General features: G+C 61.7%; 46 protein-coding genes and 1 other RNA gene (1 of these 47 running past the window's edge). 17 read left to right on the top strand and 30 right to left on the bottom strand.

The features are described from left to right. Positions 1–158: the 3' end of a quinone-dependent dihydroorotate dehydrogenase gene (locus Q7C33_RS25885; RefSeq protein WP_030140869.1), read on the top strand. The gene continues 862 nt to the left of window position 1, outside the view; the window shows 158 of its 1,020 coding nt (coding positions 863–1,020); its start codon lies off the left edge, out of view; it ends in the stop codon at positions 156–158. Between the two features lie 207 nt (positions 159–365). Here the strand turns inward: Q7C33_RS25885 and rmf are convergent, their stop codons facing one another. Next, a complete protein-coding gene (gene rmf, locus Q7C33_RS25880; protein WP_003223300.1) occupies positions 366–581 on the bottom strand; it encodes a ribosome modulation factor in 216 nt (71 codons plus the stop codon). A 531-nt stretch (positions 582–1,112) separates the two neighbouring features. Here rmf and rlmKL point away from each other — a divergent pair. Continuing rightward, a complete protein-coding gene (gene rlmKL, locus Q7C33_RS25875) occupies positions 1,113–3,383 on the top strand; it encodes a bifunctional 23S rRNA (guanine(2069)-N(7))-methyltransferase RlmK/23S rRNA (guanine(2445)-N(2))-methyltransferase RlmL (protein ID WP_323155686.1) in 2,271 nt (756 codons plus the stop codon). Positions 3,384–3,524: 141 nt separating this feature from the next. Continuing rightward, entirely contained in the window at positions 3,525–5,909 is a 2,385-nt protein-coding gene (locus Q7C33_RS25870) for a sensor domain-containing diguanylate cyclase (protein ID WP_323155687.1), read from the top strand. A gap of 129 nt (positions 5,910–6,038) precedes the next feature. On the opposite strand, the gene dacB is transcribed toward Q7C33_RS25870, so the two are convergent. Continuing rightward, complete coding sequence (gene dacB, locus Q7C33_RS25865) at positions 6,039–7,505, bottom strand: D-alanyl-D-alanine carboxypeptidase/D-alanyl-D-alanine endopeptidase (RefSeq protein WP_334597200.1); 1,467 nt, start codon at positions 7,503–7,505, stop codon at positions 6,039–6,041. A gap of 233 nt (positions 7,506–7,738) precedes the next feature. On the opposite strand from dacB, the gene Q7C33_RS25860 reads away from it, so the two are divergent. Continuing rightward, positions 7,739–8,083 (top strand): YggL family protein, encoded by a 345-nt coding sequence (locus Q7C33_RS25860; protein WP_039589030.1) that lies wholly within the window; start codon positions 7,739–7,741, stop codon positions 8,081–8,083. Between the two features lie 165 nt (positions 8,084–8,248). On the opposite strand, the gene Q7C33_RS25855 is transcribed toward Q7C33_RS25860, so the two are convergent. Further along, positions 8,249–9,439: a benzoate/H(+) symporter BenE family transporter gene (locus Q7C33_RS25855; RefSeq protein WP_198797590.1), complete on the bottom strand. Its 1,191-nt coding sequence runs from the start codon at positions 9,437–9,439 to the stop codon at positions 8,249–8,251. A gap of 243 nt (positions 9,440–9,682) precedes the next feature. Between Q7C33_RS25855 and Q7C33_RS25850 the strand changes: the two genes are divergently transcribed. Beyond that, positions 9,683–10,447: a GntR family transcriptional regulator gene (locus tag Q7C33_RS25850; RefSeq protein ID WP_030140875.1), complete on the top strand. Its 765-nt coding sequence runs from the start codon at positions 9,683–9,685 to the stop codon at positions 10,445–10,447. A gap of 122 nt (positions 10,448–10,569) precedes the next feature. Here the strand turns inward: Q7C33_RS25850 and guaD are convergent, their stop codons facing one another. From guaD to xdhA, 4 genes are all read right to left on the bottom strand, one after another. After that, entirely contained in the window at positions 10,570–11,874 is a 1,305-nt protein-coding gene (gene guaD, locus Q7C33_RS25845) for a guanine deaminase (protein ID WP_407684356.1), read from the bottom strand. A gap of 21 nt (positions 11,875–11,895) precedes the next feature. Beyond that, on the bottom strand, positions 11,896–12,732 hold the full coding sequence (xdhC, locus tag Q7C33_RS25840) for a xanthine dehydrogenase accessory protein XdhC (RefSeq protein ID WP_407684355.1): 837 nt from the start codon (positions 12,730–12,732) through the stop codon (positions 11,896–11,898). 114 nt (positions 12,733–12,846) lie between these two features. Further along, complete coding sequence (gene xdhB, locus Q7C33_RS25835) at positions 12,847–15,246, bottom strand: xanthine dehydrogenase molybdopterin binding subunit (protein WP_407684354.1); 2,400 nt, start codon at positions 15,244–15,246, stop codon at positions 12,847–12,849. Continuing rightward, a complete protein-coding gene (gene xdhA, locus Q7C33_RS25830) occupies positions 15,239–16,693 on the bottom strand; it encodes a xanthine dehydrogenase small subunit (RefSeq protein WP_407684353.1) in 1,455 nt (484 codons plus the stop codon). The genes xdhB and xdhA overlap by 8 nt, the downstream gene beginning before the upstream one ends. A gap of 369 nt (positions 16,694–17,062) precedes the next feature. Between xdhA and Q7C33_RS25825 the strand changes: the two genes are divergently transcribed. From Q7C33_RS25825 to ffs, 6 genes are all read left to right on the top strand, one after another. Beyond that, complete coding sequence (locus Q7C33_RS25825) at positions 17,063–17,722, top strand: GntR family transcriptional regulator (protein WP_030140880.1); 660 nt, start codon at positions 17,063–17,065, stop codon at positions 17,720–17,722. A 2-nt stretch (positions 17,723–17,724) separates the two neighbouring features. Then, complete coding sequence (gene smc, locus Q7C33_RS25820) at positions 17,725–21,213, top strand: chromosome segregation protein SMC (protein ID WP_198797584.1); 3,489 nt, start codon at positions 17,725–17,727, stop codon at positions 21,211–21,213. 255 nt (positions 21,214–21,468) lie between these two features. Next, the gene (gene zipA / locus Q7C33_RS25815; RefSeq protein WP_030140882.1) at positions 21,469–22,314 is read left to right on the top strand and encodes a cell division protein ZipA; all 846 of its coding nucleotides are present in this window, start codon (positions 21,469–21,471) and stop codon (positions 22,312–22,314) included. 114 nt (positions 22,315–22,428) lie between these two features. After that, a complete protein-coding gene (gene ligA, locus Q7C33_RS25810; RefSeq protein ID WP_198797583.1) occupies positions 22,429–24,786 on the top strand; it encodes an NAD-dependent DNA ligase LigA in 2,358 nt (785 codons plus the stop codon). Between the two features lie 128 nt (positions 24,787–24,914). Then, positions 24,915–26,075, top strand: coding sequence for a zinc-binding metallopeptidase family protein (locus Q7C33_RS25805; protein ID WP_030140884.1), 1,161 nt, complete (start codon positions 24,915–24,917; stop codon positions 26,073–26,075). 316 nt (positions 26,076–26,391) lie between these two features. Then, positions 26,392–26,488, top strand: an RNA gene (ffs, locus tag Q7C33_RS25800) — signal recognition particle sRNA small type. A 182-nt stretch (positions 26,489–26,670) separates the two neighbouring features. Here ffs and Q7C33_RS25795 read toward each other — a convergent pair. Continuing rightward, positions 26,671–26,985 (bottom strand): helix-turn-helix domain-containing protein, encoded by a 315-nt coding sequence (locus tag Q7C33_RS25795; protein ID WP_407684352.1) that lies wholly within the window; start codon positions 26,983–26,985, stop codon positions 26,671–26,673. Positions 26,986–27,324: 339 nt separating this feature from the next. On the opposite strand from Q7C33_RS25795, the gene Q7C33_RS25790 reads away from it, so the two are divergent. Further along, entirely contained in the window at positions 27,325–29,067 is a 1,743-nt protein-coding gene (locus Q7C33_RS25790) for a putative bifunctional diguanylate cyclase/phosphodiesterase (protein ID WP_198797581.1), read from the top strand. Here Q7C33_RS25790 and Q7C33_RS25785 read toward each other — a convergent pair. Further along, the gene (locus tag Q7C33_RS25785; protein ID WP_407684351.1) at positions 29,019–29,786 is read right to left on the bottom strand and encodes a substrate-binding periplasmic protein; all 768 of its coding nucleotides are present in this window, start codon (positions 29,784–29,786) and stop codon (positions 29,019–29,021) included. The genes Q7C33_RS25790 and Q7C33_RS25785 overlap by 49 nt on opposite strands. A 143-nt stretch (positions 29,787–29,929) precedes the next feature. Between Q7C33_RS25785 and dnaX the strand changes: the two genes are divergently transcribed. From dnaX to recR, 4 genes are all read left to right on the top strand, one after another. Continuing rightward, the gene (gene dnaX, locus Q7C33_RS25780) at positions 29,930–32,005 is read left to right on the top strand and encodes a DNA polymerase III subunit gamma/tau (RefSeq protein ID WP_407684350.1); all 2,076 of its coding nucleotides are present in this window, start codon (positions 29,930–29,932) and stop codon (positions 32,003–32,005) included. Between the two features lie 64 nt (positions 32,006–32,069). Next, positions 32,070–32,408, top strand: a complete 339-nt coding sequence (locus Q7C33_RS25775) for a YbaB/EbfC family nucleoid-associated protein (RefSeq protein WP_003183512.1) — start codon at positions 32,070–32,072, stop codon at positions 32,406–32,408. Between the two features lie 298 nt (positions 32,409–32,706). Further along, complete coding sequence (locus tag Q7C33_RS25770) at positions 32,707–33,735, top strand: NADP-dependent oxidoreductase (RefSeq protein ID WP_030140890.1); 1,029 nt, start codon at positions 32,707–32,709, stop codon at positions 33,733–33,735. A gap of 66 nt (positions 33,736–33,801) precedes the next feature. After that, positions 33,802–34,404 (top strand): recombination mediator RecR, encoded by a 603-nt coding sequence (gene recR / locus Q7C33_RS25765; protein ID WP_407684349.1) that lies wholly within the window; start codon positions 33,802–33,804, stop codon positions 34,402–34,404. A gap of 138 nt (positions 34,405–34,542) precedes the next feature. Here recR and Q7C33_RS25760 read toward each other — a convergent pair whose 3' ends face one another. From Q7C33_RS25760 to ccoN (Q7C33_RS25660), 21 genes are all read right to left on the bottom strand, one after another. Further along, positions 34,543–35,091 carry an adenine phosphoribosyltransferase gene (locus Q7C33_RS25760; RefSeq protein WP_003183509.1) on the bottom strand — a complete coding sequence of 183 codons (549 nt, stop codon included), beginning with the start codon at positions 35,089–35,091 and terminating at the stop codon, positions 34,543–34,545. A 75-nt stretch (positions 35,092–35,166) separates the two neighbouring features. Continuing rightward, positions 35,167–35,901 carry a fumarate/nitrate reduction transcriptional regulator Fnr gene (fnr, locus tag Q7C33_RS25755; RefSeq protein ID WP_030140892.1) on the bottom strand — a complete coding sequence of 245 codons (735 nt, stop codon included), beginning with the start codon at positions 35,899–35,901 and terminating at the stop codon, positions 35,167–35,169. Positions 35,902–35,996: 95 nt separating this feature from the next. Then, on the bottom strand, positions 35,997–37,379 hold the full coding sequence (hemN, locus tag Q7C33_RS25750) for an oxygen-independent coproporphyrinogen III oxidase (RefSeq protein WP_407684348.1): 1,383 nt from the start codon (positions 37,377–37,379) through the stop codon (positions 35,997–35,999). A 310-nt stretch (positions 37,380–37,689) separates the two neighbouring features. Next, positions 37,690–38,373 carry a sulfite exporter TauE/SafE family protein gene (locus Q7C33_RS25745; RefSeq protein ID WP_030140894.1) on the bottom strand — a complete coding sequence of 228 codons (684 nt, stop codon included), beginning with the start codon at positions 38,371–38,373 and terminating at the stop codon, positions 37,690–37,692. Further along, the gene (gene ccoS, locus Q7C33_RS25740; protein ID WP_030140895.1) at positions 38,366–38,584 is read right to left on the bottom strand and encodes a cbb3-type cytochrome oxidase assembly protein CcoS; all 219 of its coding nucleotides are present in this window, start codon (positions 38,582–38,584) and stop codon (positions 38,366–38,368) included. The genes Q7C33_RS25745 and ccoS overlap by 8 nt, the downstream gene beginning before the upstream one ends. Before the next feature lie 24 nt (positions 38,585–38,608). After that, entirely contained in the window at positions 38,609–41,053 is a 2,445-nt protein-coding gene (locus Q7C33_RS25735; protein ID WP_217861547.1) for a heavy metal translocating P-type ATPase, read from the bottom strand. Between the two features lie 157 nt (positions 41,054–41,210). Continuing rightward, complete coding sequence (locus Q7C33_RS25730; protein WP_030140897.1) at positions 41,211–41,750, bottom strand: FixH family protein; 540 nt, start codon at positions 41,748–41,750, stop codon at positions 41,211–41,213. 11 nt (positions 41,751–41,761) lie between these two features. Then, entirely contained in the window at positions 41,762–43,177 is a 1,416-nt protein-coding gene (gene ccoG / locus Q7C33_RS25725) for a cytochrome c oxidase accessory protein CcoG (protein WP_030140898.1), read from the bottom strand. A gap of 301 nt (positions 43,178–43,478) precedes the next feature. Beyond that, on the bottom strand, positions 43,479–43,955 hold the full coding sequence (locus Q7C33_RS25720) for an SMI1/KNR4 family protein (RefSeq protein ID WP_198797758.1): 477 nt from the start codon (positions 43,953–43,955) through the stop codon (positions 43,479–43,481). 31 nt (positions 43,956–43,986) lie between these two features. Beyond that, positions 43,987–45,135, bottom strand: a complete 1,149-nt coding sequence (locus Q7C33_RS25715) for an ankyrin repeat domain-containing protein (protein ID WP_198797757.1) — start codon at positions 45,133–45,135, stop codon at positions 43,987–43,989. Then, a complete protein-coding gene (locus tag Q7C33_RS25710; protein ID WP_407684347.1) occupies positions 45,136–49,494 on the bottom strand; it encodes an RHS repeat-associated core domain-containing protein in 4,359 nt (1,452 codons plus the stop codon). A 95-nt stretch (positions 49,495–49,589) separates the two neighbouring features. Next, a complete protein-coding gene (locus Q7C33_RS25705) occupies positions 49,590–50,000 on the bottom strand; it encodes a type II toxin-antitoxin system VapC family toxin (RefSeq protein WP_030140902.1) in 411 nt (136 codons plus the stop codon). After that, positions 50,001–50,255, bottom strand: coding sequence for a type II toxin-antitoxin system Phd/YefM family antitoxin (locus Q7C33_RS25700; protein WP_030140903.1), 255 nt, complete (start codon positions 50,253–50,255; stop codon positions 50,001–50,003). A gap of 151 nt (positions 50,256–50,406) precedes the next feature. Beyond that, complete coding sequence (gene ccoP / locus Q7C33_RS25695) at positions 50,407–51,390, bottom strand: cytochrome-c oxidase, cbb3-type subunit III (RefSeq protein ID WP_030140904.1); 984 nt, start codon at positions 51,388–51,390, stop codon at positions 50,407–50,409. Next, entirely contained in the window at positions 51,387–51,572 is a 186-nt protein-coding gene (locus Q7C33_RS25690) for a CcoQ/FixQ family Cbb3-type cytochrome c oxidase assembly chaperone (RefSeq protein WP_003183474.1), read from the bottom strand. The genes ccoP (Q7C33_RS25695) and Q7C33_RS25690 overlap by 4 nt, the downstream gene beginning before the upstream one ends. A 5-nt stretch (positions 51,573–51,577) precedes the next feature. After that, entirely contained in the window at positions 51,578–52,186 is a 609-nt protein-coding gene (ccoO, locus tag Q7C33_RS25685) for a cytochrome-c oxidase, cbb3-type subunit II (protein WP_003199605.1), read from the bottom strand. Then, positions 52,186–53,628, bottom strand: a complete 1,443-nt coding sequence (gene ccoN / locus Q7C33_RS25680) for a cytochrome-c oxidase, cbb3-type subunit I (protein ID WP_030140905.1) — start codon at positions 53,626–53,628, stop codon at positions 52,186–52,188. The genes ccoO (Q7C33_RS25685) and ccoN (Q7C33_RS25680) overlap by 1 nt, the downstream gene beginning before the upstream one ends. Positions 53,629–54,137: 509 nt before the next feature. Next, on the bottom strand, positions 54,138–55,094 hold the full coding sequence (gene ccoP, locus Q7C33_RS25675) for a cytochrome-c oxidase, cbb3-type subunit III (RefSeq protein ID WP_030140906.1): 957 nt from the start codon (positions 55,092–55,094) through the stop codon (positions 54,138–54,140). Continuing rightward, positions 55,091–55,291 (bottom strand): cbb3-type cytochrome oxidase subunit 3, encoded by a 201-nt coding sequence (locus tag Q7C33_RS25670; protein WP_030140907.1) that lies wholly within the window; start codon positions 55,289–55,291, stop codon positions 55,091–55,093. The genes ccoP (Q7C33_RS25675) and Q7C33_RS25670 overlap by 4 nt, the downstream gene beginning before the upstream one ends. A 3-nt stretch (positions 55,292–55,294) precedes the next feature. After that, entirely contained in the window at positions 55,295–55,903 is a 609-nt protein-coding gene (gene ccoO / locus Q7C33_RS25665) for a cytochrome-c oxidase, cbb3-type subunit II (RefSeq protein WP_003183469.1), read from the bottom strand. 10 nt (positions 55,904–55,913) lie between these two features. Further along, complete coding sequence (gene ccoN / locus Q7C33_RS25660) at positions 55,914–57,338, bottom strand: cytochrome-c oxidase, cbb3-type subunit I (RefSeq protein ID WP_030140908.1); 1,425 nt, start codon at positions 57,336–57,338, stop codon at positions 55,914–55,916. Positions 57,339–57,434: 96 nt separating this feature from the next. Here ccoN (Q7C33_RS25660) and Q7C33_RS25655 point away from each other — a divergent pair. Beyond that, positions 57,435–57,671: alpha/beta family hydrolase (locus Q7C33_RS25655; RefSeq protein WP_407684346.1), on the top strand; the 237-nt coding region annotated here is incomplete at its 3' end.

Below are 57,671 nucleotides of genomic sequence, written 5' to 3'. Positions count from 1 at the left end.
GCTTGCCGATCATCGCGGCGGGCGGGATTACCGAAGGCCGCCACGCCGCCGAGAAGATCACCGCCGGGGCGAGCCTGGTGCAGGTTTATTCGGGGTTCATCTACAAGGGGCCAGCGTTGATTCGCGAGTCGGTGGATGCGATTGCGGCGTTGGGGTGATTCCTAAGGTTGGTGAGGTCCATTTGTGGCGAGGGGATAAATCCCCTCGCCACAGCAGTGTTTGCAGCTCAAGTCCAAGAAACCCGGGCATTAAAAAGGGCTCCTTGAAGGAGCCCCCTGGGCCGCAGCCCGCCGTCCGGATGGGACGTGCGTGGTTAAATCGGTTTGGATGTCAGATTGTCGAGTTCTTGAGTAATAGGCCCTGTGTCAGCCGACGGCGTGAAGTTCGTTGAGTCTGTGGATACCCGCAGTGCCGGTCATACCGTCCCAGTTGTCGCCGCGTCCTTCCCGCCAGCCATTGATCCAGGCTTGACGTACCGACGGTAGAGTAAAGGGGCAAAGCTCACGGGATTTACCACCAACGCCATATTGGTAACCGCGTAAAAAAGCTCTTTCCAACGGATCACGCTTAAGTCTTCTCATAGGGTGTTGCCCTCACTTGTTGACTGTTGCTTAGCGTCGACCTCTATCGAGGCCGGGGCAGAATCATTCTGCCGTTGGTGGCTCGTTGCCGGCGTGACGAGCCAAGGTGTTGACGCCGTTGCGACGTCAACCTGTGGTGAGTTCTAACCAAAGCGTCACACGGATGGAATGATCGTTTTGTCATAAGCACGTAACAATAAAGATGTTAGTGCGATAAGTAACACGATGTTCGACGCCCGCTTTTGAGCAAGACCCCTGTATGATCAGCCCTGCGCTGAAAGGCGGTCGCCGGAAACGAATGAGAATGTCCCCCTGTTGCACTCGGGTACTAATCGACGAAAGGGACAACTTTTCACAATTTGTTGCACAGAATTTTTTATCTGTCCTCGCATCTAAGCTCTTTGAACCTGAGCGGCGAGGACGGAGCGGCACACTTTCGTGCCACGCGGGTGCTCTTGAGAAAAGCACCTGATTGAACCCGGCCCGGCAATGCGTTGCCCGTCCCACTTAGCCAAAGGCTCTGGAAATCCCATGTCTGACCGTTTTGAACTCTTCCTCACTTGCCCCAAGGGCCTCGAAGGCCTGCTTCTTGAGGAAGCCGTCGGGCTTGGCCTTGAAGAGGCGCGCGAGCACACCTCGGCCGTGCGCGGCAACGCTGACATGGAGACGGCCTATCGGCTCTGCCTCTGGTCCCGCCTGGCCAACCGCGTGTTGCTGGTGCTCAAGCGCTTCCCGATGAAGGATGCCGAAGACCTTTACCACGGTGTGCTGGATGTCGACTGGCAAGACCACATGCTCGCCGACGGCACCCTGGCGGTGGAGTTCAGCGGCCACGGCTCGGGCATCGACAACACCCATTTCGGCGCCTTGAAGGTCAAGGACGCCATTGTCGACAAACTGCGTACCCCGTCGGGCGAGCGCCCGTCCATCGACAAGCTCAACCCGGACCTGCGCATCCACCTGCGCCTGGACCGCGGCGAAGCGATCCTCTCCCTGGACCTTTCCGGCCACAGCCTGCACCAGCGCGGTTATCGCCTGCAGCAAGGCGCCGCGCCGCTGAAGGAAAACCTCGCCGCCGCGATCCTGATCCGCGCCGGTTGGCCGCGCATTGCCGCCGAAGGCGGGGCGCTGGCCGACCCGATGTGCGGCGTCGGCACGTTCCTGGTGGAAGCCGGCATGATCGCCGCCGACATGGCGCCGAACCTGCGTCGCCAGCAATGGGGCTTTACCGCCTGGCTCGGCCATGTGCCGGCGTTGTGGAAGAAGCTTCATGAAGAAGCCTCTGAACGCGCCGCTGCCGGGCTGGCCAAGCCGCCGTTGTGGATTCGCGGCTACGAGGCCGATCCACGGCTGATCCAGCCGGGTCGCAACAACGTCGAGCGCGCGGGCCTGAGCGAGTGGATCAAGATCTACCAGGGCGAAGTCGCCACCTTCGAGCCGCGCCCGGACCAGAACCAGAAAGGCCTGGTGATCTGCAACCCGCCGTATGGCGAGCGCCTGGGCGATGAAGCCAGCCTGCTTTATCTCTATCAGAACCTCGGCGAACGCCTGCGCCAGGCCTGCCTGAACTGGGAGGCCGCGGTGTTCACCGGCGCGCCGGACCTGGGCAAGCGCATGGGCATTCGCAGCCACAAGCAGTATTCGTTCTGGAACGGCGCCTTGCCCTGCAAGCTGCTGTTGATCAAGGTGCTGCCGGATCAGTTCGTCACCGGCGAGCGCCGCACCCCGGAACAGCGCCAGGCCGAGCGTGAGCAATCCGCCTACGACCAGACCCCGGATGTCCCGCAGGAGCGTCAGTACAACAAGAACGGCAACCCGATCAAGCCAGCGCCGGCACCGGCCCCCGTGGTCGAGCAGGCGCGCCTGAGCGAAGGCGGGCAGATGTTCGCCAATCGCCTGCAGAAAAACCTCAAGCTGCTGAGCAAGTGGGCCAAGCGTGAAGGCGTGGACTGCTATCGCGTCTACGATGCCGACATGCCGGAATACTCGATGGCCATCGACCTGTACCACGATTGGGTTCACGTGCAGGAGTACGTCGCGCCGAAGTCCATCGATCCGGAAAAGGCCTCGGCCCGCTTGTTCGATGCGCTGGCGGCGATCCCCCAGGCCTTGAACGTCGACAAGAGCCGCGTCATCATCAAGCGCCGCGAGCGCCAGAGCGGCACCAAGCAGTACGAGCGCCAGAGTGCCCAAGGCAAGTTCACCGAAGTCAACGAAGGCGGCGTGAAGCTGCTCGTCAACCTCACGGATTACCTCGACACCGGGCTGTTTCTCGATCACCGGCCCATGCGTCTGCGAATCCAGAAAGAAGCGGCCGGCAAGCGCTTCCTCAACCTGTTCTGCTACACCGCGACCGCCAGCGTCCACGCTGCCAAGGGCGGTGCCCGCAGCACTACCAGCGTCGATTTGTCGAAAACCTACCTGGATTGGGCGCGGCGCAACCTGTCGCTCAATGGCTTTTCCGACAAGAACCGCCTGGAGCAGGGTGACGTGATGGCGTGGCTGGAAGCCAGCCGTGACGAATACGAGCTGATCTTCATCGATCCGCCGACCTTCTCCAACTCCAAGCGCATGGAAGGCGTGTTCGACGTGCAGCGCGATCACGTCCAGTTGCTGGACCTGGCCATGGCGCGCCTGGCGCCGGGCGGCGTGTTGTATTTCTCCAACAACTTCCGCAAGTTCCAACTCGAAGAGAACTTGGCCGAGCGTTACGCGGTGGAGGAAATCACCGCGAAGACCATCGATCCGGATTTCGCCCGAAACAGCAAGATTCACCGCGCATGGAAAATCACGGCACGCTGATCTCGTTGATTGGATCCACCCAAGCCTTGAAATTCAAGGCTTCCGGGTGTTTTTGGGGCTGGCTAAAATAGTGGCAAATAGCTATAACTTAGCTGTGATCGGGGCGGTTCAAAATGCCTGGTCCTTTTCTGAGTTATGGGTATGGCATTACATCCGGTGCGTCCCAGGATCCTGGGTTTTATCAGCGAAGATGTTTCAGCGTGGCTGGTGGCTTCACTGGTCCTGGTGGCGGGGGGCTTGCTGACCGGCTTGTTGGCCTGGGGCACGTTGAATCTGTTCAATCAGCAACTGCGCCAACGTTTCGCGCTGCAAGTCGACGAGCGCTACAGCCGCATCGAAGAGCGCTTCCAGGACCAGGTCCAACGCCTCGACAGCCTGAGGCGTTTCTTCGCCAACTCCGATGGGGTTTCCAACACCGAATTCCATGGCTACACCGAAGCCATGCTGCGCCATACCCGGGCCTTCGCCTGGGCGCCCCGGGTGCTTCGGGACGAGCGGCAGGCATTCGAGCACCAGGCGCGCGCCGAAGTCTCCGGTACGTTTACCATTCGTGAGCCGGACGAGGCGGGCCTGCTGCGCGAGGCCCCCGAGCGGGACGAATACGTACCGGTGCTGTACGTCCAGGGCCAGCCCTCCTATGGCGCACCGCTGGGCCTGGATCTGCTTTACCAACCCACCCGCCGCGCCACGCTGGAACGGGCCCGCGAACGTAACGCCATGACAGTGTCCAAGCCCCTGGACCTGGTCGGCGTCGATCCGATCTTTTCCAGGGGAATCATGCTGGCCGCGCCAGTGGTGCGGCATTCCGGAAGTGAACTGTTGGGTTTCGTCGTGGCTGCGGTCAGCATGCGCCAACTGATGTCTGATGGCCTGCCGGATTCCGGTCATGACAACTTGTCGATGCGGGTGCTGGACCTGTCCAGCGACGATCATCAAGAAATGCTGTACGAAAGCCCTGACCGCCCGGGCAAAAGCGAGTTGTCGGCGACCCGGCTGTTGCGCCTGGCCGATCGTGACTTCCGGGTTGAGCTGCGACCCAGCCACTTGTTCCTGTCGAGCAATCATTCCAGCGTGATGAGCCTGACGGTGCTGGGCGGGTTACTCAGCCTGATGCTCAGTGTCTTGTTCTACACGCTGGTCAGCCAGCGGCAACGGGCCCTGGCGCTGGTGGAGCAACGGACCCAGGAACTGCGGGCCCGGGAAACGGAATTGCGCGGGACCCATGGCCAGTTGAGGGGCGTGCTCGACGCCGCGACACAGGTTGCGATCATTGCCACGGATTTGCGCGGTGTCATCACCACTTTCAATGCCGGTGCCGAGCAGATGCTCGGTTATCAGAGCTGCGATGTCTTGCAGAGCATGACCCTGGAAAGCCTCCATGTCCCGCGCGAGCTGCAGGAGCGGGCAGCCCAGCTCGCCGCTCGCTTTGGCAAACCGATCCCCACCTGCCACGCCATGTTGCTGGAAGGCGGCGAGCAGGGTGGCCAGCAGGCGCGGGAGTGGACGCTCGTACGCCGCGACGGCAGCTATCTGACGGTGAACATGCTGGCGACTCCGGTGCTGGACGACCAGGGGCTTTGGGTCGGGCACCTGGCGATCTGCATCGACGTCACCGAGCGCAAGCGCGTCCACGAAGCATTGGCCGCCAGGGATCTGTTGTTGAAGAAACTCAGCGCCCATGTTCCCGGCGGCATCTATCAGTTCAAGATGGATTTCAACGGCAGCTTCAGTGTGATCTACGCCAGCGATGGCATCCGCGATATCTACGAACTGGAGCCGGACGTGCTGGTGCGGCACGCCGAAGCGATTTTTTCCCGCATTCATCCCTTGGACAGTGCGCGGGTTCGCGCGTCGATCCGCACCTCGGCCGATACCCTGAGCCCATGGCGCGAAGAGTATCGGGTGCAGTTGCCACTGCGGGGCCTGCGTTGGGTCCGCGGCGAGGCAACGCCCGAGCAACTGCCGGGCGGCGGGGTGCTGTGGCACGGTTATATTTCGGATATTTCCGATCTCAAGCGTGTGGAAGAAGAGCTGCGGGCTCTGTCCGTGACCGACACCCTGACCGGGATTCGCAACCGGCGTTATTTCCAGGAGCGGCTGACCTCGGAGTTGGCCCGGGTCGAGCGCGGCTCCGGGGAAATGGCAGTCATCATGCTCGACATTGATCATTTCAAACGCATCAACGATCAATATGGGCACGCGATGGGCGACCGAGTCTTGCAAGCGGTCTGCGAGCGCATCACCCAGCGACTGCGACGCACCGATGTGTTCTGCCGGCTGGGCGGGGAAGAGTTCGTGGTGTTGTGCCCGGACACCGACGGTGAAAGCGCCTACGCGCTGGCCGTGGGATTGTGGGACGGCCTGCGCGGGGCGCCGATCGAGGAGGTGGGGGTCATCACTGCGAGTTTTGGCGTCGCCAGCCTCCGTCCCGGCGAAGGCGCCGATGCGCTGCTGCTACGAGCTGACTCGGGGGTCTATGCGGCCAAGCAGGCCGGGCGCGATCGGGTCGAGGCGCCGTTGGGATAGTGCCTTTTACGCTAACCACTGTGGGAGCGAGCTTGCTCGCGAAAGCGGTATTTCATTCAGCATCGATGTGTGCTGACCTACCGAATCGCGAGCAAGCTCGCTCCCACACTTGATCTCTGTCGTCCCGGCTCAGAGCACCGAAGCCGCCTGCGGGAGCTTCGGCTGGCGATACAGGTCAAGCAATACCTGGTCCAGCACCGAAGAGGCACCCCATGGCTTCGGATCGTTGAGGATCGCCACGACCGCCCAGGTGTTGCCATTGATGTCGCGGCTGAAGCCGGCGATGGCGCGGACGGTGTTCAGCGTGCCGGTCTTGATGTGGGCTTCGCCGGCCATGGCGGTGGTCTTGAGGCGCTTGCGCATGGTGCCGTCGGTGCCGGCGATGGGCATCGAGCTGACGAACTCCGCCGCATAGGGGCTGTGCCATGCCGCTTGCAGCATCGCCGCCATTTCCCGGGCACTGACCCGTTCAGCGCGGGACAGGCCCGAGCCGTTTTCCATCACCAGGTGCGGCGCGGTAATGCCTTTCTTGGCCAGCCACTGGCGTACGACCCGCTGTGCAGCCTTGGCGTCGTCGCCGTCGGCCTCGTTGCGAAACTGCGCACCGAGGCTGAGGAACAGTTGCTGGGCCATGGTGTTGTTACTGTATTTGTTGATGTCGCGGATGATCTCCGCCAGGTCTGGCGAGAAGGCCCGGGCGAGCAACTTGGCGTTGCCCGGGGTCGCGGCCAGGCGATCGTTGCCCTGGATGCTGCCGCCCAGTTCTTTCCAGATCGCCCGCACGGCACCAGCGGTATAGGTGGCGTGATCGAGCAATGACAGGTAGGTCTGGGAGCTGCATCCATCGCCGAGTTGGCCACTGACGGTGACGGTCATGCTGCCATCGGCGTTCGCCACCGGGTTGTAGCGAACGCCGCCGGCGCACTGCTTGCCATTGGCGGCCTTGACCACGTTTTCGATGCGGATGCTGGCAATCGGCGGCTCGACCGATACCAGCACCCGGCCGCCGTCGTTGCGGGCGACGAAGCGCAGGGCCTTGAGGTTGACCAGCAGCGAGTCGGGCTTGACCAGGAAGGGTTTGTTCTCGTCGTTGCCGTCGTCGTTGAACTCGGGCAATTGTGGCTGGATGAAAAAACTCCGATCCAGCACCAGGTCGCCGGTCACCTGCTGCACGCCGTTGGCCCGCAGGTCGCGCATCAACAGCCAGAGTTTTTCCATGTTCAGCTTGGGATCGCCGCCACCCTTGAGGTACAGGTTGCCGTTGAGGATCCCGCCGCTGAGGGTCCCGTCGGTGTAGAACTCGGTTTTCCACTGGTGGTTCGGCCCGAGCATCTCCAAAGCAGCGTAGGTCGTGACCAATTTCATGGTGGACGCCGGGTTCACGGAGACATCGGCGTTGTACAGCGTCGGGGTGCCAGGGCCATCGAGCGGCACCATGACCAGGGACAGGGCGTTGTCTTGCAGCTTGCTGTTCTTGAGGGCCTTTTGCACATTCGGCGACAGGGCGGTGTTGATGGTGGCGGCGTGGGTGGTGACAGGAAGGGCCAGGGGAAGAAGAAGGCTGGCCAGGAGCAATGGACGCAAAGATTTGATCATGTGAAGTAAAACCCTGCAGGCGAGGGGGAAAAAGACGAGGACATGAAAATGAACGCCCTCAACGGTCATGAAAGTTCGGCATTATGCCCCAAGGCGCAACGGCTTGTGCCGTGCCCAAGCCCGTCGAAGCGGTATTTTTTTACCGGCGGTAGCGCGACATGCCCGATGAGTCGGGCAATCGACGCACCAAACTGGTAAAGTGCCGGCCGTTATTACTTATGAGGATTGTTCCAATGGCGACTAACCGTTCCCAGCGTCTGCGCAAAAAGCTGTGCGTGGATGAATTTCAAGAGCTGGGTTTCGAACTGAACCTGGATTTCAAAGAAGATCTGGCCGATGAGGCTATTGACGCTTTCCTCGACGCTTTCCTGAAAGAAGCCATGGAAGCCAACGGCCTGGGTTATGTCGGCGGTGACGACTACGGCCTGGTTTGCCTGCAGAAGCGTGGCTCGGTGACCGAAGAGCAGCGCGCTGCCGTTGAAGCCTGGCTCAAGGCCCGTCCTGAGCTGACCAGCGTTGAAGTCAGCCCGTTGCTGGACGTGTGGTACCCGGAAAAGCCGATCAACCCGAAGGCTTGATGGTGTAAAAAAAACCGGCGACCTTTACAGGTGCCGGTTTTTTTGTGCCTGCCATTTGTGCGGCGCTTGCCAGGCCGCCTTCGCGAGCAAGCCCGCTCCCACAGAGGTGATATGAACGACACATATCCACTGTGGGAGCGGGCTTGCCCGCGAAGCTTTTAAGTTTCAGGCGTTGCGCCAGTTCAGGATCAGCAACGTCAACACCCCCGCCACAATCCCCCAGAACGCCGAACCGATGGAAAACAGCGTCAGCCCCGACGCCGTGACCATGAAAGTGACCAGCGCCGCCTCCCGTTCCTTCACTTCGCTCATGGCGATGCTCAGCCCATTGATGATCGACCCGAACAGCGCCAGGGCCGCGATGGACAGCACCAGTTCCTTGGGCAATGCCGCGAACAGTGCGGCCAGCGTTGCGCCGAACACTCCGGCAATCCCATAGAAAATCCCGCACCACACGGCGGCCGTGTAGCGCTTGTTGCGATCTTCATGGGCGTGCGGCCCGGTGCAGATCGCTGCGCTGATCGCCGCCAGGTTGATCCCGTGGGAGCCGAACGGCGCCAGCAGCAGCGAGGCGACGCCGGTGCTGGTGATCAACGGCGACGCCGGTACGTTGTAGCCATCGGCGCGTAGCACGGCAATGCCAGGCATGTTCTGCGAGGTCATTGCCACGACGAACAGCGGGATGCCGATGCTGATGGTGGCCGCCAGGGAAAAGTGCGGCGTGGTCCAGACCGGTGTCGCGACTTCCAGGGCGAAACCGCTGAAATCCAAAAGTCCCAACAGGCCCGACAGCGCGGTGCCGACCAGCAGCGCCGCCAGCACCGCGTAACGCGGCGAGAGGCGCTTGACGATCAGGTAGGTGAAGAACATGCCCAGCACCAGGCCGGTGCGGTGCTGGGTGGCGACAAAGATTTCGCTGCCGATCTTGAACAGGATGCCCGCCAGCAACGCCGCCGCCAGCGAGGCCGGAATGCGCTTGACCAGGCGCTCGAAACTGCCGGTCAGGCCGCAGATTGTCACCAACGCCGCGCACGTTATATAGGCACCGATGGCCTCGCCATAACTCACGCCGCCCAGGCTGGTGATCAGCAACGCCGCGCCGGGAGTCGACCAGGCAATGGTAATCGGGGTGCGATAGCGCAGCGAAAGGCCGATGGAGCACACGGCCATGCCGATGGAAATCGCCCAGATCCACGAGGAAATCTGCCCGCTGGTCAGGCCCGCCGCTTGCCCAGCCTGGAACATCAGCACCAGGGAACTGGTGTAGCCCGTCATCATGGCGATGAAGCCGGCGACGATGGCCGAGGGCGATGTATCGGCCAAGGGACGAAGTGGCGCGGTCGTGACTTCGGTCATGGTGGGCGGTGTTCCTTGTTGTAGATTGGCTGGCCTTGATGGGCCACGGGTTTCGTGGTTTAAGCCTAAACTCAACACCGTGGTCGATTGCAATACAGCCATGTCCGCAAAGAGCCGTACAGTCGTGTTGCCATCAGAGGTTGTGTACAATCGCCGTGTTTTTTACGCGATACTTGCCAGCGACCCGCTGTGCCGTATTACAGTCACGGTTAAATCGCCGCAGTTCTCCCGACTCGAGTGCCCATGAACGAACAGTTGCAGCCCCTCAAGAAACAACCGCGAGCAGGCAAAGCCGGCCGCAGCGGAACCCAGGACGATATTGTCTATGCGCACATTTTCGAGGCCATCCTCGAGCAGCGCCTGGCGCCCGGTACCAAATTGAGCGAAGAGGCACTTGGGGAGATTTTCGGGGTGAGCCGCACCATCATTCGCCGTGCGCTGTCACGCCTGGCCCATGAAGGCGTGGTGCTGTTGCGGCCCAATCGCGGCGCGGTCGTCGCCAGCCCGAGTGTCGAAGAGGCACGCCAGGTGTTCTTCGCCCGGCGCATGGTGGAGAAGGCGATCACGGAACTGGCGGTCCAGCACGCCACCGCCGAGCAGCTTGCCGAGCTGCGGCAGATGGTCAGCGACGAGCGCGACAGTTTCTCCCGCGGCGATCGTGGCGCCGGCATCCGCTTGTCGGGCGAGTTCCACTTGAAGCTGGCCGAGGCGGCGAAGAATGCCCCGCTGATCAGCTTCCAGCGCAGCCTGGTATCCCAGACTTCATTGATCATCGCCCAGTATGAAAGCGGCAATCGATCCCACTGTTCCTATGACGAACACACCCAACTGATCGACGCCATCGAGGCCCGCGACGCCAAGCTGGCGGTGGACCTGATGATGCACCACATGGACCACATCGACAGCAAACTCAACCTCGACGAGGAAAGCGCGTCGGATGACTTGCACGCGGTGTTCTCGCATCTGTTGCAGAGCAAGAAGCCGGGGCGTACGCCTGCCAAGCTCTGAGGGTTGAATCAGTCATACCGCCAATCGCGAGCAAGCTCGCTCCCACAGGGTTAGTGTGAACAACACATATCCCCTGTGGGAGCGAGCTTGCTTGCGATGGCGATCCAACATGCGCTGAAGTTTTATCGCTGGTGAACCAACCTCCCAGCCGCATAAGTCTGCGCGACCGTCCGGTCATCCCCCAGCGTCATCAACACGAACAACCGCTCGGCAATGTCCTTGGCCTGCTTGAGGCGATAGCTCAACAGCGGCGTCGCGTTGTAGTCCAGCACCAGGAAATCCGCATCGGTTCCTGGCTGCAACGTCCCGATCTTTTCCTCCAGGCGCAAGGCCCGGGCGCCGCCGAGGGTGGCCAGGTACAGCGACTTGAACGGACTCAGCCGCGCGCCTTGCAACTGCATGACCTTGTAGGCTTCGTTCAAGGTGTGCAGCAGCGAAAAACTGGTGCCACCGCCCACGTCCGTGCCCAACCCTACGTTCACCTTGTGCTTCTCCGCCATCGGCAGGTTGAACAGCCCGCTGCCCAGGAACAGGTTCGAGGTCGGGCAGAAGGCAATGGCCGAACCGGTCTGCGCCAGGCGCGCGCACTCGTCGTCGCACAGGTGCACGCCGTGGGCGAACACCGAGCGTTCGCCGAGCAGTTGGTAGTGGTCGTAGACGTCCAGATAACCCTTGCGCTCCGGGAACAGCTCCTTGACCCATTGCACTTCCTGCAGGTTTTCACTGATGTGGGTCTGCATGTACAGGTCCGGGTATTCGCTGAGCAATTGGCCGGCCAGGCTCAGTTGTTCCGGGGTGCTGGTCGGTGCGAAGCGCGGGGTCACGGCGTAGTGCAGGCGGCCCTTGCCGTGCCAGCGCTCGATCAGCGCCTTGCTCTCGGTGTAGCTGGATTCGGCGGTGTCGACCAGATAGTCGGGGGCGTTGCGATCCATCATCACTTTGCCGGCGATCATCCGCAGGTCGAGTTTCTCGGCCACTTCAAAAAACGCGTTCACCGATTGCGGGTGCACGCTGCCGAACACCAGGGCGCTGGTGGTGCCGTTGCGCAGCAGTTCCTTGATGAAAATATCCGCCACTGTCTCGGCATGGGCCTTGTCGGCGAATTGGCTTTCGCAGGGGAAGGTGTAGGTGTTGAGCCAATCCAGCAGTTGCTCTCCATACGCGCCGACCATGCCGGTTTGCGGCAGATGGATGTGGGTGTCGATGAAGCCCGGGGTGATCAGCGCGTCCTGGTAATGCGTGATCTCGATGTCCGCCGCCAGGGTCGGCAGCAGGTCGCTGGCGTGGCCGATGGCACTGATCTGGCCGTTTTCCACCACCAGCAGGCCGTCTTCGAAATACTCATGGGACGCCTCGATGCCCACCTCGGCCGGGTCGGCGAGACTGTGGAGCAGGGCGGCGCGGTAGGCTTTGCGTGTCAGGGGCATGGTTTGTCTCGTTAAAAAAGATTAACGCTGGCTGCGGCGCGAAACCGGCAGCAACTTGGCAATCGGTTCGGCGCGTGAGGTGTGCTGGCCGAAATCCGCGTTATAGGTGGCGATGATTTCGCCAGCGATGGAGATGGCGATTTCCACAGGCAACTTGCCTTTGACTTCGCCGATGCCCATCGGGCAACGCATGCGTTGCAGGGTGCCGCTGTCGAAGCCGCGATCCCGCAGGCGGTGTTCGAACTTGACCCGCTTGGTCTTCGAGCCGATCAGGCCGAAGTAGGCAAAGTCGTTGCGCTTGAGGATCGCGGCGCTCAGTTCCAGGTCGATCTGGTGATTGTGGGTCATGACGATGCAGTAGCTGCCGGGGGGCAACTCGTCGACTTCATCCAGCGGGTCTTCGGTGACGATTTTGCGCACGCCTTGGGGCAGGTGTTCGGGAAACTCGGCTTCCCGCGAGTCGATCCAGCGCACCCGGCACGGCAGGCTCGCCAGCAACGGCACCAGGGCGCGGCCGACGTGGCCGGCGCCGAACACGGCGATCTGCGCCTGGACCTGGCCCATGGGTTCGAACAACAGCACGGTCACGCCGCCGCAGCATTGGCCCAGGCTGGCGCCGAGGCTGAAGCGCTCCAGATGGGTGTTCTGCTGGCCGTTGACGAGCATCCGCCGAGCGATCTCCATGGCCTTGTATTCCAAGTGTCCGCCACCAATGGTGTCGAACGCCTGGCTGGCGCTGATGACCATCTTCGAACCGGCGTTGCGCGGGGTGGAGCCGAGCTCCTCGATGATTGTCACCAGCACGCAGGATTCACCGCGGGTCTGCAGGTCGGCGAGGGCGCTGATCCAGTTGTACATATTCACCTCGACATCTCTCTTATCTGTCCGGCCGCTTTCGCGAGCAAGCTCGCTCCCACATTGGATTGCGGTCCCCTGTGGGAGCGAGCTTGCTCGCGATAGCAGCGCCGCGGTCTAAAGCGAAGCCAACTCGGTTTCAGCTTCCCCTACCTGCACCACCCTCAACCCGCGCATCTGCTCACACCCCCACAACACCCGCTCCGGCGTCGCCGGCGCGTCGATCTTCGGTTGATGCTGGTAATCCCCGAGGCTCGCCACGGCGTCCTTGATGGCGCACCACGCGGCGATGCCGAGCATGAACGGCGGCTCGCCGACGGCCTTGGAGTGGAATACCGTGTCTTCGGGGTTCTTGCGGTTTTCCACCAACTTGACCCGCAAATCCAAAGGCATGTCAGCGACGGCGGGGATCTTGTAGCTGGCCGGGCCGTTGGTCATCAGCTTGCCCTTGTCGTTCCACACCAGCTCTTCCATGGTCAGCCAGCCCATGCCCTGGATGAAACCGCCCTCGACCTGGCCGATGTCGATGGCCGGGTTCAGCGAGGCGCCGACGTCGTGGAGGATGTCGGTGCGCAGCATCTTGTACTCGCCGGTGAGGGTGTCGACGATCACTTCGGCACACGCCGCGCCGTAGGCGTAGTAATAGAACGGCCGACCACGGGCCTGGCTGCGGTCGTAGTAGATTTTCGGGGTCTTGTAGAAGCCGGTGCTCGACAGCGAGACCTGGGCGAAATACGCCTGTTGCACCAGCGCCTCGAAGGTCAGGATGTGATCGCGCACCCGCACGTGGCCGTTGTGGAATTCCACGTCTTCTTCACTGACCTTGTACTGCCGCGCGGCGAATTCCACCATGCGCCGCTTGATGGTTTCGGCGGCATTCTGCGCAGCCTTGCCGTTCAGGTCGGCACCGCTCGAGGCCGCGGTCGGCGAGGTGTTCGGCACCTTGTCGGTGTTGGTCGCGGTGATCTGCACACGGTCCATTTCCACCTGGAACACCTCGGCCACTACCTGTGCGACCTTGGTGTTCAAGCCCTGGCCCATTTCCGTGCCGCCATGGTTGAGGTGGATGCTGCCGTCGGTGTACACGTGGATCAACGCGCCGGCCTGGTTGAGGAAGCTGGCGGTGAACGAAATGCCGAACTTCACCGGCGTCAGCGCCAGGCCTTTCTTCAGGATCGGGCTGTTGGCGTTGTAGCGGCGGATCGCTTCGCGGCGCTCGGCGTATTGGCTGCTTTGTTCAAGCTCGGCGGTCATCTCTTCGAGCATGTTGTGCTCGACGGTCTGGTAGTAATGCGTGACGTTGCGCTCGGTCTTGCCGTAATAGTTGGCCTTGCGCACCGCCAGCGGATCGAGCCCCAGGTGGCGGGCGATGGCGTCCATCACTTCTTCGATGGCGACCATGCCTTGGGGGCCGCCGAAACCCCGGTAGGCGGTGTTTGACGCGGTGTTGGTCTTGCAGCGATGGCCGTTGATGGTCGCGTCGCCCAGGTAGTAGGCGTTGTCGGCATGGAACATCGCCCGGTCGACGATCGAGGCCGACAGGTCCGGCGAGCAGCCACAGTTGCCGGCCAATTCAAGAGCGATGCCATGCAGGCGCCCGGTGCTGTCGAAGCCGACGTCATATTCGATGTAGAAGGGGTGGCGCTTGCCGGTCATCAGCATGTCTTCGACCCGGGGCAGGCGCATCTTGGTGGGCTGGCCGGTGAGGTGCGCGATGACCGCGCACAGGCACGCCGGGCTGGCGGCCTGGGTTTCCTTGCCGCCAAAGCCGCCGCCCATGCGGCGCATGTCGACCACGACCTTATTCATCGACACACCGAGCACTTCGGCCACCAGCTTCTGCACTTCGGTGGGGTTCTGGGTCGAGCAGTAGACGATCATGCCGCCGTCTTCAGTCGGCATCACCGAAGAAATCTGGGTTTCCAGGTAAAAGTGCTCCTGGCCGCCGATGTGCAGCGAGCCCTGGATGCGATGCTCGGCACTCGCCAATGCGGTGGTTGAATCACCGCGCTGGTGGGTGTGGCTGTCGAGCACGAAGTGCCGCTTGCGCAGCGCCTCGACCACGTCCAGCACCGGTTCGAGGTCTTCGTATTCGATGATCGCGGCCATGGCCGCCTTGCGTGCGGTCTCAAGGTCCTTGGCCGCGACGGCCAGCACCGGTTGGCCGACGAACTGCACGTCATCGATCGCCAGCAGCGGGTCGCCGGGCAGCAACGGGCCGATGTCCTTCAGGCCGGGAATGTCCTGGTGGGTAATGGCGATGCGCACGCCTTCGAAGGCGTAGCAGGGCGCGGTGTCGATGCGCAGGATTCGCGCGTGGGCGCGGTCCGACAGCCGCGCATAGACGTGCAACTGGTTCGGGAATTCCAGGCGGTCATCGATGTACTGCGCCTCGCCAGACACGTGCTTGGCAGCGCTGTCGTGCTTGACGCTGCGGCCCACGCCGGTCGTCAGGTCGCGGGCGAACAGCTCCGCGAGTTCAGCTTGGCTCTTCTCTACGGCGTGATGATTAGACATAAGCGGTCACCCGAGTCTCGATGTGCGGGGTTTGCAGTTCGATGAAGTATTTGCGCAGCAGGTTGCGGGCGCTGAGCAGGCGGTATTCCTTGCTGGCGCGGAAGTCCGAGAGCGGCGTGAAGTCCTCTGCCAGGGCGAGACAGGCGCGTTCGACGGTGCTGTTTTTCCATGGCGCACCGATCAAGACGGCTTCGCAATGCTTGGCGCGCTTGGGTGTGGCGGCCATGCCGCCGAAGGCGACGCGAGCGTCCTGGACTACACCGTTTTCGATGCGCAGATTGAATGCCCCACAGACGGCGGAAATGTCATCGTCCAGCCGTTTGGAAACCTTGTAGGCGCGGAACGCCTGCTCGGCGCTGGCCCGGGGCACGATGATTTTTTCGATGAATTCGCTTTCCTGCCGGGCGGTGACCCGGTAATCGAGAAAATAGTCTTCCAGGGCCAGGGAGCGACGGACCTGGCCTTTGCACAGGATAATCTGCGCGCCGAGGGCGATCAGCAGGGGCGGCGAGTCGCCAATCGGCGAGGCGTTGCCGATGTTACCGCCCAGGGTGCCCTGGTTGCGGATCTGCAACGAGGCGAAGCGCTGGAGCAATTCGCCGAAATCCGGGTATTCGGCTTGCAAGGCTTCGTAGCAATCGGAAAGCGGGGTGGCGGCGCCGATTTCCAGGCGATCGTCGAAACGCTCGATGCGCTTGAGTTCGGCGACGTTGCCGACGTAGATCATCACCGGCAGGGTGCGATGAAATTGCGTGACTTCCAGGGCCAGGTCGGTGCCGCCGGCCAGCAGCCGCGCTTGCGGATAGGCGTCGTAGAGATCGGCCAGGTCCGCCACGGTCAGCGGCACCAGGCAGCGCTTGTCGCCGCTGTTGAGTTCGCCGGTTTCGGTCGGCGCGATGGCTTTCAGGCGGGCAATGGTCTCGGCCTCACGGGCGTCGAACTGATCTGGCTGCTTGCCGCAACAGGCCTGCTCGGCGGCCGCCAGGATCGGCCGGTAGCCTGTGCAGCGGCACAGGTTGCCGGCCAGGGCTTCGTGGGCCTTGTGAGCGTCGGCTTGCTCGCTGTTCTTCTGCAGGGCGAACAGCGACATGACGAAGCCCGGCGTGCAGAAACCGCATTGCGAACCATGGCAATCGACCATCGCCTGCTGGACGCTGTGCAGTTGGCCGTTGTGCTTGAGGTCTTCGACGCTGATCAGTTGCTTGCCGTGCAGGGACGAGACGAATGTCAGGCATGAATTGAGGCTGCGATAGCGAACGCATTCGCGGCCATTCGCATCCGTGTCCAATTCGGCCACCACCACCGTGCACGCACCGCAGTCGCCGCTGGCGCAGCCTTCCTTGGTGCCGGGTTTACCAACGTGTTCGCGCAGATAGTCGAGCACGGTCAGGTTCGGGTCCAGGGCATGCTCGCTACGGAGTTCCTGGTTGAGTAAAAACTGGATCACGGAAGGCCTCGCAGATTCATTATTGTTGTATCGACGTGGGCTGAATTTAGCAGTTCTGACTTTTCGGTCAATGATTTTCTGACTTAAGGGTCAAGAAAATCCATTCGGTCGATGAACAACGATCTATGGACACTGTAGAACCCTGTGGGAGCCGAGCTTGCTCGCGATGGCGGCGATACATTCAGTATGGATGCAAGCTGACAGACCGCTATCGCGAGCAAGCTCGCTCCCACGGGTTTCGCTTCAGGGCAAACTCCTTAACTTTTTTGCTTATATCGTGCCAAAAACCCGGTGCAGGCCCTGCGCCATGACGTATCGAGTGCGCTACACTGCGCCGCTTGTGCAGATCTAAGAGTTTGAAGGACAACCATGACGTTCAAGGCCCCGGACAGCCTCGCCGAGCAAATCGCCCACCATCTCGCCGAGCGCATCATTCGCGGCGAAATGAAGCCGGGAGAGCGCATCCAGGAGCAGAAGGTCACGCTGGCGCTCAATGTCAGCCGTGGTTCGGTCCGTGAGGCCTTGCTGATCCTGGAGCGACGCCATTTGATCGCGATCCTGCCGCGCCGTGGGGCGCATGTCACCGAGTTGACCGAACACAACGTGCGTAGCCTCTGTGCGCTGATGAGCGAGCTGTACATCCTGCTGGGCAACGCCGTGGCCCATGGTTGGAAAGAACAGGCCGACATGGCACCGTTCGTCGCGATCCAGCAGCGCCTCAACGACGCCTACGCGCGTCAGGACATCCGCACCTTCGTCGATGAAAGCTTCAGCGTGATGCGCGCCGCGTATCCCTTTGCCAACAATCCATACTTGCAGGAAACCGTCGAGAACCTGCAGCCGGCCATGAGCCGCGCCTACTTCCTGGCCCTGGAGCAGCGCAAGGCTGAAATGAGCGAATTCCTCGACCTGTTCCAGCGCCTGCTCGTCGCCGTGCTGGCCCGTGATTTGCCGCAGATCCGCATCGTGCTGACGGCCTACGCCCAGCGCAGTTGCGATCTGGTGGTTTCAGCCCTGACGAAGGCCTGAACATGCGCCTCAAGTGCATCAAGCTGGCGGGGTTCAAATCCTTCGTCGATCCGACCACGGTGAACTTCCCCAGCAACATGGCGGCAGTGGTCGGGCCCAATGGCTGCGGCAAGTCGAACATCATCGATGCGGTGCGCTGGGTGATGGGCGAAAGCTCGGCCAAGAACTTGCGCGGCGAGTCGATGACTGACGTCATCTTCAATGGCTCCACCAGTCGCAAGCCGGTGAGCCAGGCGAGCATCGAGCTGGTGTTCGATAACTCTGACGGCACGCTGATTGGCGAGTACGCGGCCTACGCGGAAATTTCCATTCGGCGCAAAGTGACCCGCGACAGCCAGAACAGTTATTTCCTCAACGGCGCCAAGTGCCGACGTCGGGACATTACCGACATCTTCCTGGGTACCGGCCTGGGCCCGCGCAGCTATTCGATCATCGAACAGGGCATGATCTCCAAGCTGATCGAGGCCAAGCCCGAGGACCTGCGCAATTTCATCGAGGAAGCCGCCGGAATCTCCAAGTACAAGGAGCGGCGCCGCGAGACCGAAAACCGCATCCGTCGAACCCACGAAAACCTCGCCCGCCTGACCGACCTTCGCGAAGAACTCGAGCGCCAACTCGAACGCCTGCACCGCCAGGCCGAAGCCGCGAAGAAATACCAGGAATACAAAGGCGAGGAGCGCCAGCTCAAGGCCCAGCTATCGGCCCTGCGCTGGCAGGCGTTGGACGAGCAGGTTGGCCAGCGCGAGGCGATCATTGGCAACCAGGAAGTCAGTTTCGAAGCGCTGGTGGCCGAACAACGCAACGCCGATGCCGCCATCGAGCGCCTGCGCGATGGGCACCACGAACTGTCCGAACGCTTCAATCTGGTGCAAGGGCGTTTCTATTCGGTGGGCGGTGACATTGCCCGGGTCGAACAAAGCATCCAGCATGGTCAGCAACGCTTGCGCCAGTTGCAGGATGATTTGAAGGAAGCCGAGCGCGCGCGCCTGGAAACCGAATCGCACCTGGGCCACGACCGCACCTTGTTGCTGACCCTTGGCGAAGAACTGGAACGGCTCACCCCGGAGCAGGAACTCACCAGCGCCGCCGCCGAAGAGGCGGCCGCAGCGTTGGAGGAAGCCGAGCTGACCATGCACGGCTGGCAGGAGCAGTGGGACAGCTTCAACCTGACCTCCGCCGAGCCACGGCGCCAGGCTGAAGTCCAGCAGTCGCGCATCCAGCAATTGGAAACCAGCATGGAGCGCCTGGCCGAGCGTCAACGGCGTCAGTCCGAAGAGCGTGCATTGCTCGCGGCAGACCCGGAGGACGCCGCCATCCTGGAGCTGGGCGAGCAACTCGCCACCAGCGAAGCCACGCTCGAAGACTTGCAGGCCAGCGAAGACGCCCAGGTCGAACGCCTCGAACAACTGCGCCAAGCCTTGCAACTGGCCCTGCAGAACCAGCAACAGGCCCAGGGCGAATTGCAGCGCCTCAACGGCCGCCTGGCCTCGTTGGAAGCCTTGCAACAGGCAGCGTTGGACCCGGGCACCGGCACTGCCGAATGGCTGCGCGACCAGCATCTGGCCGAGCGTCCGCGCCTGGCCGAAGGGTTGAAGGTCGATGCCGGTTGGGAGTTGGCGGTGGAAACCGTACTGGGTGCCGACCTGCAAGCGGTGCTGGTCGATGATTTCGCCGGCTTCGACCTTTCCGGCTTCAGCCAAGGCGATCTGCGCCTGCTCAGCCCGGCCGGCGACGGCGTGCGGGTGCCGGGCAGCCTGTTGGACAAAGTCGAGGCCCAGGTCGATCTGTCGCCCTGGCTGGGGCAGGTCAAGCCAGTGGACAGCCTGGAACAGGCCTTGGCCTTGCGTGGGCAATTGGCGGCCGGCGAAAGCCTGATCAGTCGTGACGGGTATTGGGTCGGCCGGCATTTCCTGCGTGTGCGCCGGGCCAGCGAAGCGGAGAGTGGCATGCTCGCCCGCGGCCAGGAAATCCAGCGCCTGGGCGCCGAGCGCGAAGAGCGCGAGGCCAGCGTCGAAGCGCTGGAAACCGAATTGCAGAACCTGCGGGCGCAACAGCGTCAACAGGAAAACGGTCGCGAACATTTGCGTCGGCTGTTACAGGACGAAGCGCGCCAGCAGGGCGAACTCAAGGCGCAGCTGTCCGCCGGCAAGGCCAAGGTCGAACAATTGGCCCTGCGCCGCACCCGTCTGGACGAAGAAATCGCCGAGTTGGGCGAGCAGCGGGCGCTGGAACACGAGCAGATCGGCGAGGCGCGCCTGCAATTGCAGGAAGCCCTTGATGCGATGGCGCTGGATACCGAGCAGCGTGAATTACTGCTGGCCCAGCGCGACAGCCTGCGCGAACGCCTCGACCGCGTGCGCCAGGAAGCGCGCCAGCACAAGGATCATGCTCATCAACTGGCGGTACGCCTGGGCTCGCTCAAGGCGCAATACGATTCCACCCGCCAGGCCTTGGAGCGCCTGGAAATGCAGTCCGAGCGCCTGACTGAAAAGCGCGAACAGTTGAGCCTCAACCTGGAGGAGGGCGAGGCGCCGCTGGAAGAGCTGCGCCTCAAGCTTGAAGAATTGCTCGACAAACGCATGAGCGTCGACGAAGAGCTCAAGACCGCGCAGATCGCCCTGGAAGACGCCGACCGCGAATTGCGCGATGCCGAGAAGCGCCGCAGCCAGGCCGAGCAGCAATCGCAACTGATCCGTGGCCAGATGGAACAGCAACGCATGGAGTGGCAAGCCCTGACCGTGCGCCGCAAGGCCTTGCAGGACCAACTGCTGGAGGACGGCTACGACCTCAACGGCGTACTCGCGACCCTGGTGGCGGGGGCGAACGAGAAGGACGCCGAGGAAGAGCTTGAGCGCATTGCCCAGCGCATCCAGCGCCTGGGCGCGATCAACCTGGCCGCAATCGACGAATACCAGCAGCAGTCCGAGCGCAAGCGCTACCTGGATGCCCAGAACGACGATCTGGTGGAGGCGCTGGAGACCCTGGAAAACGTCATCCGCAAGATCGACAAGGAAACCCGCAACCGCTTCAAGGATACCTTTGATCAGATCAATGGCGGTTTGCAGGCACTTTTCCCAAAAGTTTTCGGTGGCGGCAGCGCCTATTTGGAACTGACGGGCGAAGATCTACTCGATACTGGGGTGACAATCATGGCGCGTCCTCCCGGCAAGAAGAACAGCACCATTCATTTGCTCTCCGGCGGTGAAAAAGCGCTGACGGCACTGGCCCTGGTCTTTGCCATTTTCAAACTGAACCCGGCGCCGTTCTGCATGCTCGACGAAGTCGACGCGCCGTTGGACGACGCCAACGTAGGCCGTTACGCACGGCTGGTGAAGGAGATGTCTGAAACAGTGCAGTTCATCTACATCACCCACAACAAGATCGCCATGGAGATGGCTGATCAACTGATGGGGGTGACCATGCATGAGCCAGGTTGTTCGCGACTGGTGGCGGTGGATGTGGAGGAGGCCATGGCCATGGTGGACGCCTGAACAAGGTTGTAGGGCTTCTACTTCGAACGCCGTAGGTGTTTTTACCCTTGGGGCTGATGTTCAATTCACAGATTGGGCACAAGCCTATGCGACAGACGGTGTAAAGTTGTCTTTGGTCGTGCTAGTTTAATGTCAATTTTTCGTGTGCGTGGGCAAAACGCCATTCAGAACATAGAGTTGGCGCCACGTTTTAAAGCGGTTTGCAAATAGCTAAGCCCCTTATTTTTCAGCATTTTTATAGAGGCACGGGATTACATGGAAATCGGTCTGCGCGAGTGGCTGATCGTCATCGGCATCATTGTCATTGCCGGTATTCTTTTCGACGGCTGGCGTCGCATGCGCGGCGGCAAGGGGAAACTCAAGTTTCGCCTGGATCGCAGCCTGTCGAACCTGCCGGATGAAGATGACAGCGCCGAACTGCTTGGCCCGCCCAGGGTGCTCGACACCCACAAGGAGCCGCAGCTGGACGAGCATGACCTGCCGTCGATGAGCGCGCCTGCACGTGAGCCACGAGAGTCGGGTTCCAAGCGCGGCAAGCGCAACAGCGAGCCTTCCCAGGGCGATTTGAACCTGAACCTGGACTTGGATGGCGGCCCGGGCTTCAGCAGCCGTGATGGCGATTTCCCGGACGAGAGCAAGCCTTCCAGCGCCGACAAGGAACAGGCCCAGGCCGAAGAAGTGCTGGTGATCAGCGTGATCTGCCGCGACCCGGCCGGCTTCAAGGGCCCGGCGCTGCTGCAGAACATCCTCGAGAGCGGCCTGCGCTTTGGCGAAATGGACATTTTCCATCGCCACGAAAGCATGGCCGGCAATGGCGAGGTGTTGTTCTCTATGGCCAACGCGGTCAAGCCTGGGGTGTTCGACCTCGACGACATCGACCACTTCAGCACCCCGGCGGTGAGCTTCTTCCTCGGCTTGCCAGGCCCTCGCCATCCCAAGCAGGCCTTTGACGTGATGGTCGCTGCGGCGCGCAAGCTGTCCCAGGAGCTCAACGGTGAATTGAAGGATGACCAGCGCAGCGTGCTGACCGCCCAGACGATCGAGCATTACCGCCAGCGCATCGTCGAATTCGAGCGCCGGGCGCTGACCCAGAAGCGCTGAGGCCAAAGATCGCTGGCTCCTACGGCAGCTCCTACGGCTCCTACGGGGCCCGCAGCGACCTAAGTATTGAGAATGAGCAGCCCAGGCTGCTCTTTTGCTTTATGAGAGAACACCATGAACGCCGTTGAAACCCGCATCCTAGAGCTGCGCGCCGAGCTGGATCAGCATAACTATCGTTACCATGTACTCGATGAACCGAGCATCCCGGACGCCGAATACGACCGCCTGTTCCACGAACTCAAGGCCCTGGAAGAGCAGCACCCGGAACTGGTGACCAGCGACTCCCCGACCCAGCGAGTCGGCAGCATGGCGCTGTCGGCGTTCAGCCAGGTGCGGCATGAGATCCCGATGCTCAGCCTGGGCAACGCGTTCGACGAAACCACCCTGCGTGAATTCGATCGGCGCGTGACAGAAGGCCTTGACCTGCCCCTGGGCGATTTGCTCGGCGGCGGTGCGGCGGTGGAATACAGTTGTGAACCGAAGCTCGATGGTTTGGCGGTCAGCCTGTTGTACCAGGACGGCATGTTGGTGCGCGGTGCCACGCGCGGTGACGGCACCACGGGCGAGGACATCAGCGTCAACGTGCGCACGGTGCGCAATATTCCCCTCAAGCTGCAGGGCAGCGGTTGGCCGCCGGTGCTGGAAGTGCGCGGCGAGGTGTACATGTCCAAGGCCGGTTTCGAGCGCCTCAATGCCACGCAACTGGAAGCGGGCGGCAAGACGTTCGCCAATCCGCGTAATGCGGCGGCGGGTAGCCTGCGCCAGCTCGACTCGAGAATCACGGCCAACCGTCCCCTTGAGTTCTGTTGCTATGGCATCGGCCAGGTGACATCGGACATCGCCGACACCCACATCGGTAACCTCAAGCAACTCAAGGCCTGGGGCATGCCCATCAGCCGTGAGCTGAAGCTGGCCCACGGCATCGACGAATGCCTGGATTACTACCGCGACATCGGCGAGCGACGCAATTCGCTGCCCTACGAAATCGACGGCGTGGTGTTCAAGGTCAACAGCATCGCCTCCCAGCGCGAGTTGGGTTTTCGTGCCCGCGAGCCGCGCTGGGCCATCGCCCATAAATTCCCCGCCAGCGAAGAACTCACCGAATTGCTCGACGTCGAGTTCCAGGTCGGCCGTACCGGTGCTGTCACACCCGTGGCGCGGCTCAAACCCGTCAAGGTGGCTGGCGTGACGGTGGCCAATGCCACGTTGCACAACATGGACGAAGTGGCGCGCCTGGGTCTGATGATCGGCGACACGGTGATCATTCGCCGCGCCGGCGACGTGATCCCGCAGGTGGTGCAAGTCGTCACCGAGCGCCGTCCGGACGATGCTCGCCCGGTGGAGGTGCCGCAGCTGTGTCCGGTTTGCGGTTCCCATGTCGAACGTACGCAACTGATCAAGCGCAGCAAGGGACGTGAGACCGTCAGCGAAGGCGCGGTGTACCGCTGCGTCGGTCGCCTGGCTTGTGGCGCGCAACTCAAGCAGGCGATCATCCATTTCGTCTCGCGGCGGGCGATGGATATCGAAGGCCTGGGCGAAAAAAGTGTCGAGCAGTTGGTGGATGAAGGGCTGGTGGGGTCGCCTGCCGACCTGTATGCGCTGACGTTCGAGCAAGTCGTCGACCTGGAAGGCTTCGCCGAGCTATCGAGCAAGAATTTGCTGGCGGCCATCGTCGACAGCAAGCAGCCGAGCCTGGCGCGCTTCATCTACGCCCTCGGCATCCCGGACGTGGGCGAGGAGACCGCCAAGGTCCTGGCCCGCTCCCTCGGTTCGCTGGAGCGCGTGCAGGCGGCGTTGCCCCAAGTGCTGACGTACCTGCCGGATGTGGGGCTGGAGGTCGCCCATGAGATCCACAGCTTCTTTGAGGACCCGCACAATCGCCAGGTCATCAAGGATCTGCTGCGCCATGGCTTGGAAATTCAGGATCAGGGCGAGTTGGGCGCGGAGTTCTCTGCCAGCACGACCCTGGGCGGCTTCCTCGACAAGCTGCACATTCCTTCAGTCGGCCCGGGCGGCGCGCAGAAACTGGCGGACAAGTTCGGTTCCCTCGAAGCAGTCATGAACGCCGACTGGCTGGACATGCGCCAGGCGCTTCCGGAAAAACAGGCCAACGCCGTGCGCGAGTTCTTCGCTGTCGCTGCCAATCGAGAGCAGGCCTTGGCCGCAGAGAAGCAACTGCAGGATTTCGGCATGCACTGGCTGAGCGAGAAAAAGGTTGTCGAAGGCTTGCCCGAAGCAGGGCACACCTGGGTATTGACCGGTTCGTTGGAGCTGATGAGTCGCGACATAGCCAAGGACAAGTTGGAGAGCCTGGGGGCCAAGGTGGCTGGTTCCGTGTCGGCAAAGACCCACTGCGTGGTGGCCGGGCCGGGGGCGGGGTCGAAGTTGACCAAGGCTAATGAGCTGGGGCTCAAGGTGCTCGACGAACAAGCGTTTGTCGACTTTCTGAAGGGCCATGGCATCCCGGTCTGAGGGCGCTCGGCTTTTGTGGTGAGGGAGCAAGCTCCCTCGCCACGGTTTATCGGCGCTATGACCCAGTGTTTTGGAACGATCATGAACCTAAGGTGATCTAGTCTTGCAGGCTCCAGGGAGAGATCGCCATGTACCGCTTCTTCGAACAATTGAGCTCGCGCATCGCCGCGCCGTTCCTCGGTGACCGGTCACGCAACAGCAAGGTCTGGCCGTGCCGTTGCGGCCAGTCATTGTTCTTTCGCAACAGCCAATGCCTGGCTTGCCTGGCGGCGCTGGGCTACCAGCCGGAGCAGAGTCGCCTATCGTCCCTCCAGCCCGGCGAGCAGCCTGATACCTGGACATTGGATGCCGACCCGCAGGCCGGGCTGTTCCGCCGCTGCGCCAATCTCGATACCCCTGCGGCCTGCAACTGGCTGCTTCCCGCCAACGGACAAGACACGCTGTGCATCGCCTGCAGCTTGAACCGCACGATTCCTGACCTGTCGCTCCCGGAAAACCCCGAGCGCTGGGGCAAGGTTGAAACGGCCAAGCGCCGTCTGGTGGCGCAGTTGATCACCCTCGGCTTGCCGGTCATTCCCAAGACTGTCGACGACAACATCGGCCTGGCCTTCGATTTCATCGGCGTCGATCCCGACGGAAAACCGCCGACGACCGGGCACGCCAGTGGGCTTATCACGCTCGATATCAAAGAAGCCGACGATGCTCATCGCGAGCACGTGCGCCAGCAGATGCACGAGCCGTATCGCACCTTGCTCGGGCACTTTCGCCACGAGGTCGGCCATTACTATTGGGATCGGTTGATTGCCAACAGTCATTGGCTGGAACCGTTTCGCGCGTTGTTCGGCGATGAACGCGCCAGTTATTCCGAAGCTTTGGAGCGGCACTACCAACAAGGTGCGCCGCTGGATTGGCAAACCCACTACGTCAGTGCCTACGCCACCATGCATCCTTGGGAGGATTGGGCCGAGACCTGGGCTCATTACCTGCACATGATGGACGCGGTGGACACGGCGCTGGGCTTCGGCATGAGTGCGCGGGAAATGGATTTCGACTATCAGCCGTTCCCGCCCGACACCCTGTTTGACCCGGGGCATGCGGGTGGCACGGCGTTCCTGTCATTCGTCAACGCCTGGATCGAACTGGCGGGCATGCTCAACGAGCTGTCGCGCAGCATGGGCCAGCCGGATTTCTACCCGTTCGTCGTGCCGGCTGCGGTGATCACCAAACTGCATTTCATCCATCTGGTGATCCAGGAGGAGGGCGGTCGGGCGGATGAGGTGTTGTTGTAAGTGTCTGTGGAGGCCGGCTGCATCCTCGTTGAATGTGCCGACGCTTTCGCGAGCAGGCTCGCTCCCACACTGGCTGGCGGTTGTCCGCAGCTCTGACGTCCGGGCACAGAACCCCTGTGGGAGCGAGCTTGCTCGCGATAGCGGCCGGTCAGCCAACGTCATGCTGAACGTGCCGACACCCTCGCAGGCAAACCGGGATCCCATAGCAAGTGCTTGAACATCTTCAGTTTTTAATCCGCCACGAACGGTTGTAACTTCTTGTCAGATAGGTACAATGGCGCGGCTCGCCGTCAGGCGGGCGTCGTTATGGTGACCCCATCGGTCCCCCCGCAACGATTACCCGTGAACCTGGTCAGATCCGGAAGGAAGCAGCCACAGCGGGAACATTGTGTGCCGGGGTGTGGCTGGTGGGGTTGCCTCCATAACGCTCCAGGCCTTCGTTCGCAAGGTTTGCCAAACTCAAAATTTCTTGTTGTTTTGCTGATCGACACTGATCGGTGCTTTCTGCTGCCCTGGTTTTCGCGGACAAGGCAGCCGAGCGCCAACAAGGAGACCGAGACGTGCCGTTGGCACCCCCTGCTTCTATTTCACTGCATCAAGGCTTGGACAGCGCCTGGTCAACCGCCACGATCAGCTTCCCAAGGTCCTTCGGGGTGGCTTTGTGAATGATGTTGAACAGGTACGCCCGCTGCTCGTCTTCGGCGCCCATGTCAGCGAAGAATGCCTTGAGCTGGACGTCCAGTGCGTCGGCAAACAGGAACAGGGCTTCGACGCTCGGAGTGTAGGCGCCGGTTTCGAAGCGGCTGATGGTTTTCGGGTCGAAACCGGTTTTTTCGCCAAGTTCAGCCTGAGTGAGCCCCGCTACTTTGCGGTAGCGTCTGATGGCCGGACCCAGACTTGAAATTCGCATCGCTTAATTCCCATTCAGAATCAAGAACTTAACGATAGATCTTCGCATTAGGCAACCGCTCGTTCCATCACCTTGCTTTGCAAAATGTGATGCGTTTCGTAGAATCGGCCTTTGGCATGGGTATTTTAGTGACCTGCTTCAGGAGCCGGTGTGCAGGAAAGACCGGGGCTCGCGCTTCTTTTGCAGCGACACAGGGCGGGGCCTGGAGCTTTTCAGGTCGCACCGCCAGCGTCCATGCTCCAGCTTTCTCAAGGTATTTGAGCCTAGTTGATTTTCGCCTCTGCGGGGGCGGTGCAACCGTGCGCGACAAACGAGCCTGACTCATGGATGACTGCTTCGATGGATAAGAAGTACCGCAGGGCTGTTGACGCCGCCGCGATCTTTTCCGAAACCGATTTGAGCGGGCGCATCACTTACGTCAATGATCAATTCTGCAGCCTGTTTGGCTACGGTCGGGATGAGTTGCTGGGGGCAGACCACCGCGTGCTCAACTCGGGCCAACATCCCAGTGAGTTCTTCAGCGCCATGTGGCGCACCATCGTCTTGGGCAAGATCTGGAAGGGCGAGATCTGTAATCGGGCCAAGGATGGGGCGTTGCATTGGGTCGATACCACCCTGGTGCCGGTGATCGACGAAGCGACAGGGAAGATCAAGCGTTATCTGGCGATTCGTTTTGACGTCAGCGAGAAGCGTCGGTTGCTGCATTCCTTGCAATGGCGTGTCGGTCACGACGTGCTCACCGGCTTGCCCAATCGCACCTATTTATCCGAACTGCTGGACCAGGCCCTGGCGTTTTCCCGGGTGGAAAACTTGCCCTTGGCCGTGTGCATGCTCGACCTCGATGGCTTCAAGGCCGTCAACGACGGGTATGGCCATGCCAGTGGCGATCGGCTGCTGGTGGAAGTCGCCAGGCGCCTGCGCAGCATCGTGCGTGGCGAAGACGTCGTGGCGCGGCTGGCCGGGGATGAGTTCGTCCTGGTGTTGCGCCATGTGCGAGGGATGGACGAATTGCATGCGGCCTTGAACCGGGTCCTGATCGCGGTTTCCATGCCTTATGTCATCGACGGCAAGGCCATCAACGTCTTTGCCAGCATCGGCGTCACGCTGTCTCCGTGGGACAACGAGGACGCCGACACGCTGCTGCGCCACGCCGACCAGGCGATGTACGTGGCCAAGCAGAGCGGTCGCAATCGCTTCCATCTGTTCGACGTTTCCAGGGACAAGGAAGTGCGGGCCACGTACCAGACCGTAGAGCGGGTGCGGCAGGCGCTGGCCGACAATGAGTTGCGGTTGCATTTTCAGCCAAAGGTCAATATGCGCGATGGTGTGGTGGTCGGGCTCGAGGCCTTGTTGCGCTGGAAGCATCCGCAGCGAGGCCTGGTGCCGCCACGGGAATTCCTGCCGTTGGTGGAGGAAACCGATCTGATCGTCGACATCGGCGAATGGGTCATGGAACAGGTATTGACCCAGCTTCAACAATGGCAACGGACGGGACCGGGCTGGCCGGTCAGCATCAATATTTCGGCGCGGCATTTTCAGCGGGCGGACTTTGTCGAGCGGCTGCGGCAGGTACTGGAACGGCATCCGGCGGTGTCGCCGCGCATGCTCGACCTGCAAATCGTCGAGTCGGTGGCCGTGGAAAACCTGGCGCATGTCAGCGCTTGCCTCCAGGCGTGCCAGGCCTTGGGCGTGGGCTTTTCCCTGGGCGGCTTCGGTACGGGGAATTGTTCGCTCAACGACCTCAAGCACCTGCGCACGCAAACCATCAAGATCGACAAGACGTTCGTGCGCGATATTCTCAATGACCGGGACGACCTGGCCTTGACCGAAGCGGTGATCGGCCTTGCCCGGGCATTTGGTCGGCAGGTGGTCGCGGAGGGATTGGACAGCCTGGAGCATGGGCAGCTCCTGTTGGACCTGGGTTGTGAAGTGGCCCAGGGTTATTTCATCGCCCGACCGATGCCCGCCAGGCAGATACCGGGCTGGGTCAAGACGTTTATTCCACCGTTCCAATGGCAGGCCCGGCCAGCCGATCAGAGCGAAGCGGCGCTGGCCTGCGACCCGTCACCGCGGCCGGTATAAAGCTGGATGATTGCGTCGATTTCCCCGGATGCCTTCATCTCCTGCAAGGTGTGCAGAATGCGTTGCACCGGGATGTTCGGGTCATTGCGCAGGTAACAGCTCAGTTGCTGTTCCTGGAGGACCGCGACTTCGTGCAATTGCCGGTCAGCGGTGTGGCGTTGGTTGAACCAGTCCAACGCCCATTGATTGCTGACCGCATAGTGATAACGTCCCGCCAGCAGCTTTGCCAGCACCTGGTCCTGGCTGCGTGCGTCGTCCCGCCGGAGATGGCCGTTGTCGAACAAAGGCTGAAGGGTAGGATACCTATAGCTGAGCACGGTGCCGATCGATTGCTGTGCCAGCGCCGCGGGGTTGATTTTCACCGGAGCGCTGGACGAGCCGACCAGTACATCGCGCTGAAAAAACAGCGGGACACTCCAAAGGTAGTCGGGCGCTTCGTGGTCCACCCAATCAGGCGAGACGTAACACCGCATGTCTATTTCACCGTGCTCCATGGCGCCATCGAGTCTCGCGCGGGAAAGCACGTGGAATTGCGCCGGCATGCCCACTCGGGTCGCCAGGCTGGTCATGATATCCGGCAGGATGCCCTGGGTTGGACGGCCCCTCTCTATCTGCACCATGGGCATGGCCCAGCCATCGGTAATGGCGAAGCGCAAGGGGACCTCTTCTGCGAAACATCCCGTTCCCAACAACAGCAAAGCCCCCATGGCCGAACGCATAAACTCTCCTGACTATACAAAAACGTGCCGACAATCGAGCTGCTCAACCTAGCTTAGCCAGATTAGACGAGCACACCGGATGCAATTTCGCCCCTGCTCCGCTAGCATTAGCCGCTTATGTTCCTTCGTTGCGACGGTTTTCGATGAGTTATCAGGTTCTTGCACGTAAATGGCGTCCGCGCTCGTTCCGCGAAATGGTCGGCCAGACCCATGTGCTCAAGGCTCTGATCAATGCCTTGGACAGCCAGCGGCTGCACCACGCCTATCTGTTCACGGGCACCCGTGGCGTGGGCAAGACCACCATCGCGCGGATCATCGCCAAGTGCCTGAACTGTGAAACCGGCATCACCTCGTCGCCCTGCGGCGAATGTTCGGTCTGCCGGGAAATCGACGAAGGCCGTTTTGTCGACCTGATCGAAATCGACGCCGCCAGCCGCACCAAGGTCGAGGACACCCGCGAACTGCTCGACAACGTGCAGTACGCGCCGAGCCGTGGGCGCTTCAAGGTCTACCTGATCGACGAAGTGCACATGCTCTCCAGCCATTCCTTCAATGCGCTGCTCAAGACCCTCGAAGAACCGCCGCCCTACGTCAAGTTCATCCTGGCGACCACCGATCCGCAGAAACTCCCTGCAACGATTCTGTCGCGGTGCTTGCAGTTCTCCCTCAAGAACATGACGCCGGAACGCGTCGTCGAGCATTTGACCCACGTGCTGGGCGTCGAGAACGTGCCGTTTGAAGACGACGCGCTGTGGCTGTTAGGCCGCGCCGCCGATGGTTCGATGCGCGACGCCATGAGCCTGACCGACCAGGCCATCGCGTTCGGCGAAGGCAAGGTCATGGCCGCCGATGTGCGGGCGATGCTTGGCACGCTTGATCACGGCCAGGTCTATGACGTCTTGCACGCATTGATCGAAGGCGATGCCAAGGCGCTGCTGGAAGCGGTGCGTCACCTGGCCGAGCAGGGCCCGGACTGGAATGGCGTGCTCTCGGAAATTCTCAACGTGCTGCACCGTGTCGCCATCGCCCAGGCCCTGCCTGATGGCGTCGACAACGGTCATGGCGACCGTGATCGCGTACTGGCCCTGGCCCAGGCGCTGCCGGCCGAGGACGTGCAGTTCTATTACCAGATGGGCCTGATCGGCCGTCGCGACCTGCCCCTGGCGCCGGACCCGCGAGGCGGTTTCGAAATGGTCTTGCTGCGGATGCTTGCGTTCCGGCCCGCCGATACGTCGGATGCGCCGAGACAAGCGCTAAAGCCAGTGGGGATCAGCCAGGCCACAGCTGATTCCGCCAAGCCAGTGGCTGCCGCGCCCGTGGTTGCGCCGGCAGCGGCTCCTGTTCCGGCAGAGGTGGCGCCTGTAGCCCAGCCGGTGCCGGCGCCTGTCGTCGCGACACCCGAGCCGGAACCTGAGCCGCGCGCCGAGGCGCTTCCCGAGCCGGTTGCCGAAGACGTTATCGACCTGCCTTGGAACGATCCGGTCGAGCCGGAAGTTGTCCAGCAACCGGCCGTCGAGCCCGTTTTGGAGATCGTTGCCGAGCAGCCTGAATTGCCGCCGATGCCCATGCCCACGCCGGACAGCGCAGTGCCTGACGCGCCGGAGTGGGTGGCTGCACCGATGCCGGAGCCAACGGTGGCCGACGTCGATGTCGCCACGCCGGGCATCGACCTGGACGACGAGCCGCCGCTGGACGAGGACTACATCGAACCGGACATGGATTCGGCCTACAGCTACCTGGATGACCTGGCCAGCGAGCATGCCGCCGAGCCGGCCCCGGAGCCCGAGCCGGAACCGGCGGCGATGCCGGCCACCGGATTGGCCCTGCAATGGCTGGAGCTGTTCCCGAAGCTGCAGATCAGCGGCATGACCGGCAGCATCGCCGCCAACTGCACGCTGATCTCGGTGGAAGGTGACCATTGGTTGCTGCACCTGGACCCGGCCCACAGCGCGCTGTTCAACGCCACCCAGCAGCGTCGCCTCAACGATGCGCTGAACCAGTACCATCAGCGCACCCTGGCGTTGACCATCGAGCTGATCAAGCCCGAGCAGGAAACGCCGGCCCAGGCCGCGTCCCGGCGCCGTGCCGACCGGCAGCGTGAAGCCGAGGAATCGATCCACAACGATCCGTTCATCCAGCAGATGATGCAACAGTTCGGCGCCGTGGTCCGTCACGATACTATCGAACCTGTCGAGGCCCCGGTCCCCCAGGGCTCATAACTGAAGGCGCCGGGCCGTGCCGGCCGGGCGCGTTGTTTATCCAAGTACTTTCGAGGTGATTCCCATGATGAAAGGTGGCATGGCCGGCCTGATGAAGCAGGCGCAGCAGATGCAGGAAAAAATGGCCAAGATGCAGGAAGAGTTGGCCAACGCCGAAGTCACCGGCAAGTCCGGTGGCGACATGGTGACCGTGGTCATGACCGGTCGCCATGACATCAAGCGCGTCAGCATCGACCCAAGCGTGGTCGAAGGCCTGAGCGAAGACGACAAGGAAATGCTCGAAGCCCTGTTCGCCGCTGCTGTCAACGACGCGGTGCGCAAGATCGAAGCCAACAGCCAGGACAAGATGTCCGGCATGACCGCGGGCATGCAATTGCCGCCGGGCATGAAACTGCCGTTCTGATTCGCCATCCCGGTCGGGATGGGCTACACACAATGCCAGGCATCGCGCCTGGCATTTTTGTTTCTGCTTCAGAGATAGCAGTGGATGCCAGATCGCTATCGCGAGCAAGCTCTCCCACAGTAGATTGTGATGAATACAAGATGTGTGTTCACCCATGAACCCTGTGGGAGCGAGCTTGCTCCGGGCGGCGTTCCGACGATGCGGCCACTGCGGTCCAACCGAACAAACATCGAACGCCGCCCCCTCGGCAATGGTCTGCTCCCTATACGTGTCCGCTCAACGAACAAGGAGACGCCCCATGTCATCGATTTCCAACCAGCGCATCGTCCTGGCCTCGCGCCCCACCGGCGCGCCAACCGCTGAAAATTTTCGCCTTGAACACATGACGCTGCCGGATCTGGCCGAAGGGCAGATCCTGCTCAAGACGCTGTTCCTGTCCCTGGACCCCTATATGCGCGGGCGCATGAGTGACGCACCGTCCTACGCGGCCCCGGTACAAATCGACGAAGTGATGACCGGTGGCGCTGTCAGTCGCGTGGAGCGCTCGATGCACCCGAAATTCCAGGAGGGTGATCTGGTGGTGGGCGCCACGGGTTGGCAAAGCCACTGCATCAGCGATGGGCGCAATGTCATTCCAATCCCTTCAGGATTGCCCAGCCCTTCGATGGCGCTGGGTGTTTTGGGCATGCCCGGCATGACCGCCTACATGGGGTTGATGGACATTGGCCAACCCAAGGCGGGAGAAACCCTGGTCGTGGCGGCGGCCTCCGGCGCGGTGGGCTCAGTGGTCGGCCAAGTGGCAAAGATCAAGGGCCTGCGGGTGGTGGGCGTGGCCGGTGGCGGTGAAAAATGCAAATACGTGGTCGATGAGCTGGGGTTCGACGCCTGCATCGACCACAAGAGCGCGAATTTTGCCGAAGAGCTGGCTCGGGCCTGCGACAAGGGCATTGATATCTATTACGAAAACGTCGGCGGAAAGGTTTTTGAGGCAGTGCTGCCATTGCTCAACGCCAAGGCGCGCATCCCGCTTTGCGGTTTGATCGCGTCCTACAATGATCATCAGCCGCCAAGTGGTCCGGATCGCCTGCCGCAGCTACAGCGCACCCTGTTGACCAAACGCGTGCGCATCCAGGGTTTCATCGTGTTCGATGACTACGGTGACCGCCAGCCGGAATTCATCAGCGCCATGGCGCCTTGGGTGCGCGACGGCCGGGTCAAGTTCCGCGAAGACGTCGTCGACGGACTGGAGAATGCACCACAGGCGTTCATCGGCCTGCTGGAAGGGCGCAATTTCGGCAAGCTGGTCGTGCGGGTGGCGCGCGATTGAGTATTTGACGCTAATCGGAGGCGCGGGTATAAACCGCGTCTCGTTGTTATGTCGGACGTTTCCTCGATGAGCTTCAGCCCTTTGATCCGCCAACTGATTGATGCCCTGCGAACCTTGCCGGGCGTGGGTCAGAAAACCGCCCAGCGCATGGCGTTGCAATTGCTCGAGCGTGATCGCAGCGGCGGCTCGCGCCTGGCCCAGGCCTTGAGCCAGGCCATGGAAGGGGTAGGGCACTGTCGCCTGTGCCGGACCCTGACCGAGGACGACCTTTGTCCGCAATGCGCCGACCCGCGTCGGGACGACAGCCTGCTTTGTGTGGTGGAGGGGCCGATGGACGTCTATGCGGTGGAGCAGACCGGTTTTCGTGGCCGTTACTTTGTGCTCAAGGGGCACTTGTCGCCGCTCGACGGCCTGGGGCCCGAGGCGATTGGCATTCCACAATTGATGGCGCGGATCGAGGAGGCGGGCACGTTTACCGAAGTCATCCTCGCCACCAACCCGACGGTCGAAGGCGAAGCTACCGCCCATTACATCGCCCAGTTCCTGAGCAATAAAGGCCTGGTGGCCTCTCGCATCGCCCACGGCGTGCCGCTGGGTGGGGAGCTTGAGCTGGTGGACGGCGGGACGCTGGCGCATTCGTTTGCGGGGCGTAAGCCGATCGCCTTATAACCGCCACACAACCCCCACACAACCCCCTGTGGGAGCGAGCTTGCTCGCGATAGCGGTGTGTCAGCCAGTATAAGTATCAACTGATCCACCGCCATCGCGAGCAAGCTCGCTCCCACAGGGTTATTCGTTGTTTGGAGGTTATTTTTCGCTGAGCGAAAACTGCGTCAGGCAGAACGTCGGGATGCCCATGTCTTCCAGGCGCTGGGACCCGAGCAGCTCCGGCAGATCAATGATCGCGGCCGCTTCGTGGACCTTCGCACCCATGCGGCGGATCAGGTTGGCGGCGGCGATCAACGTGCCGCCCGTGGCGATCAGGTCATCGAACATCACCACCGAATCCCCTTCGCACAGGCTGTCCGCGTGGACTTCCAGGAAGGCTTCGCCGTACTCGGTCTGGTAACCCTCGGCCAATACGTCGGCCGGCAGTTTGCCTTGCTTGCGAAACAGCACCAGAGGCTTGTTCAACTGATAGGCGAGGATCGAGCCAATCAGGAAGCCGCGTGCATCCATCGCGCCGATGTGCGTGAACTCGGCCTCGACATAACGGTGGGCGAAACTGTCCATGACCAGCCGCAGGGCCGTGGGTGACTGAAACAACGGTGTGATATCGCGAAAGATCACGCCTGGCTTGGGGAAATCGATCACGGGGCGGATCAGGGATTTGATGTCGAAGGAGTCGAAGACCATCGTTGAGGTGTCCTGGCTGGCTGCAAACGCGGCAGTATAGCGCGGCGAGGCGAAAGCCTCAGCCGCGCAAGCGCATCAGCCGTCGACCGAGCCGCCAGCCAAAGCGCAGAGCTGGATCGGATCAAGGATATGGATCTCCTTGCCCTCGGCGGCAATCAATTCATTCTGCTGGAACCGGGTAAACACCCGGGACACGGTTTCCACCGCCAGGCCCAGGTAGTTGCCGATTTCGTTGCGCGACATGCTCAAGCGAAACTGATTGGCCGAAAACCCACGGGCACGGAAGCGCGCCGAGAGGTTGACCAGGAACGTCGCAATGCGCTCATCGGCGGTCTTCTTCGAGAGCAACAGCATCATTTGCTGGTCGTCGCGGATCTCCCGGCTCATCACCCGCATCAACTGGCGGCGCAGCTGCGGCAGCTGTATGGCCAGTTCATCCAGGCGATCGAAGGGGATTTCGCACACGGAAGTGGTTTCCAGCGCCTGGGCCGAGACCGGATGGCTTTCGGTGTCCATGCCGGACAGGCCCACCAGTTCACTGGGCAGGTGGAACCCGGTGAGCTGTTCTTCGCCACCGTCGCTCAGGTTGAACGTCTTCAGGGCGCCCGAGCGCACGGCGTAGACCGAGTCGAAGGCATCGCCCTGGCGGAACAGGAACTCGCCTTTTTTCAAGGGACGTCCCCGCTTGACGATGTCGTCCAGCGCGTCCATGTCCTCCAGATTCAGCGAAAGTGGCAGACAGAGAGGGGCCAGGCTGCAATCCTTGCAATGAGCCTGGTTATGAGCGCGCGATTTGACTGGCTCGGACATTTCTTAAATCCTTGTGGGAAAAACACACATTAGACGTAAGGGTAACCCAGCGCACACACTCCGGCCAGTGCAGCGTTACCGTCAAATTGTCGCGCTCAGATGACTCGGGAAAAACGCTGCCGGTTTTGCTGCTCCAGATAGGCATCGAACACCATGCAGATCGAGCGCACCAGCAGGCGCCCGGCAGGCAAGACCTGGAGATGCGTGTCCGTCAATTCGATCAGGCCATCGTCGGCCATGACCTGCAACTGCGGCCATGACGATGCAAAATAGTCACGGAAATCGATGTTGAAGCGTTGCTCGATTTCGGCGAACGCCAGGATGAAGTGGCAGATCAGTTGCTGGATCACCGCTCGACGCGCTCGGTCGTCGGCGTTGCACACCAGCCCGCGACTGGTTGCCAGTTGCCCATCGGCCAATGTGTTCTGGTAATGGTTCAGGTCGCTGCTGTTCTGGCAGTACAGATCGCCGACCTGGCTGATGGCCGACACCCCTAGGCCGATCAGATCGCAGTGGCCATGGGTGGTGTAGCCCTGGAAGTTACGCTGCAATGTCGCCTCTTCCTGAGCGATCGCCAGTTCGTCGTCGGGCAGGGCAAAGTGGTCCATGCCGATGTAGCGGTATCCGGCGGCGGTCAGTTGTTCAATGGTGCCTTGCAGCATGGCGAGTTTCTGCTCGGGGTTTGGCAGGTCCAGGCTGTTGATGCGCCGCTGGGGCATGAAGCGTTCCGGCAGGTGGGCGTAATTGAACACCGAGAGGCGGTCCGGTTGCAGGTTGATGACTTCCTCGACGGTGCGCGCGAAATTGTCCGGGGTCTGCTTGGGCAGGCCGTAGATGAGGTCGATGTTGATCGAGCGAAACTGCAAGGTCCGCGCCGCTTCGATCACGGCACGGGTTTCTTCCAGGCTTTGCAGGCGATTGACGGCGCGCTGGACGGCCGGGTCGAGGTCTTGCAGGCCGACGCTGACCCGGTTGAAACCCAATTCCCGCAACAGGCCCATGGTCGACCAGTCGGCTTCGCGAGGGTCGATCTCGATGCTGTAGTCGCCGGAATCGTCGTCCATCAGGTTCAAGTGCTGGCGCAGCTTGGCCATCAACTGGCGCAGCTCGTCGTGACTGAGGAACGTCGGGGTGCCACCGCCCAAATGCAGTTGTTCGACGCGCTGGGCGGGGTCGAGATGGCAGCCGATCAGCTGGATTTCCTGCTCCAGGCGTTGCAGGTAGGCATGGGCGCGACCGCGGTCCTTGGTGATGACCTTGTTGCAGGCGCAGTAGTAGCAGATGTTCGCGCAAAACGGCACGTGCACATACAGCGATAGCGGCTTGAGCGCCTTGCGGCTGTCGCGCAGGGCGTGAAGCAGGTCGAACGAGCTCACCTGGCTGCCGAACTGTGCCGCGGTCGGGTACGAGGTGTAGCGTGGTCCCGCCAGGTCGTAGCGGCGGATCAGGTCTGAGTCCCAACGAATGGCGTCGAGCATGCGGGCGTTCCCCGGATAGGCTGGCATGGTCGGGAGTCTATGGGGGCGTGGGGAGGGGGGTGTTGATTTGCGTCAACGGCGCATCAGCAGTCGTCGAGGGGCGACGTCTGTCCAGACCACTCAAGACCCGTGGCGAGGGAGCTTGCTCCCGCTCGGCTGCGCAGCAGACGCAATATCAGCTAGATGCGTTCTGCCTGAAGATCGTAGGGGCCTGCTCTGCAGGCCAGCGGGAGCAAGCTCCCTCGCCACGGGGGCTGTTGCGGTGGTTGAGTTCATTCTCTCTGAATGGCTGGCGAAGATGGCGATTCGCTCAGTGCCCCATGAGCCAATGCTGATGCGGCCCTGGCAGCGTCCAGATACCGAAGACAATCACCAACAATCCCCCGGCCATGCGTACGCTGCGTTTGCGCAGCAGCGCGGTGACGCGCTCGGCCGCCAGGCCGGTGGCGAGCAGCACCGGCCAGGTGCCGAGGCCGAAGGCGAGCATCAACAGCGCACTGTCCAGCGCATTGCCCTGGCTGGCGGACCACAGCAGGGTGCTGTAGACCAATCCGCACGGCAACCAGCCCCATAATGCGCCGAGCAGCAAGGCCCGAGGCACGCTCGACACTGGCAGCAAGCGGTTGGCGACAGGCTGGATATGTCGCCACAAACCACGACCGATACTTTCGATGCGGGTCAGGCCGCTCCACCATCCGGCGAGGTACAGGCCCATGGCGATCAGCAGCAAACCGGCCAGCACGCGCATGATCATCGCCGCCGGGCTGTTGGCGACGGCCCAGCCGGCCAGGCCGATCAGCAAGCCAGCGGTGGCGTAGCTCAGGATCCGTCCGAGGTTGTACGCCAGCAACAGCCGAAAGCGGCGGCTGCGTTGGTCCTTGGGAATCGCCAGGGTGAGGGCGCCCATCAGGCCGCCACACATGCCCAGGCAATGGCCGCCGCCCAATAGACCCAGGATGACGGCTGAAACCAGCAGCGGTGCCAGGTCAAGCATGGGGCGGCGCCTTGTCGTCCGGTTTCTGGACCTCGCCGCTGGCTTCGTCCACTGCCGCCTTGTGGTTCGGGTCCTGGTCGTCGAACAGGATGCTGTGGGCCGGACCATCAAGGTCGTCGTACTGTCCGCTGTCCACGGCCCAGAAAAAAATGTACACGGCGATGGCCACGATCAGCAGCGCGGCCGGGATCATTACGTAGAGAGCTGGCATGTCGGAACTCCATGCCCGCGCGGCTCAGGCCGGCAGCGGGCGGGTATCGGGCGTGGCGTCGAGCGCCTGCGGTTGACGGGTCAGCCTCAGCGCATTCAGCACCACGGTCAGCGAACTGATGGACATGCCGACCGCGGCCCACACCGGCGTGATCCAGCCGAGGGCGGCGAACGGCAACATGAGCCCATTGTACAGCCCTGCCCAGACCAGGTTCTCGATGATCACCCGACGGGTGCGCCGGGCCAGGCTGAAGGCATGGATCAAGGCATCGAGGCGATTGGACAGCAGCACCGCGTCGGCGCTGGTCTTGGCCAGGTCGGTGGCCGAACCCATGGCGACGCTGATGTCCGCCGCCGCCAATACCGGCACGTCGTTCACACCATCGCCGAGCATCAGCACCTTGCGGCCTTGCTGATGCAATTGTTGGAGCACTGCCAGCTTGTCGTCCGGACGCAAGCCGCCGCGGGCTTCATCGATGCCCAGTTCGGCGGCGACGCTGGCAACCATCGGCGAGCTGTCGCCGGACAGCAGCAGTGTCCGCCAGCCCCGCGCCTTGCAGGCGGCCAGCAGCGCCGGGGCATCCGTGCGCAAACGATCGTCGAGGACAAACCAGGCCAGGGGGCCGACATCATCCCCCAACAGCAGCCATTGCCCGGGTTCGTCCGGCATCAACGGTACCGCGGCGCCACTCGGTTCGCAGACGAACACTGGATGGCCGATGCGCAGTCTCTGCTCGCCCACTGAACCCTCCAGGCCCAGGCCCGGGAAGCTTTGGACGTGCTCGGCGGCCAGCGGGGCGCGACCGAAGGCACGGGCAATAGGATGTTCCGAGCGATTTTCCAACGCCGCGGCCAAGGCCAGGCACTGGTCGCTGTCGAGTGCGGCGAGCGGTCGAATGGCGCGCAACGCCAGGCGGCCTTCGGTCAGGGTCCCGGTCTTGTCGAAAATCACCGTGTCGATCTGGTTCAGGCCCTCCAGCACATGACCTCGGGTCAACAGCAGTCCGAGTTTGTGCAAGGTCCCAGTGGCGGCGGTCAGGGCAGTCGGCGTCGCCAGCGAGAGCGCGCAAGGGCAGGTGGCGACCAGCATTGCCAAGACGATCCAGAAGGCGCGGGATGCGTCCAGGTACCACCACAGCAGGCCGATGGCGACTGCGGCAATCAAGGAAAACAGCAGGAACCATTGGGCTGCGCGGTCGGCGATTTCCGCCAGTCGTGGCTTTTCGGCCTGGGCCCGTTCCAGCAGCCGCACGATGGCTGACAGCCGGGTGTCATGGCCCAGCGCTTGCACTTCGACGGTCAGGGCGCCGTCGACATTCAGCGTACCCGCAGTGACCGCGTCGCCGACCTGGCGGGGTTGTGGCAAGTATTCGCCGGTCAGCAGCGATTCATCGACGCTGGACTGGCCGTCGAGAATTCGGCCGTCGGCCGGCAGGATCGCGCCGGGCTGGACCAATACCCGGTCGCCCGTGCGCAGTTCGCTGAGCAGGATGCGCTCGCTCTGGCCGTGATCATCCAGGCGCAGGCACGAGGCGGGCAGCAGGTTGACCAATTGCGCGGTGGCGGCAGCGGTGCGTTCCCGGGCCCGCCGTTCCAGGTAGCGGCCGGCCAGCAGGAACAGGGCGAACATGCCGACGGCATCGAAGTACAACTCGCCGGCACCGGTGATGGACGTCCAGATTCCGGCGATGTAGGCACTGCCAATGGCCAGGGACACCGAAACGTCCATGGTCAGGTGGCGGGTGCGCAGGTCGCGCATGGCGCCTTTGAAAAACGGTGCGCAGCTGTAGAACACGATCGGCGTCGTCAGGAACAGCGCGACCCAGCGCAGGATGGTGTGCATCTCAGGGCTCAGGTCGATGTTGAATTCCGGCCAGGTGGCCATGGTCGCCATCATCGCCTGGAACCACAACAACCCCGCCACCCCTAATTGGCGCAGGGCCAGGCGGTTCTGCGCAGCGAGCTGTTCGCTGGCCTGATCGGCCTGGTAGGGGTGCGCGGCGTAGCCGATCTGGCGCAGTTCGGCGAGCAATGTGCTCAGCGGCAATTGAGCATCGGCCCAGCGGACGTGCAGGCGATGGTTGGACAGGTTCAGCCGCGCCTCGGCCACGGCCGGCAAGGTGCGCAGGTGTTTTTCGATCAGCCAGCCGCAGGCCGCGCAACTGATGCCTTCCATGAGCAGGGTGGTCTCGGACAGGTCGCCTTCATGGCGGACGAACGATTGCTGCACGTCCGGGCGATCGTACAGTGCCAGCTCATCGGTCAACTGGACGGGCAAGGTCTCGGGGTTGGCCGACGCTTCACTGCGATGTAGGTAGTAACTTTCCAACCCGCCGGCGACGATCGCCTCGGCTACCGCCTGGCAGCCCGGGCAGCACAGCTCGCGGGTCTCGCCGAGGACAACGGCGGTGAAGCGGCTGCCGGGAGGGACGGGCAGGGCGCAGTGGTAGCAGGGTTGTGGGGTGGTCATGGTTGTCGGGTGAAGGCCTTTTGTGGCGAGGGAGCTTGCTCCCGCTCGGCTGCGCAGCAGTCGTGTTTCAATACGTAATATGCCCGAGGAATGTCGGATCAAAAACAGGGCCGCTTCGCGACCCAGCGGGAGCAAGCTCCCTCGCCACAAAAGCAGCTTATTTCTTCAGGTCTTCAGCGCCTTGCAGCGGCTCATCGCCCAGCAGGATGTCCTGGTTGTGATTGACCTGCTCTTCTTCGAACAGCCGCCAGGTCTTGTCGTTCTCCACACCGAGCAATTCGACAAAGCGCCGACCTTCGATCTTGTCCGCCAACTGGCCAACATAGCGCCCCGGTTCGCTGTCGTTGCGGGTCAGGACAATCTTGCGGTCCTTCTCCGGCTGCGTCGGCGAGATCAGGCTCAGTTCCACGGTCTGGGGCCGGCTGTTGCCGTTCAGGCGCAGGTTGACTTCACCGGTAAGGTCGTCCAATTGCACATTGGCATGCAATTGCAGGGTCTGGGCCAGCAGTTCGCGCTCCAGCGAGCGATTGATGCCTTTGCCAGCCTCGTAATAGTTGTCGTTGACCAAGTTGTCCGGATTCTTCACCGCAATGGTCACCATGGTCAGGCTCAGCGTTACCGAGCAGGCGAGGATCCCGATGATGATCCACGGCCAGAGGTGCTTGTACCAAGGGCTGGTGGCGGTTGCTGCAGGCATGGGCATTTCTCTCAACGAGTCTGTGGGCCGATGAACCGGCTCTTGGCTTCAACATGGACGCTGTCGTCATCGGCATCCTTGAGGATGAACGTTACCTCGTTGGTGCTCGACGGCAGTTGTTCCGGTGCGCTGGACAGTTCAACCGGCTGGCTGTAGATCTCGCCTGCGGCAACCTTGATTTCGCGACGGCCTTGCAGCTTGAGATCAGGCAAGCCGGCGGCTTCCAACACGTACGTATGGTCGCGTTGGTCCTTGTTCATGATCTTCAGGCTGTAGACGTTCTCGATCCGGCCTTCGGCGTTTTCTCGATACAGCACGCGGTCCTTGCTGACGTCGAAACCCACCAGCGAACGCATGAAGAACGCCGTGACCAGCAGGCTGATCATCGCCAGCAGCACCAAGGCATAACCGATCAGGCGCGGGCGCAGTTTATGGGTTTTCTGCCCCGAAAGGTTGTGTTCGGTGGTGTAGCTGATCAGGCCACGCGGATAGTCCATCTTGTCCATGATGTTGTCGCAGGCATCGATACAGGCTGCACAACCGATGCATTCGATCTGCAAGCCGTCGCGGATGTCGATGCCAGTGGGGCAGACCTGGACGCACATCGTGCAGTCGATACAGTCGCCGAGGCCCAGGGCCTTGTAGTCGATACCTTTCTTGCGCGGGCCACGGCTTTCACCGCGACGTGGGTCATAGGAAACGATCAGGGTGTCCTTGTCGAACATCACGCTCTGGAAGCGGGCGTAAGGGCACATGTAGATGCACACTTGTTCACGCAGCCAGCCGGCATTGCCGTAGGTGGCGAGGGTGAAGAAACCGACCCAGAAATACGACCAGCCATCGGCCTGGCCGGTAAAGAACTCGAAGACCAGCTCGCGGATCGGCGTGAAGTAACCAACGAACGTCATGCCGGTGACGAAGCCGATCAGCAGCCAGAGGCTGTGCTTGGCGAATTTGCGCAAAAATTTGTTGGCGCTCATGGGCGCCTTGTCGAGCTTGATGCGCTGGTTGCGGTCGCCCTCGGTGACCTTTTCGCACCACATGTAGATCCAGGTCCAGACGCTTTGCGGGCAGGTGTAGCCGCACCAGACCCGACCGGCATACACCGTGATGAAAAACAGGCCGAAGGCGGCGATGATCAACATCCCCGACAGCAGGATGAAATCCTGGGGCCAGAAGGTGGCGCCGAAAATAAAGAATTTGCGTTCCGGCAGGTTCCACCAGACAGCCTGGTGACCGCCCCAATTCAACCAGACCGTGCCGAAATACAGCAGGAACAGGAAGGCTCCGCCAACCATTCGCAGGTTGCGGAACAGGCCCGTGAAGGCGCGGGTGTAGATTTTTTCCCGAGAGGCATACAGGTCGACGCTTTTGTTGGCGTCCTTGGCAGGCGGGGTAACGTCATGTACCGGAATCTGGTTGCTCATCAGATGCATCCCACGGCAGTGGAAAAACGCCGAGGCCAGTACGTGCCGGCTACGGTCAGAAAGGGTGTTGCAGTGGCGCAATGATACGCCTGTCGCTCTAGGTCAAGGGTGCGACCTTTGGTCGCGTTGGGTGTCTGGGTCGAATGGTGTAGCGGATGTAACAAGTCATGACCTGGATCAATTGACTATAGACAGGGTATGGCGTTGGCAGAGATTGGATGGGGGTGGCTTCGCCGCCCAGCGAGAGCAAGCCCCCTCGCCACGGGACTTTCCGTTTTGGATCAAACGTTGTGGTATTGGCTCATTCTTCCTCGTCCAGGTCATCTTCATGGATCAGGCCTTGGACGAAACGGAGGAAATTGGAACAAACAGGTCTCTCGGAGTGAGTCTGGTTCTCTTCAGGGCTCCGGCCGCTATCAAAGCTATCAGTTGTGAAATAGCTAACGGCTTCGGTATCAAGGTTCAGGCAAAAGAAGTTGCCACCCCAGTCATTTGCGAAAGGTAATAAATTCGCAGGAAGTAGCTGTTTCTTCAGCATTAGCTGGTAGGTGGATAACACCGTGGAATCACTACCAGCAATTGGCTTGAAGGCAGCCACTTCCAATGGCTCGTCGAAATCGTCGCCGAGCCAGTAGGTGCGCTCCGGTACGCCACCGTTGTACTTGAGGTAATGGCTCCGAAAGGGAGCCGGTAGACGCTTGCCAATGATAGATTCCAAACGATCCAGGTCCATCGAGGTAACGGCCGTTTCAGGGTCTGGAAATTTATTTTCAAGCATCACTGCCCTCCGGAGATTCATCCTCTACGCGTTAACTTTGTAGCGGAGAAGTCAACGCGATACTTTTCCAGCTCGCCTTTCGTTTTTTTTCCAAGAGCGAGGCTAAAGCGTCACCCTCAGGCAGCCCTTTCTTCGGCAGCTTGAAGGGAACCAGAACGTAGAGCTTTACCGAGTCCTCATGGTGTTCATCCACGGGTTCTTCGGTGGTGTTCCAAATTTTGTCCACGACCAACAGCGCGTCGGTATCGCTCGGCCAGCTGAGCTGGGCGAAGTCTTTATCTATTTTTGAAATGATCTGGCCTTCCGACAAGGGGCCGTTATCGAACGTGTGGCGAGCGAGCAGGGACAGCAACTCAACCGGGAAAACCCAAGGACTGTGCGGGGGAAAACCTTGCTGCGTGAGAGGCCAGTCACCGGGCAAACATACGAATAATTCGGTATGAGGGCTTTTGGCAAAAAGTCCGATGGTGAAGAGTAACTTGAACTTGTTCTTACCCTCGATGCAGCTGATACGCAGCTCCAGCCCCGCTTCATTACTGAAGGGACTTAGCTGCGCGGGTAAAACCCAACCTGCTGTGTTGTGCACGAAAGTGGCTATAGGTCCGCCGAATTCTTCGGCCGGGTTCTCAATAACGTCCATGATACTGACCGCCCCGGCTTTTCTTAAGACGGCCGCAATGTCTGTAAATCCCCACGTATTGGCGATGTCCAACGGCGCGTTATTCAGCCGGGTGTGCAGTCGATTGATGTCGGCATGGTGTTCTATAAGAAGATTGACGATGTGCTGGTGCCCGGAGGTGATCGCGTCAATCAGCGGGGTGGTTATGCTGTCAGGCCAACCGTCCACCAAGGCACCTGCCTCCAGAAACCATTGGCATGTTTGTAGATGTCCGTTGCCGGCGGCGGCGGCAAGGGGGGTGCTGTTACCAGAACTCGGGGCAGGCTGGTCCAGTGCAATACCTAAAGCCACCAATAAGCGGCAAACTTCGGTTTGACCCTGTTCGGCAGCCATGTGCAGCAACGTCTCCTGCCCCTCAAGGCCATACAGGGGTAGGTGCAATAGAGCGGGATTTTCCTCCAGGCGCTTTTTTAGCGAGGCTTCATTTCCCGAGGCGATGTCGGCATGAATGGCGGATAAAGCCTTGATGTTCTTTTCATAAATTTCTTCTGGGTTGGTCATTTAAAAAATTCCTTTTGCCATTTGATCACCCATTTTTTTCAATGCGTTTTCGACACTGGCCGTCCCACCGATGTCCGCTTTCTGAAGAATTTCATAAACTTTTTTCGCGCTGGCTACCGAGTGATTTCCCCCACCATTTTGGGCCCAAGTGAAGTTGCGCGGATCGTCGTTCAGGCCGATTTTGTGTTTGGTCAGAATTTTTTGCGAGTCGGTAATGTATTTTCGATTTTGCGCTCTCCAGCTTTTCGGAGCTTTTTCGCGGACGATATGATGGTAATGCGGCTTCACCATACCCTTAGGCGCAGGCCCCATCGCTCTCTTCTGTGAGGCGCTGAGTCGACAAACTTCCCAACCCCACGGATCCACCCACCCAATAGGATTCGGTGCGTATTGATAGAGGTTGAACCCACCTGCCAAGCCAATCGGATCCGGCGTAGTAAACCGCCCCACATCCGGATCATAAAACCTGAACGTATTAAAATGCAGCCCCGTTTCCCGATCCAGGTATTGCCCCTGGAACCGCAAATTCTGCTCTTCGATGTAGTACGGCTCGCGCACCTCTTCCAGCGTGTTGCCCCATACCCGATACGCAGCCTGCCAAACGTTGTGCCCGTCGGCTTCGGTGAGTTGCTCCGGCAGGCCGTTGAGGTCGTTGTGGTAGTAGCGGATCTTTTGCAGCGGGCCGCTCCCGTCGATGCGGGCCAGGGGTTCGTAGTCGTCGTCTTCGTAGAGGTACAGGCTGGTTTGCTGGTGGCGATGTTCCTGCAACAGGCGCAGGCCGTCCCAGGTGAAGCGGGTTTCACCCAGCGGGTAACCTTTGTTGTCCTGCTCGGTCTTGGCGATGCGCCGGCCGAGCGGGTCGTAGGCCATGTTTACCACGCTGCCGTCGTCGTTGCGCACTTCGATCAAGCGGCTTTCGGCGTCGTAGGCGAAGCGCTGCACGCCGCGTTTGGCGCTGCGCTTTTCGATCATCCGGCCAAAGGCGTCGTAGCGGTAGCGCTTGTCCTGGTAGGTCAGCAGTTTGTTGTGCACCACCAGTCCGGCGCCTGGGGTGGGGCCGTCCAGCAGGTTGGCGGCGGCGTCGTAGCTGAAGGTTTCGCGCTGGCCGTGCAGGCTGTCCTGGCTGGCGATGATGCGGCCGGTGGCGTCGTAGTGCAGCAATTGGCGCTGTTGCGCGGCGGGTTGCTGGTCGAGCTTGCCGATGAGGTTGTCGGCGGGGTCGTACTCGAAGTGTTTTTGTACCGCCGCCGGCAGCAGCGAGGGTTGGCCGCTGTGGCGGCGTTGTCGCGTGCGCAGGCGGCCGCTGCGGTCGTATTCGCTGCGGGTGCTGATCTGGCCTTGGGTGCGTAGCACTTCGCGGTGCAGGCGGTCGCGTTCGAAGTCGCTGATGACCTGGCCGTCGAGGTTGATCTGGTGCAGGTGGCCGCTGCCGTAGTACAGGCGGTTGACCCAGCGGCCATCGGGCAGTTGGGTCTGGATCAGGTTGCCGAGTTCGTCGTAGTGGTGTTGCAGGCTGCCGGCGGCGCCGTTTTCGGCGAGCAGCTGGCCGAGGGCGTCGTAGGTAAAGCTCAGGGTTTGCGCGTTGCCTTGCAGGTCGGTGAAGGTGACGGCGGTGAGTTGGTCCAGCGCGTCGTAGCGGTATTCGGTGCGGCCGTCGTCGGTGACTTTGGCGATCAGGCGGCCCACGGCATCGCGTTCCAGGCAATGGACGATGGGCGCCGGCGGTATTTCGGGAATGAGCGCCAGGCCCGTGCCGTACGGTGCAGGCATCGCCGTCACTGCCGCGACGTTGTCGAGGCGGTCGTAGTCGTAGCGTTTGGCGCTGCCATCCAGGTTTTGTTGCTCGCTCAACCGATCCCCAGCGTCCCAGGCAAACCGGTAGCTCTCGCCATTCTCGTTGACCAGCGCTTGCAGCCGGCCGAAGCTGTCGTAGGCGAACTGCACTTGCCGGCCCTGGGCGTCGGTGCGTAGGCGGACCTGGCCGCGGCGGTTGTGCTGGTAGTGCGTGGTGTGCCCGACCGGGTCGGTGTAGCCGGTGAGCTGGCCGGCGCTGTCGCGCTGATAATGCTCGGTGCGGCCGTCCGGCAATTGGCTGCCCAGCAGCCGGCCTTGGGCGTCGTAGCTGAATTGGGTGCGCTCGCCGAGGGCGTCAGTGATGGTTTGCAGGTAACCGCGCGCGTCATAACTAAAGCGTGTCGGGTAACCCGAGCAATCAACGTGTTCGACCAGTTGGCCGAACGGGTTCCAGCGCAGCTTCTTGCTTTTGCCGGTCGCATCGATGATTTCTACCACCTGGCCGTGGGCGTCGTAGCGGTAGCGGGTGCGATGGCCCAGCGGGTCGGTTTGCGCCGTGCAGTTGCCGCGTTGATCGTAGCTGTACGTCCAGCTATTGCCGGCGGCATCAGTGTCCACCAGCGGCAGGGCCCAATGTTCGAGCCAGAGGGTGGACTCGCTGCGGCCCAACGGGTCGGTTTCGCTGATCAGGTTGCCGGCGTCGTCGTAGCTGAATGAGTACTGGCCGCCTTGTGGATCGGTAGCACTGAGCAACTGGCGCTCATCGTTCCATTCGAACAGCCACGTCTGGCCGAGGTTGTCGCTGAACCGGACGATCTGGTGCTGGCTGTTCCAGTGACGGATGCTGGTGCGTTGCAGGCTGTCGCTGATGCGGGTGATGCCGGCTTGCAAGTCATAGTCGAACTGGTAGGCATCACCCTCATCTGTCCAGTGCCGGACCACGCGCCATTCCTGGTCATCGATCAAGGCCCATTCGTAGAGGCAGCGCAGGCCGGTGGGCAGTTGGTGCTCGACCATCCGCCGTCCAGCGTCATAGCTGAAGCGCCGTTGCATCTGGTTGCCAGCGTCGCGTACTTCGGCGAGATTGCCCGATGCGTCGTAGGCGTAGCTGACCAGCACTTCCCGCGATTGATCAGGATAGAGCCGTTGAATCTGGCTGACGCGTTCGCCTTCGCGAATCAACTCAACCTGCACCAGATCGAAGGCGTCGTGCAGCCGCACCAGGCGCCCGCCCTCGTCATAGTCGAGGTGGATACGGTTGTCGTTGCGGTCGCCCAGTTGGCTCAGGCGCAAGTGGGATGGGTTGGCCGGCGTGGGTTCGAACAAACGGTACAGGCCGTCATCGCTTTCGATCAGCAATTGCCCACTCACATGGCGGCGCACCGCCAGGCCTTCGCCGGCACTGAACACCGCGCCGCCCAACGGGATCGATCCCATGTCGATGGCGCGCGCCTGTTCGTCGGTGTAGACCAGGGTTTCGCCGCCGTCGGGGTGGGGCAGGATGTCGACCCGTACCTCATAGGTCACGCTCCAGCCGGCACCGAACAGGCTGTCGCGACGCTCGTCACGGCTGTTGTAGAAGCGTTGCCAGTCGATCGGCAGGATGCCGGGCAAGACGAAGTCCAGCTCTTCACCACCGCCAAGCACCTTGGCACCCGTGGCCGCGTGCACCGGGTTCGACGAACCCATGGCCGCATTGGCCGCTGCGTTCGCCGCGCTGCTGGCGGCCATGGATGCCGCGCCGCCCACCAGCATGCACGGCAGCTTGCTGAAGAATTTGCCCTTGCCGCCCTTGAGCATCAACAGGGCCGTGACCGCCAAGCCAACGCCCGGGGTCTTGCCGCTGCGGATCTCGCGCACCACCACCGAACCGCCGCCAATGGTCACGTTGGGCGAAATCAGTCCGGACGACACCACTGTTGCATCGCAGGTGCTGCGGTCGCCGCTGCGCACGGCGGGCTGGCCGTTGATGGTGACCTTGTCCGAACCTTCGGCCATGAACTGCGGTGGCATCGGGGGATGCTTCATGCAGATGACCAGGTCCTCCGGCTTGGGCACGGCGCCGGGGGCGGGCGTGGCGACGGTGGGGCGCCACATTTGCGAGAAGAACTCCCCGGCCATGTCCAGGTAGCTGGGTTCTTCTTCAGGCTCGGGCGCTTCAAGCTCGGTGCCGGCCGGGGCGACGTGGGACGGAATCGCCCCGGCGGCGCGGGCTGCGGGGATGTTATTGGTGAGGGTGTCAGTGGAGCCGGTGAGGATGTTGGCCTGGACCGTGGGCGGAAAGAGGGCGTTGCCGATGCCCTCGCATATATTGCTCAACCCTTTGTCGGCCCCGGTCTTGCTCATGGCAAGCCCGACCACCGTTCCCACCACCAGTCCGAGCACGAAGCAGCCCAGGCCGCCGGTGACCACGGTAATGCCCGTGGCCGCGACCACCGCGGCGGTCGCCACGGCAGTAATCGCAATGTTCGCCGCCACTTCCAGCACGCCGCCAAGGACGTCGGCCATCATCGAAGTGTGGTTGAGTGCATCGCCCAGGCGGGCAGCCCAGAGTGCGTCAGACATGCGCGAAGCCCAGGCCGATGCCTGTGTGCTGGAATGGTTCGATGCGTTTCATTGCGCCTGTCTCCCTGGCGGTAAGTTACGGGTCCGTCGTGATGTCAGCTTGACCAAGGGTTGAGCAGCGCCACTCCGCTGCTCTGGAAATCCGTCACGTTGCGCGTCACCACGGTCAACCCGTGGACCAGCGCGGTGGCGGCAATCAACGCATCGCATTCGTTGCTGCGATCGGGAACATGAAGACGCGCGCAGCGAAGCGCCACGGCGCGGTCGACTACGAGAATCCTGCCGGCAAACGTGGGCATGACGTGGTTGTCCAGCCACGCACGCAGGCGACTGCCTTGCACCGGATCCTTGCGCTCGAAGCGCAAGACGCCGGTTTCCAGTTCCAGTACGGTAATCGCCGAGACGTAGAGGCTGGGGGCGGGCACGCTGCGCGCCCAGGCCTGCACGTTTTTATCGGCCTGGGGTTTGCGCAGCTCCGAGATGACATTGGTATCGAGTAGAAACATTCAGGACAGGTCCACCGAGCGGGGCGTAATGACGGCACGCTCGGCATCGAAGTCGATATCCGGCGCATCGGGCATGACCAGCAACTCGACAATGCTGGCGCCAACGCCGGTCAGTTTCTGGTACTCCTCAATGCTTAGCAGCACATGGGCCGGCTTGCCACGGTCGGTGATGATGACCGGCCCTTCACGGGTGGCTTTTTTGGCACCACTTGTGTCGTGGTTGAATTCGCGGCTGGAAATAGTGGTGACGGACATGCTGGCGTCCCCCAAGAAAATCGAATGTAGGCACGTTACTACTGGCGCCAGGGTGCAGGCAAGGGGAAACAGGCTCGTGATGTTTCGACGGTCGAAAAAAAAGGCCCCGCCAATCAGATTGGCGGGGCCTTCCGTGTACCAGTGACTCGCCTTACTGAGCGTCAGCGGCCGGAGCCTTTTCGCCGTGCGACAGGCTGTAGACATAGGCTGCCAGCAGGTGGACCTTGTCGTTGCCTTGCAGGTCAGCCTGGGCCGGCATCTGGCCCTGGCGACCGTAGCGGATGGTCTGCTGCAGCTGGGCGAAGCTCGAACCATAGATGAAGCCGGCCGGGTGCGTCAGGTCGGGAGCGCCCATGGCGGGCGTGCCCTTGCCGGCTGGACCGTGGCAGGCCACGCAGTTGGCTGCGAACAGTTTCTGGCCATTGGCTGGATCGGCCTTGGCGCCTTCGGGCAGCTTGCGACCGTGCAGGCTGGTCACCAGGTAGGAAGCCACGTCAGCCACGCCTTGCTCGCCGACCACGGCGGCCCAGCCCGGCATCACGGCGTGACGACCGCCCATGATGGTGGTCTTGATGGTCTCCGGCTCGCCGCCCCAGCGCCAGTCGGCGTCGGTCAGGTTGGGGAATCCGTAGGCACCCTTGGCGTCGGAACCGTGGCAGACCGAGCAGTTGGAAGCAAATAGGCGACCGCCCATTTTCAACGCTTGCGGGTCCTTGGCGACTTCTTCGATCGGCATGGAGGCGAATTTGGCGAAGATCGGACCGAACTTGGCGTCCGAGCGAGCCATTTCCTTTTCCCACTCGTGCACGCCGGTCCAGCCGGTCTGGCCGTTGGCGAAGGCGGTCTGCTTTTCGGTGTCCAGGTAGTTGTAGCCTGGCAGCAGGCCTTTCCAGTTGCCCAGGCCAGGGTAGAGGACCAGGTAGCCAAGGGCGAAAATGATGGTGCCCACGAACAGCATGAACCACCATTTCGGCAGCGGATTATCGTACTCCTCGATCCCGTCGAAGGAGTGGCCGACCGTCTCTTCGGTGGCTTCGCTGCGCTGGCCCTTGCGGGTCGACAGCAGCAGCCAGGTCAGGGAGAAGATCGTTCCCAGGCTGAGGACTGTGACGTACAGACTCCAGAATGTAGTCATTCTTTGTTACTCCTAGAAGCTTGCTCGACGTGCTTGATGGCTTCGGGATCATCCGCGAACGGCAGCAAGGTCGCGTCGTCGAACTCCGACTTGCGCTTGGGGCTGAATACCCACAGCGCCAGGCCGATGAAGGCCACCATCACGACGACGGTACCCAGGCCACGAATCATCCCGATATCCATCCAAATCACCGTTTGCTTTTGATGATGGTGCCCAGGCCTTGCAGATAGGCCACCAGCGCGTCCATTTCGGTCTTGCCCTTGACGGCATCCTTGGCACCGGCGATGTCTTCATCGGTGTAAGGCACGCCCAGGGTACGCAAGACTTCCATTTTCTTGGCGGTGTCTTTGCCGTCGAGCTTGTTTTCTACGAGGAACGGGTAGGCCGGCATCTTCGACTCAGGCACGACGTTGCGCGGGTTGTACAAGTGCGCACGGTGCCAGTCGTCGGAGTAGCGGCCGCCAACGCGGGCCAGGTCCGGGCCGGTACGTTTGGAACCCCACAGGAACGGGTGGTCCCAGACGCTTTCGCCGGCAACGGAGTAGTGGCCGTAGCGTTCGGTTTCGGCACGGAACGGACGGATCATCTGCGAGTGGCAGCCGACACAGCCGTTGGCGATGTAGATGTCGCGGCCTTCCAGTTCAAGGGCGGTGCGCGGCTTCATGCCCTCGACCGGCTTGTTGGTCACGTCCTGGAAGAACAGCGGAACGATCTGGGTCAGGCCGCCGATACTGACGGCGATGACCATGAAGAAGGCCAGCAGGCCGATATTCTTCTCTACTGCTTCGTGCTTCATCAGTGAGCTCCAACTACGGCGATCTTGGCGGCGGCTTCAGCTTCAGCCGGGTCAGAGGCACGAACGGTGCGATACACGTTGTAGGCCATCAACAGCATGCCGCTGGCGAAGAACGCGCCGCCCAGGGCACGCACGATGAAACCAGGATGGCTGGCTTGCAGCGCTTCGACGAACGAGTAGGTCAGGGTGCCGTCGTCGTTGATCGCACGCCACATCAGGCCCTGGGTAATACCGTTGACCCACATCGAGGCGATGTAGAGCACGGTGCCGATGGTCGCGAGCCAGAAGTGCGCGTTGATCAGGCCGGTGCTGTGCATCTGCGCACGGCCGAACAGTTTCGGGATCATGTGGTAGATGGCGCCGATGGAGATCATCGCTACCCAGCCGAGTGCACCGGCGTGTACGTGGCCGATGGTCCAGTCGGTGTAGTGGCTCAGGGAGTTGACGGTCTTGATGGCCATCATCGGGCCTTCGAAGGTCGACATGCCGTAGAACGCCAGCGATACCACCAGGAAGCGCAGGATCGGGTCGGTGCGTAGCTTATGCCAGGCGCCCGAGAGGGTCATCATGCCGTTGATCATGCCGCCCCAGCTTGGCGCCAGCAGGATGATCGACATCGCCATGCCCAGGGACTGCGCCCAGTCCGGCAGCGCGGTGTAGTGCAGGTGGTGCGGACCGGCCCAGATGTAGAGGGTGATCAGCGCCCAGAAGTGGACGATGGACAGGCGATAGGAATAGATCGGACGCTCGGCCTGTTTCGGCACGAAGTAGTACATCATCCCCAGGAAACCCGTGGTCAGGAAGAAACCCACGGCGTTGTGGCCGTACCACCACTGGATCATCGCGTCGGTCGCGCCCGAGTAGGCCGAGTACGACTTGAAGAAGCTGACCGGCAGGGAGGCGTGGTTGACGATGTGCAGCATGGCGGTCACGACGATGAAGGCACCGTAGAACCAGTTGCCGACGTAGATGTGCTTGGTCTTGCGCTTGACGATGGTGCCGAAGAACACCAGACCGTAGGTCACCCAGACGATGGCCAGCAGGATAGCCAGGGGCCATTCCAGCTCGGCGTATTCCTTGGTGGTGGTGAAACCCATGGGCAAGGTCACGATCGCGCCGACGATCACCGCTTGCCAACCCCAGAAGGTGAAGGCCGCGAGGCTGTCGGAAATCAGTCGCGTCTGGCAGGTTCGCTGCACGACATAGTAAGAAGTGGCAAACAACGCACAACCACCGAAGGCGAAGATCACCAGGTTGGTGTGCAGCGGGCGCAGGCGTCCAAATGTCGTCCATGGCAGATCGAAGTTCAACTCCGGCCAGACCAGTTGCGAGGCGATGAAGACACCGAGCCCCATGCCAAGGATCCCCCAGACCACCGTCATGATGGCGAACTGGCGGACTACCTTATAGTTATAAGCAGTCGGACTGATTGCTGTGCTCATTCTAAGGTTCCACGGTTTGGGTGTTTTATTAGGATAAAAATCGGTCGCAAGTATGGAGAAAGCGGGGGGTCATTGCAACGCGCCATGACCTGGGTCAATGCTTTCCAAAGCTGATTCTGCGGCCTTTCCATGTTCTCTGTAGGGACAAAATTGGCCCACGGCAAAATGTCTCGACGAAGGAAGGAGGCGAGGGGGTCAGGTCGGTTGTAACGGGGTGTGTTCAAACACGGCGTTCGGGGGATGCCAGGCAACTGTCGCAACAGCCGGTATTCACCTGCGTTTGCGGCCTCTTGAACGAACGATTGTCGAACGCATCGGGTCGGATTGACCTGAAACCGGCAGTCGCCAGTGCACGCAAAGGCAAGCTTAGACCCGATTCCAGAGAACCGAAAGGAAGACGATGGGAGGGGTGTGACAAAAAGAAGCAGCTAGAAGTTGTAAGCTGCAAGCTTCAAGTGGGTACTCGTCGCCTGCAGCTTTTGCTTTTGCTTTTGCTTTTGCTTTTGCTTTTACTTGAAGCTTGCAGCTTGACGCTCACCGCTCAACTGCTCATCAGCCTTCGAAAGGCTGTACACGTAAGCCGCGAGCAGCTGCACCTTGTCATTGCCCAGCAGCTCATTTTGCGCCGGCATGTGGCCTTGGCGTCCGTGGCGAATGGTCTGCTGCAACTGGGCCAGGCTGGTGCCGTAGATGAAACCGGCCGGTTGCGTCAGGTTCGGCGCGCCCATGGCTTCGGTGCCCTGGCCATTGGCGCCATGGCAAGCGACGCAGGTGGTGTTGAACGCTTGCTGGCCGGCTTGCAGGTCGGCACCGCTGTCCGCCGGCAAGGGCAGGCCCGCCAAGTCGTGGCGCACATACGCGGCCACGTTCTTGACCCCGGCGTCCCCCAGCACTTCGCCCCAGGCCGGCATCGCCGCCATGCGGCCACCCATGATGGTCGTCTTGATGGTGTCGGCCGCGCCGCCCCAGCGCCAGTTGCTGTCGGCCAGGTTCGGGAAGCCGAAGGCACCCTTGGCGTCCGAGCCGTGGCAGACCGAGCAGTTGGAGGCGAACAGGCGACCTCCCATCTTCAAGGCTTGTGGGTCCTTGGCGACTTCCTCTACAGGCATCGCCGAGAACTTGGCGAAGATCGGCCCGAACTTGGCGTCGGCCTTGGCCATTTCCTTTTCCCATTCATGGGCGCCGGTCCAGCCGTTGTCGTAGCCGGGCAGGATGCCTTTCCAATTGCCCAGGCCCGGGTAAAGGACCAGGTAGCCAACGGAAAACACCAACGTGCCGGCGAACAACAGGAACCACCATTGCGGCAGCGGGTTGTCGTATTCCTCGATGCCGTCGAAGCTGTGGCCCATGGTCTGGTCGACGCTGCCCTTGGTCTCGCCCTTGCGGGTGCCGATCAGCAGCCACGTCAGGCCGATCAGGCTGCCAATGGTCAGTACGCAGATCCACGTACTCCAGAAAGTGGTCATGACCGGGTACTCCTTGGTGCGGGGTCTTGGGGGGTAATGTCGGCGGGCGGTTCGTCGGCGAACGGCAGCAGGCGCGCCTGGGCGAATTCCGGCCCGCGCTTGCTGCTGTACACCCACAGGATCAGGCCGATGAAGGCGATGAACACCACGACGGTGCCCAGGCCGCGGATCATGCCAGTACTCATTTCAAGCACCATGGCTCACCTCTTGCTCTTGATGGCAGTGCCGAGCACTTGCAGGTAGGCGACCAGCGCGTCCATTTCGGTCTTGCCTTTGAGCGAGGCGACACTGCCCGCGATATCGTCATCGGTGTACGGCACGCCGAGGGTGCGCATGGCGCGCAGCTTGCCTTCGGTGTGGCTGCTGTCGACTGCCTGTGTCACCAGCCATGGGTAGGCCGGCATTTTCGACTCGGGCACGACGTTACGTGGGTTGTACAAGTGCGCGCGGTGCCAGTCATCGGAGTAACGCGCGCCGACGCGGGCCAGGTCCGGTCCGGTGCGCTTGGAGCCCCACAGGAACGGGTGGTCCCAGACGCTTTCGCCAGCCACGGAGTAGTGGCCGTAGCGCTCGGTTTCGGCGCGGAACGGACGAATCATCTGCGAGTGGCAGCCGACGCAGCCTTCGCGGATGTAGATATCGCGGCCTTCCAATTGCAGGGCGGTGTAGGGCTTCATGCCGTCCACCGGTTTGTTGGTCACGTCCTGGAAGAACAGCGGCACGATCTGGGTCAGGCCGCCGATGCTCACGGCCAGCACCATCAACAGCATCAGCAGGCCGACGTTTTTTTCGATTGTTTCGTGTTTCATGGCGGACTCCTCAAGCCATCTGCGCGGCAGCGGCGGCTTCGGCAGGCTGGTAGGCCCGCACGGTGCGCCAGGTGTTGTAGGCCATCAGCAGCATGCCGCTGAGGAAGATCGCCCCGCCTACCAGTCGCACGATGAAGCCAGGGTGGCTGGCCACCAGGGTTTCGACGAAGGAGTAGGTGAGCGTGCCGTCCTCGTTCACCGCACGCCACATCAGGCCTTGGGCGATGCCGTTGACCCACATCGAGGCGATGTAGAGCACGGTGCCGATGGTCGCGAGCCAGAAATGCGCGTTGATCAGGCCAATGCTGTGCATCTGCGCCCGACCGAAGACCTTCGGAATCATGTGATACAGCGCACCAATGGAAATCATCGCCACCCAGCCGAGCGCGCCGGCGTGTACGTGGCCGATGGTCCAGTCGGTGTAGTGGGAGAGGGCGTTGACGGTCTTGATCGCCATCATCGGACCTTCGAAGGTCGACATGCCGTAGAACGCCAGGGACACCACCAGGAACCGCAGGATCGGGTCGCTGCGCAACTTATGCCAGGCGCCCGAGAGGGTCATCATGCCGTTGATCATGCCGCCCCAGCTTGGCGCCAGCAGGATCAGCGACATCACCATGCCCAGAGACTGTGCCCAGTCCGGCAGCGCGGTGTAGTGCAGGTGGTGTGGGCCGGCCCAGATGTACAGGGTGATCAGCGCCCAGAAGTGGACGATGGACAGGCGATAGGAGTACACCGGGCGTTCGGCCTGTTTCGGCACGAAGTAGTACATCATCCCCAGGAAGCCGGCGGTGAGGAAAAAGCCCACGGCGTTGTGGCCGTACCACCATTGCACCATTGCATCCGTGGCCCCGGCGTACACCGAGTAGGACTTGGTGAAGCTCACCGGCAGTTCCAGGTTGTTCACAATGTGCAGAATCGCCACGGTCAGGATGAACCCGCCGAAGAACCAGTTGCCGACGTAGATGTGCTTGGTGTTGCGCTTGGCCACGGTGCCGAAGAACACGATGGCGTAGGCGACCCAGACGATGGTGATCAGGATGTCGATCGGCCATTCGAGCTCGGCGTATTCCTTGGAACTGGTGTAGCCCAGCGGCAGGCTGATGGCCGCCAGCAGGATCACCAGTTGCCAGCCCCAGAAGCAGAACGCAGCGAGTTTCGGCGCGAACAGCTGGGTCTGGCAGGTGCGTTGCACTGAGTAGAACGAACTGGCGAACAGGGCGCAGCCACCGAAGGCGAAGATCACCGCGTTGGTGTGCAGCGGGCGCAGGCGGCCGAAGCTGGTCCAGGGCAAATCGAAGTTGAGCTGTGGCCAGACCAATTGGGCGGCGAGAAAAACCCCGAGCCCCATGCCGACGATGCCCCACACCACCGTCATAATGGCGAATTGGCGGACCACCTTGTAGTTGTAGGCGGTACTGATAGAAGTGTTCATGGTTCCCCATCCACGGTTCAGCCGAAGTGAGCGCCTGCGCAAGGCAAGGCGGCGTTCTTCGCCTGGAGTTATAGGCAGACTAAAAGCGAGGCAAGCATGGACAAACAGCACAAGGCCAGTATTGACGGGGATCAATGGGCGCGATGCGTGGCGGAACGTGGCTGGTTGTGGACGGCGGCGAAACCGGGCGCTGACGCCGAGTCGCCGATCCTGATCCTGGCCCATGGTGCCGGAGCACCGATGGACAGCGGTTTCATGGAGGAAATGGCCGCGCGCCTTGCCGTGCATGGCGTCAATGTGTTGCGCTTCGAGTTTCCCTACATGGCCCAGCGG

This window comes from Pseudomonas sp. BP11-1-1 (genome assembly GCF_052112105.1).
Taxonomy (GTDB): domain Bacteria; phylum Pseudomonadota; class Gammaproteobacteria; order Pseudomonadales; family Pseudomonadaceae; genus Aquipseudomonas; species Aquipseudomonas alvandae.
Note: the sequence above shows the minus strand (reverse complement) of the source record. Positions and strands in the feature narration are given on the sequence as shown.

Bases quoted from the DNA above. Each gene is read 5' to 3' on its own strand.
- xdhB (WP_407684354.1), bottom strand. From the start codon at position 15,246: ATGTCTAATCATCACGCCGTAGAGAAGAGCCAAGCTGAACTCGCGGAG.
- rmf (WP_003223300.1), bottom strand. From the start codon at position 581: ATGAGAAGACTTAAGCGTGATCCGTTGGAAAGAGCTTTTTTACGCGGT.
- fnr (WP_030140892.1), bottom strand. From the start codon at position 35,901: ATGTCCGAGCCAGTCAAATCGCGCGCTCATAACCAGGCTCATTGCAAG.
- ligA (WP_198797583.1), top strand. From the start codon at position 22,429: ATGAACGCCGTTGAAACCCGCATCCTAGAGCTGCGCGCCGAGCTGGAT.
- Q7C33_RS25870 (WP_323155687.1), top strand. From the start codon at position 3,525: ATGGCATTACATCCGGTGCGTCCCAGGATCCTGGGTTTTATCAGCGAA.
- dacB (WP_334597200.1), bottom strand. From the start codon at position 7,505: ATGATCAAATCTTTGCGTCCATTGCTCCTGGCCAGCCTTCTTCTTCCC.
- Q7C33_RS25825 (WP_030140880.1), top strand. From the start codon at position 17,063: ATGACGTTCAAGGCCCCGGACAGCCTCGCCGAGCAAATCGCCCACCAT.
- Q7C33_RS25860 (WP_039589030.1), top strand. From the start codon at position 7,739: ATGGCGACTAACCGTTCCCAGCGTCTGCGCAAAAAGCTGTGCGTGGAT.
- smc (WP_198797584.1), top strand. From the start codon at position 17,725: ATGCGCCTCAAGTGCATCAAGCTGGCGGGGTTCAAATCCTTCGTCGAT.
- Q7C33_RS25670 (WP_030140907.1), bottom strand. From the start codon at position 55,291: ATGGTGCTTGAAATGAGTACTGGCATGATCCGCGGCCTGGGCACCGTC.
- Q7C33_RS25730 (WP_030140897.1), bottom strand. From the start codon at position 41,750: ATGCCTGCAGCAACCGCCACCAGCCCTTGGTACAAGCACCTCTGGCCG.
- Q7C33_RS25705 (WP_030140902.1), bottom strand. From the start codon at position 50,000: ATGTTTCTACTCGATACCAATGTCATCTCGGAGCTGCGCAAACCCCAG.
- xdhC (WP_407684355.1), bottom strand. From the start codon at position 12,732: ATGTACAACTGGATCAGCGCCCTCGCCGACCTGCAGACCCGCGGTGAA.
- dnaX (WP_407684350.1), top strand. From the start codon at position 29,930: ATGAGTTATCAGGTTCTTGCACGTAAATGGCGTCCGCGCTCGTTCCGC.
- Q7C33_RS25710 (WP_407684347.1), bottom strand. From the start codon at position 49,494: ATGTCTGACGCACTCTGGGCTGCCCGCCTGGGCGATGCACTCAACCAC.
- Q7C33_RS25715 (WP_198797757.1), bottom strand. From the start codon at position 45,135: ATGACCAACCCAGAAGAAATTTATGAAAAGAACATCAAGGCTTTATCC.
- ccoP (WP_030140904.1), bottom strand. From the start codon at position 51,390: ATGACTACATTCTGGAGTCTGTACGTCACAGTCCTCAGCCTGGGAACG.
- Q7C33_RS25795 (WP_407684352.1), bottom strand. From the start codon at position 26,985: ATGCGAATTTCAAGTCTGGGTCCGGCCATCAGACGCTACCGCAAAGTA.
- ccoG (WP_030140898.1), bottom strand. From the start codon at position 43,177: ATGAGCAACCAGATTCCGGTACATGACGTTACCCCGCCTGCCAAGGAC.
- Q7C33_RS25735 (WP_217861547.1), bottom strand. From the start codon at position 41,053: ATGACCACCCCACAACCCTGCTACCACTGCGCCCTGCCCGTCCCTCCC.
- Q7C33_RS25785 (WP_407684351.1), bottom strand. From the start codon at position 29,786: ATGCGTTCGGCCATGGGGGCTTTGCTGTTGTTGGGAACGGGATGTTTC.
- Q7C33_RS25700 (WP_030140903.1), bottom strand. From the start codon at position 50,255: ATGTCCGTCACCACTATTTCCAGCCGCGAATTCAACCACGACACAAGT.
- ccoN (WP_030140908.1), bottom strand. From the start codon at position 57,338: ATGAACACTTCTATCAGTACCGCCTACAACTACAAGGTGGTCCGCCAA.
- recR (WP_407684349.1), top strand. From the start codon at position 33,802: ATGAGCTTCAGCCCTTTGATCCGCCAACTGATTGATGCCCTGCGAACC.
- Q7C33_RS25745 (WP_030140894.1), bottom strand. From the start codon at position 38,373: ATGCTTGACCTGGCACCGCTGCTGGTTTCAGCCGTCATCCTGGGTCTA.
- ccoN (WP_030140905.1), bottom strand. From the start codon at position 53,628: ATGAGCACAGCAATCAGTCCGACTGCTTATAACTATAAGGTAGTCCGC.
- Q7C33_RS25760 (WP_003183509.1), bottom strand. From the start codon at position 35,091: ATGGTCTTCGACTCCTTCGACATCAAATCCCTGATCCGCCCCGTGATC.
- Q7C33_RS25855 (WP_198797590.1), bottom strand. From the start codon at position 9,439: ATGACCGAAGTCACGACCGCGCCACTTCGTCCCTTGGCCGATACATCG.
- Q7C33_RS25690 (WP_003183474.1), bottom strand. From the start codon at position 51,572: ATGGATATCGGGATGATTCGTGGCCTGGGTACCGTCGTCGTGATGGTG.
- Q7C33_RS25770 (WP_030140890.1), top strand. From the start codon at position 32,707: ATGTCATCGATTTCCAACCAGCGCATCGTCCTGGCCTCGCGCCCCACC.
- Q7C33_RS25720 (WP_198797758.1), bottom strand. From the start codon at position 43,955: ATGCTTGAAAATAAATTTCCAGACCCTGAAACGGCCGTTACCTCGATG.
- Q7C33_RS25805 (WP_030140884.1), top strand. From the start codon at position 24,915: ATGTACCGCTTCTTCGAACAATTGAGCTCGCGCATCGCCGCGCCGTTC.
- ccoS (WP_030140895.1), bottom strand. From the start codon at position 38,584: ATGCCAGCTCTCTACGTAATGATCCCGGCCGCGCTGCTGATCGTGGCC.
- rlmKL (WP_323155686.1), top strand. From the start codon at position 1,113: ATGTCTGACCGTTTTGAACTCTTCCTCACTTGCCCCAAGGGCCTCGAA.
- guaD (WP_407684356.1), bottom strand. From the start codon at position 11,874: ATGCCCCTGACACGCAAAGCCTACCGCGCCGCCCTGCTCCACAGTCTC.
- Q7C33_RS25850 (WP_030140875.1), top strand. From the start codon at position 9,683: ATGAACGAACAGTTGCAGCCCCTCAAGAAACAACCGCGAGCAGGCAAA.
- ccoO (WP_003183469.1), bottom strand. From the start codon at position 55,903: ATGAAACACGAAACAATCGAAAAAAACGTCGGCCTGCTGATGCTGTTG.
- hemN (WP_407684348.1), bottom strand. From the start codon at position 37,379: ATGCTCGACGCCATTCGTTGGGACTCAGACCTGATCCGCCGCTACGAC.
- zipA (WP_030140882.1), top strand. From the start codon at position 21,469: ATGGAAATCGGTCTGCGCGAGTGGCTGATCGTCATCGGCATCATTGTC.
- ccoP (WP_030140906.1), bottom strand. From the start codon at position 55,094: ATGACCACTTTCTGGAGTACGTGGATCTGCGTACTGACCATTGGCAGC.
- ccoO (WP_003199605.1), bottom strand. From the start codon at position 52,186: ATGAAGCACGAAGCAGTAGAGAAGAATATCGGCCTGCTGGCCTTCTTC.
- Q7C33_RS25775 (WP_003183512.1), top strand. From the start codon at position 32,070: ATGATGAAAGGTGGCATGGCCGGCCTGATGAAGCAGGCGCAGCAGATG.
- Q7C33_RS25790 (WP_198797581.1), top strand. From the start codon at position 27,325: ATGGATAAGAAGTACCGCAGGGCTGTTGACGCCGCCGCGATCTTTTCC.